The sequence below is a fragment of the Streptomyces sp. NPDC017225 genome (assembly GCF_044331465.1).
Taxonomy (GTDB): Bacteria; Actinomycetota; Actinomycetes; order Streptomycetales; family Streptomycetaceae; genus Streptomyces.
This window is the reverse complement of record NZ_JBIRNE010000002.1, coordinates 251,906-307,382: the sequence shown is the minus strand read 5'-3', so window position 1 is coordinate 307,382 and position 55,477 is coordinate 251,906. Positions and strand designations below refer to the sequence as shown.

55 protein-coding genes (1 of these 55 only partly in view) are annotated in these 55,477 nt (G+C 72.9%); 32 read left to right on the top strand and 23 right to left on the bottom strand.

Annotation, left to right across the window (positions count from 1 at the left end):
- Positions 1–40, bottom strand: the start of a protein-coding gene (locus ACH4NX_RS05090) for a hypothetical protein (RefSeq protein ID WP_398126949.1). It extends 299 nt beyond the left edge of the window; the window shows 40 of its 339 coding nt (coding positions 1–40); it begins with the start codon at positions 38–40; its stop codon lies beyond the left edge, outside the window.
- Positions 41–227: 187 nt separating this feature from the next.
- Between ACH4NX_RS05090 and ACH4NX_RS05085 the strand changes: the two genes are divergently transcribed.
- Genes ACH4NX_RS05085 through ACH4NX_RS05075 form a run of 3 tightly spaced genes read left to right on the top strand, consistent with a single transcriptional unit; the run spans position 228 to position 1,995 of the window.
- Positions 228–980: a nucleotidyltransferase family protein gene (locus tag ACH4NX_RS05085; protein WP_398126950.1), complete on the top strand. Its 753-nt coding sequence runs from the start codon at positions 228–230 to the stop codon at positions 978–980.
- On the top strand, positions 977–1,270 hold the full coding sequence (locus ACH4NX_RS05080; RefSeq protein WP_351400173.1) for a BON domain-containing protein: 294 nt from the start codon (positions 977–979) through the stop codon (positions 1,268–1,270). The genes ACH4NX_RS05085 and ACH4NX_RS05080 overlap by 4 nt, the downstream gene beginning before the upstream one ends.
- Positions 1,270–1,995, top strand: a complete 726-nt coding sequence (locus ACH4NX_RS05075) for a metallophosphoesterase (protein WP_351400174.1) — start codon at positions 1,270–1,272, stop codon at positions 1,993–1,995. Before ACH4NX_RS05080 ends, ACH4NX_RS05075 begins: the two co-directional genes overlap by 1 nt.
- 15 nt (positions 1,996–2,010) lie before the next feature.
- Here the strand turns inward: ACH4NX_RS05075 and ACH4NX_RS05070 are convergent, their stop codons facing one another.
- Positions 2,011–2,652 carry an N-acetyltransferase gene (locus tag ACH4NX_RS05070; protein ID WP_351400175.1) on the bottom strand — a complete coding sequence of 214 codons (642 nt, stop codon included), beginning with the start codon at positions 2,650–2,652 and terminating at the stop codon, positions 2,011–2,013.
- Between the two features lie 111 nt (positions 2,653–2,763).
- On the opposite strand from ACH4NX_RS05070, the gene ACH4NX_RS05065 reads away from it, so the two are divergent.
- From ACH4NX_RS05065 to ACH4NX_RS05050, 4 genes are all read left to right on the top strand, one after another.
- Positions 2,764–5,253, top strand: coding sequence for a nitrate reductase (locus tag ACH4NX_RS05065; protein WP_398126951.1), 2,490 nt, complete (start codon positions 2,764–2,766; stop codon positions 5,251–5,253).
- A complete protein-coding gene (locus ACH4NX_RS05060; protein ID WP_351400805.1) occupies positions 5,250–5,741 on the top strand; it encodes a hypothetical protein in 492 nt (163 codons plus the stop codon). The genes ACH4NX_RS05065 and ACH4NX_RS05060 overlap by 4 nt, the downstream gene beginning before the upstream one ends.
- 171 nt (positions 5,742–5,912) lie before the next feature.
- The gene (locus ACH4NX_RS05055) at positions 5,913–6,461 is read left to right on the top strand and encodes a DoxX family protein (RefSeq protein WP_351400804.1); all 549 of its coding nucleotides are present in this window, start codon (positions 5,913–5,915) and stop codon (positions 6,459–6,461) included.
- Between the two features lie 76 nt (positions 6,462–6,537).
- Complete coding sequence (locus tag ACH4NX_RS05050) at positions 6,538–7,101, top strand: hemerythrin domain-containing protein (RefSeq protein WP_398126952.1); 564 nt, start codon at positions 6,538–6,540, stop codon at positions 7,099–7,101.
- Between the two features lie 169 nt (positions 7,102–7,270).
- On the opposite strand, the gene ACH4NX_RS05045 is transcribed toward ACH4NX_RS05050, so the two are convergent.
- Entirely contained in the window at positions 7,271–8,278 is a 1,008-nt protein-coding gene (locus ACH4NX_RS05045; protein ID WP_351400802.1) for an NAD-dependent epimerase/dehydratase family protein, read from the bottom strand.
- 594 nt (positions 8,279–8,872) lie between these two features.
- On the opposite strand from ACH4NX_RS05045, the gene ACH4NX_RS05040 reads away from it, so the two are divergent.
- Complete coding sequence (locus ACH4NX_RS05040) at positions 8,873–10,114, top strand: MFS transporter (protein WP_351400801.1); 1,242 nt, start codon at positions 8,873–8,875, stop codon at positions 10,112–10,114.
- A gap of 122 nt (positions 10,115–10,236) precedes the next feature.
- On the opposite strand, the gene ACH4NX_RS05035 is transcribed toward ACH4NX_RS05040, so the two are convergent.
- Complete coding sequence (locus ACH4NX_RS05035) at positions 10,237–10,773, bottom strand: hypothetical protein (RefSeq protein WP_351400800.1); 537 nt, start codon at positions 10,771–10,773, stop codon at positions 10,237–10,239.
- 334 nt (positions 10,774–11,107) lie between these two features.
- Here ACH4NX_RS05035 and ACH4NX_RS05030 point away from each other — a divergent pair, with 334 nt between their 5' ends.
- Positions 11,108–12,412 (top strand): SLC13 family permease, encoded by a 1,305-nt coding sequence (locus ACH4NX_RS05030; RefSeq protein WP_398127168.1) that lies wholly within the window; start codon positions 11,108–11,110, stop codon positions 12,410–12,412.
- A 36-nt stretch (positions 12,413–12,448) separates the two neighbouring features.
- On the opposite strand, the gene ACH4NX_RS05025 is transcribed toward ACH4NX_RS05030, so the two are convergent.
- On the bottom strand, positions 12,449–13,222 hold the full coding sequence (locus ACH4NX_RS05025) for a maleylpyruvate isomerase family mycothiol-dependent enzyme (protein ID WP_351400799.1): 774 nt from the start codon (positions 13,220–13,222) through the stop codon (positions 12,449–12,451).
- Between the two features lie 70 nt (positions 13,223–13,292).
- A complete protein-coding gene (locus ACH4NX_RS05020; protein WP_398126953.1) occupies positions 13,293–13,616 on the bottom strand; it encodes a hypothetical protein in 324 nt (107 codons plus the stop codon).
- Between the two features lie 91 nt (positions 13,617–13,707).
- On the opposite strand from ACH4NX_RS05020, the gene ACH4NX_RS05015 reads away from it, so the two are divergent.
- Positions 13,708–14,577, top strand: coding sequence for a fructosamine kinase family protein (locus tag ACH4NX_RS05015; protein WP_351400797.1), 870 nt, complete (start codon positions 13,708–13,710; stop codon positions 14,575–14,577).
- A 3-nt stretch (positions 14,578–14,580) separates the two neighbouring features.
- Here the strand turns inward: ACH4NX_RS05015 and ACH4NX_RS05010 are convergent, their stop codons facing one another.
- Positions 14,581–16,239, bottom strand: a complete 1,659-nt coding sequence (locus tag ACH4NX_RS05010; protein WP_398126954.1) for a catalase — start codon at positions 16,237–16,239, stop codon at positions 14,581–14,583.
- 201 nt (positions 16,240–16,440) lie between these two features.
- On the bottom strand, positions 16,441–16,677 hold the full coding sequence (locus tag ACH4NX_RS05005; RefSeq protein WP_345590183.1) for a hypothetical protein: 237 nt from the start codon (positions 16,675–16,677) through the stop codon (positions 16,441–16,443).
- Positions 16,678–16,851: 174 nt separating this feature from the next.
- Between ACH4NX_RS05005 and ACH4NX_RS05000 the strand changes: the two genes are divergently transcribed.
- The 4 genes from ACH4NX_RS05000 (at position 16,852) to ACH4NX_RS04985 (ending at position 20,806) form a co-directional block, all read left to right on the top strand.
- Positions 16,852–17,517 (top strand): TetR family transcriptional regulator, encoded by a 666-nt coding sequence (locus ACH4NX_RS05000; RefSeq protein ID WP_351400795.1) that lies wholly within the window; start codon positions 16,852–16,854, stop codon positions 17,515–17,517.
- 10 nt (positions 17,518–17,527) lie between these two features.
- Positions 17,528–18,328 (top strand): SDR family NAD(P)-dependent oxidoreductase, encoded by an 801-nt coding sequence (locus ACH4NX_RS04995; protein ID WP_398126955.1) that lies wholly within the window; start codon positions 17,528–17,530, stop codon positions 18,326–18,328.
- Between the two features lie 54 nt (positions 18,329–18,382).
- Positions 18,383–19,423: an NAD(P)-dependent alcohol dehydrogenase gene (locus ACH4NX_RS04990; protein WP_351400793.1), complete on the top strand. Its 1,041-nt coding sequence runs from the start codon at positions 18,383–18,385 to the stop codon at positions 19,421–19,423.
- 147 nt (positions 19,424–19,570) lie between these two features.
- A complete protein-coding gene (locus ACH4NX_RS04985; RefSeq protein ID WP_351400806.1) occupies positions 19,571–20,806 on the top strand; it encodes a cytochrome P450 in 1,236 nt (411 codons plus the stop codon).
- Positions 20,807–20,950: 144 nt separating this feature from the next.
- Here the strand turns inward: ACH4NX_RS04985 and ACH4NX_RS04980 are convergent, their stop codons facing one another.
- On the bottom strand, positions 20,951–22,483 hold the full coding sequence (locus ACH4NX_RS04980; RefSeq protein ID WP_351400792.1) for a helix-turn-helix domain-containing protein: 1,533 nt from the start codon (positions 22,481–22,483) through the stop codon (positions 20,951–20,953).
- Positions 22,484–22,654: 171 nt separating this feature from the next.
- Here ACH4NX_RS04980 and ACH4NX_RS04975 point away from each other — a divergent pair, with 171 nt between their 5' ends.
- Together ACH4NX_RS04975 and ACH4NX_RS04970 are read left to right on the top strand one after the other, a co-directional pair.
- The gene (locus tag ACH4NX_RS04975) at positions 22,655–23,275 is read left to right on the top strand and encodes an L-threonylcarbamoyladenylate synthase (protein WP_398126956.1); all 621 of its coding nucleotides are present in this window, start codon (positions 22,655–22,657) and stop codon (positions 23,273–23,275) included.
- 124 nt (positions 23,276–23,399) lie between these two features.
- Positions 23,400–24,155 (top strand): dienelactone hydrolase family protein, encoded by a 756-nt coding sequence (locus tag ACH4NX_RS04970; protein ID WP_351400790.1) that lies wholly within the window; start codon positions 23,400–23,402, stop codon positions 24,153–24,155.
- Between the two features lie 101 nt (positions 24,156–24,256).
- Here the strand turns inward: ACH4NX_RS04970 and ACH4NX_RS04965 are convergent, their stop codons facing one another.
- Positions 24,257–25,234 carry a TauD/TfdA dioxygenase family protein gene (locus tag ACH4NX_RS04965; RefSeq protein WP_398126957.1) on the bottom strand — a complete coding sequence of 326 codons (978 nt, stop codon included), beginning with the start codon at positions 25,232–25,234 and terminating at the stop codon, positions 24,257–24,259.
- Between the two features lie 148 nt (positions 25,235–25,382).
- On the opposite strand from ACH4NX_RS04965, the gene ACH4NX_RS04960 reads away from it, so the two are divergent.
- Together ACH4NX_RS04960 and ACH4NX_RS04955 are read left to right on the top strand one after the other, a co-directional pair.
- Positions 25,383–26,213, top strand: coding sequence for an aldo/keto reductase (locus ACH4NX_RS04960; protein WP_398126958.1), 831 nt, complete (start codon positions 25,383–25,385; stop codon positions 26,211–26,213).
- 50 nt (positions 26,214–26,263) lie between these two features.
- Positions 26,264–26,884, top strand: coding sequence for a DNA polymerase ligase N-terminal domain-containing protein (locus ACH4NX_RS04955; RefSeq protein ID WP_398126959.1), 621 nt, complete (start codon positions 26,264–26,266; stop codon positions 26,882–26,884).
- On the opposite strand, the gene ACH4NX_RS04950 is transcribed toward ACH4NX_RS04955, so the two are convergent.
- From ACH4NX_RS04950 to ACH4NX_RS04930, 5 genes are all read right to left on the bottom strand, one after another.
- Positions 26,881–29,229, bottom strand: coding sequence for a SpoIIE family protein phosphatase (locus ACH4NX_RS04950; RefSeq protein ID WP_398126960.1), 2,349 nt, complete (start codon positions 29,227–29,229; stop codon positions 26,881–26,883). The two genes, ACH4NX_RS04955 and ACH4NX_RS04950, sit on opposite strands and share 4 nt — an antisense overlap.
- Positions 29,230–29,291: 62 nt before the next feature.
- Positions 29,292–29,759 carry a peroxiredoxin gene (locus ACH4NX_RS04945; protein WP_351400785.1) on the bottom strand — a complete coding sequence of 156 codons (468 nt, stop codon included), beginning with the start codon at positions 29,757–29,759 and terminating at the stop codon, positions 29,292–29,294.
- Positions 29,756–30,136 carry a DoxX family protein gene (locus tag ACH4NX_RS04940; protein WP_398126961.1) on the bottom strand — a complete coding sequence of 127 codons (381 nt, stop codon included), beginning with the start codon at positions 30,134–30,136 and terminating at the stop codon, positions 29,756–29,758. Before ACH4NX_RS04940 ends, ACH4NX_RS04945 begins: the two co-directional genes overlap by 4 nt.
- Before the next feature lie 238 nt (positions 30,137–30,374).
- Complete coding sequence (locus ACH4NX_RS04935; protein ID WP_398153348.1) at positions 30,375–30,896, bottom strand: MarR family transcriptional regulator; 522 nt, start codon at positions 30,894–30,896, stop codon at positions 30,375–30,377.
- A gap of 62 nt (positions 30,897–30,958) precedes the next feature.
- Positions 30,959–31,615 carry a TetR family transcriptional regulator gene (locus tag ACH4NX_RS04930; protein ID WP_351400783.1) on the bottom strand — a complete coding sequence of 219 codons (657 nt, stop codon included), beginning with the start codon at positions 31,613–31,615 and terminating at the stop codon, positions 30,959–30,961.
- A 234-nt stretch (positions 31,616–31,849) separates the two neighbouring features.
- On the opposite strand from ACH4NX_RS04930, the gene ACH4NX_RS04925 reads away from it, so the two are divergent.
- The 3 genes from ACH4NX_RS04925 to hemC all read left to right on the top strand — a co-directional run bounded on the left by ACH4NX_RS04925 (position 31,850) and on the right by hemC (position 35,542).
- Positions 31,850–33,331, top strand: coding sequence for an MFS transporter (locus tag ACH4NX_RS04925; RefSeq protein WP_351400782.1), 1,482 nt, complete (start codon positions 31,850–31,852; stop codon positions 33,329–33,331).
- Between the two features lie 97 nt (positions 33,332–33,428).
- A complete protein-coding gene (locus ACH4NX_RS04920; RefSeq protein ID WP_351400781.1) occupies positions 33,429–34,409 on the top strand; it encodes an ATP-dependent DNA ligase in 981 nt (326 codons plus the stop codon).
- Between the two features lie 197 nt (positions 34,410–34,606).
- A complete protein-coding gene (gene hemC, locus ACH4NX_RS04915; RefSeq protein WP_351400780.1) occupies positions 34,607–35,542 on the top strand; it encodes a hydroxymethylbilane synthase in 936 nt (311 codons plus the stop codon).
- An 18-nt stretch (positions 35,543–35,560) separates the two neighbouring features.
- Here hemC and ACH4NX_RS04910 read toward each other — a convergent pair whose 3' ends face one another.
- Positions 35,561–36,085 carry a hypothetical protein gene (locus ACH4NX_RS04910; protein WP_351400779.1) on the bottom strand — a complete coding sequence of 175 codons (525 nt, stop codon included), beginning with the start codon at positions 36,083–36,085 and terminating at the stop codon, positions 35,561–35,563.
- A gap of 310 nt (positions 36,086–36,395) precedes the next feature.
- Between ACH4NX_RS04910 and ACH4NX_RS04905 the strand changes: the two genes are divergently transcribed.
- On the top strand, positions 36,396–37,190 hold the full coding sequence (locus tag ACH4NX_RS04905) for a SigB/SigF/SigG family RNA polymerase sigma factor (RefSeq protein WP_351400778.1): 795 nt from the start codon (positions 36,396–36,398) through the stop codon (positions 37,188–37,190).
- A gap of 22 nt (positions 37,191–37,212) precedes the next feature.
- On the opposite strand, the gene ACH4NX_RS04900 is transcribed toward ACH4NX_RS04905, so the two are convergent.
- Positions 37,213–37,569, bottom strand: a complete 357-nt coding sequence (locus ACH4NX_RS04900; protein WP_351400777.1) for an ANTAR domain-containing protein — start codon at positions 37,567–37,569, stop codon at positions 37,213–37,215.
- Positions 37,570–37,571: 2 nt separating this feature from the next.
- Positions 37,572–37,805, bottom strand: coding sequence for a hypothetical protein (locus ACH4NX_RS04895; protein ID WP_351400776.1), 234 nt, complete (start codon positions 37,803–37,805; stop codon positions 37,572–37,574).
- Here ACH4NX_RS04895 and ACH4NX_RS04890 point away from each other — a divergent pair.
- Positions 37,797–38,603, top strand: a complete 807-nt coding sequence (locus tag ACH4NX_RS04890; protein ID WP_351400775.1) for a VOC family protein — start codon at positions 37,797–37,799, stop codon at positions 38,601–38,603. The genes ACH4NX_RS04895 and ACH4NX_RS04890 overlap by 9 nt on opposite strands.
- Before the next feature lie 13 nt (positions 38,604–38,616).
- On the opposite strand, the gene glgX is transcribed toward ACH4NX_RS04890, so the two are convergent.
- On the bottom strand, positions 38,617–40,764 hold the full coding sequence (gene glgX, locus ACH4NX_RS04885; protein WP_351400774.1) for a glycogen debranching protein GlgX: 2,148 nt from the start codon (positions 40,762–40,764) through the stop codon (positions 38,617–38,619).
- Positions 40,761–41,276 (bottom strand): pep a2, encoded by a 516-nt coding sequence (locus ACH4NX_RS04880; RefSeq protein ID WP_351400773.1) that lies wholly within the window; start codon positions 41,274–41,276, stop codon positions 40,761–40,763. Before ACH4NX_RS04880 ends, glgX begins: the two co-directional genes overlap by 4 nt.
- Positions 41,277–41,514: 238 nt before the next feature.
- Between ACH4NX_RS04880 and ACH4NX_RS04875 the strand changes: the two genes are divergently transcribed.
- The 6 genes from ACH4NX_RS04875 (at position 41,515) to ACH4NX_RS04850 (ending at position 50,428) form a co-directional block, all read left to right on the top strand.
- Positions 41,515–41,787 (top strand): DUF5133 domain-containing protein, encoded by a 273-nt coding sequence (locus ACH4NX_RS04875; protein ID WP_279562493.1) that lies wholly within the window; start codon positions 41,515–41,517, stop codon positions 41,785–41,787.
- Between the two features lie 52 nt (positions 41,788–41,839).
- On the top strand, positions 41,840–43,840 hold the full coding sequence (locus ACH4NX_RS04870; RefSeq protein ID WP_398126963.1) for an alpha-1,4-glucan--maltose-1-phosphate maltosyltransferase: 2,001 nt from the start codon (positions 41,840–41,842) through the stop codon (positions 43,838–43,840).
- On the top strand, positions 43,837–45,573 hold the full coding sequence (gene treS / locus ACH4NX_RS04865; RefSeq protein WP_398126964.1) for a maltose alpha-D-glucosyltransferase: 1,737 nt from the start codon (positions 43,837–43,839) through the stop codon (positions 45,571–45,573). The genes ACH4NX_RS04870 and treS overlap by 4 nt, the downstream gene beginning before the upstream one ends.
- Before the next feature lie 28 nt (positions 45,574–45,601).
- Positions 45,602–46,963: a maltokinase gene (locus ACH4NX_RS04860; protein WP_351398752.1), complete on the top strand. Its 1,362-nt coding sequence runs from the start codon at positions 45,602–45,604 to the stop codon at positions 46,961–46,963.
- A 3-nt stretch (positions 46,964–46,966) separates the two neighbouring features.
- Positions 46,967–49,189 carry a 1,4-alpha-glucan branching enzyme gene (gene glgB / locus ACH4NX_RS04855; protein WP_398126965.1) on the top strand — a complete coding sequence of 741 codons (2,223 nt, stop codon included), beginning with the start codon at positions 46,967–46,969 and terminating at the stop codon, positions 49,187–49,189.
- A gap of 147 nt (positions 49,190–49,336) precedes the next feature.
- On the top strand, positions 49,337–50,428 hold the full coding sequence (locus ACH4NX_RS04850; RefSeq protein WP_351398755.1) for a glutamate--cysteine ligase: 1,092 nt from the start codon (positions 49,337–49,339) through the stop codon (positions 50,426–50,428).
- A gap of 34 nt (positions 50,429–50,462) precedes the next feature.
- Here ACH4NX_RS04850 and ACH4NX_RS04845 read toward each other — a convergent pair whose 3' ends face one another.
- On the bottom strand, positions 50,463–50,696 hold the full coding sequence (locus ACH4NX_RS04845; RefSeq protein WP_398126966.1) for a DUF6480 family protein: 234 nt from the start codon (positions 50,694–50,696) through the stop codon (positions 50,463–50,465).
- Positions 50,697–50,859: 163 nt separating this feature from the next.
- Here ACH4NX_RS04845 and ACH4NX_RS04840 point away from each other — a divergent pair, with 163 nt between their 5' ends.
- Both ACH4NX_RS04840 and ACH4NX_RS04835 read left to right on the top strand, forming a co-directional pair.
- Positions 50,860–52,773, top strand: coding sequence for an AMP-dependent synthetase/ligase (locus ACH4NX_RS04840; RefSeq protein WP_398126967.1), 1,914 nt, complete (start codon positions 50,860–50,862; stop codon positions 52,771–52,773).
- Between the two features lie 187 nt (positions 52,774–52,960).
- On the top strand, positions 52,961–53,395 hold the full coding sequence (locus tag ACH4NX_RS04835; protein ID WP_279562485.1) for an ATP-binding protein: 435 nt from the start codon (positions 52,961–52,963) through the stop codon (positions 53,393–53,395).
- Between the two features lie 46 nt (positions 53,396–53,441).
- Here the strand turns inward: ACH4NX_RS04835 and ACH4NX_RS04830 are convergent, their stop codons facing one another.
- Positions 53,442–53,918 (bottom strand): ATP-binding protein, encoded by a 477-nt coding sequence (locus ACH4NX_RS04830; RefSeq protein WP_351398762.1) that lies wholly within the window; start codon positions 53,916–53,918, stop codon positions 53,442–53,444.
- Positions 53,919–53,964: 46 nt separating this feature from the next.
- The gene (locus ACH4NX_RS04825) at positions 53,965–54,330 is read right to left on the bottom strand and encodes a PRC-barrel domain-containing protein (RefSeq protein WP_351398764.1); all 366 of its coding nucleotides are present in this window, start codon (positions 54,328–54,330) and stop codon (positions 53,965–53,967) included.
- Positions 54,331–54,715: 385 nt separating this feature from the next.
- Between ACH4NX_RS04825 and ACH4NX_RS04820 the strand changes: the two genes are divergently transcribed.
- The coding region (locus ACH4NX_RS04820) for a HAMP domain-containing protein (RefSeq protein ID WP_398153347.1) at positions 54,716–55,477 on the top strand (762 nt) is incomplete at its 3' end.

The following is a 55,477-nucleotide window of genomic DNA, read 5'->3' as shown; positions in this document are numbered from 1 at the left end:
CCCCCGGACCGGTCCGCTGCCGCTCCTGCTTGTCGTTCATGCCGTCCGAGTGCCCGGAATCCTCCCCGCGCCTCACCTCCGGGACGGCCTTCGTGTCGGCGGTACCGCGCCGGGTACACGGGATTCCAGGGGAGGACCGGCCCGACGCGATCGCTCCGGTTCTCGTCGGACCGATCGACGGTTCTCGCCGGACCGATCGAAGGGGACAGCCCGGGAAGGGGACAGCGATGACGCAGCCCGCCGACGACCGCGCTCTCGAGCAGCGCGCCGGCGTTTCCGAGCTCCGTCTGGCAGCGGGGGACCCTCAACTCGTCCCCCAGAACGAAGCGCGCCACGAGGATCTCCCGCTCGACCGCAATCAGGCGATCCTTCAGGCGGCCAAGCAGGTGGGTTCGATTCTGAAGAAGGAGGAGCATCCGTTCGCGCTGGCCGGCAGCGTCGCCGTGTACGCGCACGGCGGCACCCAGAACCTCCAGCACGACGTCGACTTCTGTATCCGGCCCGAGGACGCGGAGGCGGTCGCGGCGACGCTGCGGGACGCGGGCCTGGCGGTGTACACGCCGCCCGAGGACTGGCTGCTGAAGGCGAACTGCCTGGGTCAGCAGGTCGACCTCATCTTCGAGCTGGCGCACGAGCCCGTCACGGAGCAGCTGCTGGCGCGGGCCCAGGATCTCTCGGTCGACTCGGTGCTCATGCCGGTCCTGTCGCCCACCGATCTGCTGCGCGGTCTGCTGGCGGCCTTCTCGGAGCACCACTGCGACTTCGGGGCGGTACTGCCGATCGCCCGCACGCTGCGGGAGATGATCGACTGGGACGAGCTGCGCCACGACTGCGGGGACGCCCCGATGCCCGCCGCGTTCTTCTTCATCCTCGAACGGCTGGAGATCATCTCCCCGGCCCCTTCCGTAAGCTCCGTGAACTCCGTGAACGCCGCGGACGCCGTGGACGCCGCGGACGCCGTCAAGGAGGAACAGCGATGAGTGACCCCGTCGCACACCAGGGCCCCGCGGCGAGCGACACCGCTTCGGCCGGGAACGTCGAGTACCGCGTGGCCCACCTGCACGACCGGCTCGCCGCGGAGGAGCTCGGCGAGCTCGGCGTGCGGGCCGAGATCCGGGCCGGCGCCATCGTGATCACCGGCACGGTGCCCTCCGCCCAGTGCCGTGAGACCCTCCTGCGCATCGCCCACGAGGAGCTGGCCGGGCTCACCGTGCACACCGACGTCCTGGTGGCGGAGACGACCGGCCCCGACCACGCGGAGGAGCTGTGATGATCCGTGTCGCCGCCGTCGGAGACATCCACATGGGGCCCGACAGCCAGGGGCTTCTGCGGCCCGCCTTCGAGACCCTGCCCGACTGTGCCGACCTGCTGCTGCTCGCCGGGGACCTCACCCGGCACGGCACCCCGCAGGAGGCTCGGGTGGTGGCGCGGGAGGTGCGCGACCTGCCGGTTCCGGTGGTGGCCGTCCTCGGCAACCACGACCACCACGACGAGCAGCCCGAGAAGGTCACCGCCCTCCTCCAGGACGCCGGGGTGAGGGTCCTGGAGGGCGAGGGCACCGTGGTGGAATGCGCGGGGACCCGGGTGGGGATCGCCGGGACCAAGGGGTTCGGCGGCGGCTTCGTCGGACGCAGCGCGGGCGAGTTCGGCGAGCCGATCATGAAGGAGTTCGTGCGCACCACCCGCCGTTCGGCGGACAGTCTGCACGCGGCGCTGAAGGAGCTGGGCGACGAGGGCTGCGCGGCCCGGGTGGCACTGACGCACTTCTCCCCCGTCGCCGACACGCTCGCCGGGGAGCCCTTGGAGATCCACCCGTTCCTCGGCAGCTACCTGCTGGCCGAGGCGATCGACACGGCCGGCGCGGACCTCGCCGTCCACGGCCACGCCCACCTGGGCTCGGAGCACGGGATGACGGCGGGCGGCGTACGGGTGCGCAACGTGGCCCAGCCCGTCATACGCCGGGCCTTCAACGTCTACCGGCTGGGCACCGCCTGACCGCCGCCCCGTGCGTCAGGTCCGGCCGGTGTCGTCCGTCGTACGTCCGAGGCAGGTGACGTCCGCGGGGTCCAGGCCCGCCGTCTCGATCTGGTGGAAGCCCATACGGTCGTAGAAGGCCCTGGCCGGTGTGTTGGCCGTGGCCATGACCAGGTGGACGGACGGCACCCCTCGTTCCCGCAGCGCCTGCCAGAACGCGCGCATCAGCGCCCGGCCGTATCCGCGGCCCTGCCACTCGGGCAGCAGGTCGATGTGGAGATGGGCCGGGTACGGGGCCAGTTCGGGGACGATCATCCGCTCCGGGTCGTGCAGCAGTCCGGCCATGACCTCGTCCGGGGTGCCGGGCGGGCCGTCCGGCGCCGGGTATCGGTCCGCGAACCGCGGCAGCCACTTGGCGCGGAACTCCTCCGCGAAGCGCGAGGTGTCCGCCGTGCCGAGGATGTAGCCGACCGCCCGGCCGCCTCCGTCGTCCAGCACGAAGGCCAGGTCCGGATCCAGGTGGACGTAGGGGGCGGCGAAGATGGCGGGCAGGACGGCGGGGTCGGCGTACACGGGCCGGCTGTCCCGGCCGTTGTGCGCGGTGCGGATGCAGATGTCGTCGAGGGCCGGGGCGTCGGCGGGACGGTACGGGCGTACGGCGGCAGTCGGGGTGGTCACCGCAGTATCCTGCCCGCCTGAGAGCGCTCCCACAAGCGGTCCGCGTCGATTCGTGACGCCCGGGTACCCGGCGGCCGGCAGTGTGACGCACTTCTGGTGGGAGGCCCGGTGATGCAGGATTCCGCGGACCGGATCGCGCGGCCGTGGGGCGCGAGGGTGCCCTACGGCCGGCACGAGACCTGGCCGGCCCGGGTGGACACCTTCCTCGCGGACGGGGTGGAGCCCGAGGCCGTGCAGCGATGGGTGCAGTCGGCGTCGATTCTGCACTCCGACGGCGACGCCATGGACATCGCGGTGGCCGACGGCCGGATGGTGGGCGTACGGGGCCGGGACGTGGACCGGGTCAACCGGGGCCGGCTCGGCCCCAAGGACCTGTTCGGGTGGCAGGCGAACGCCTCCCGGGACCGGCTGACCCGGCCGCTGGTGCGGCGGGACGGGCGGCTGGTGGAGACCGACTGGGACACGGCTATGGACCTGGTGGCCGCCCGCTCGCGGGAACTCCTCGACGAGCGGGGCCCGGGCTCGATCGGCTTCTACACCTCCGGCCAGCTCTTCCTGGAGGAGTACTACACCCTCGCGGTCCTGGCCCGGGCCGGCATCGGCACCAACCACCTCGACGGCAACACCCGGCTGTGCACGTCGACGGCCGCGGAGGCGCTGAAGGAGACCTTCGGCTGTGACGGTCAGCCCGGCAGCTACGACGACTTCGACCACGCCGACGTGGTCGCGCTGTTCGGCCACAACATCGCCGAGACCCAGCCCGTGCAGTGGATGCGGCTGCTGGACCGGCTGGAGGGGGCCGATCCGCCCCGCCTGCTGTGCGTCGACCCCCGCCCCACGCGGGTCGCCCAGCACGCGGCCGTGCATCTCGCGCCCCGCGGCGGCACCAACGTCGCCCTGCTCAACGCGCTGCTGCACGAGACGATCCGGCACGAGCGGATCGACCGCGACTTCATCGCCGCGCACACCGTCGGCTTCGAGGAGCTGGCCGACCGCGTCGCCGGCTGCACGCCCAAGTGGGCCGCGGACATCTGCGACGTCCCCGCCGCCAGGATCGAGGAGGCGGCCGAACTGGTCGGGACCACCGACGCGTTGGTCTCCACCGTCCTCCAGGGCGTCTACCAGTCCCACCAGGCCACCGCCGCGGCGGTGCAGATCAACAACCTGCACCTGATCCGGGGCATGCTGGGCCGCCCGGGCGCCGGTCTGCTCCAGATGAACGGCCAGCCCACCGCCCAGAACACCCGCGAGTGCGGCGCCAACGGCGACCTGCCCGGCTTTCGCAACTGGCAGAACGACACGCATGTCGCCGACCTCGCCAAGGTGTGGAACGTCGAACCGGAGGCCATCCCGCACTTCGCGCCGCCCACGCACGCGATGCAGATGTACCGGTACGCCGAGCAGGGATCGATCCGGATGCTGTGGATCAGCGGCACCAACCCCGCCGTCTCCCTGCCCGAACTCTCCCGGATCCGCTCGATCCTGACGCAGGAGCGGCTGTTCACGGTGGTGCAGGACCTGTTCCTCACGGAGACGGCGCAGCTGGCCGACGTGGTGCTGCCGGCCGCGACCTGGGGCGAGAAGACCGGCGCGCTGACCAACGCGGACCGCACGGTGCACCTGTCCCAGAAGGCGGTCGAACCCCCCGGCGAGGCCAAACCCGACCTGGAAATCTTCCTGGACTACGCGCGGCGCATGGACTTCCGGGACAAGGACGGCGGCCCGCTGATCACCTGGGACGACCCCGAGTCGGCGTTCGAGGCGTGGAAGCGGTGCAGCGCGGGCCGCCCCTGCGACTACACCGGCCTGTCCTACGCCAAGCTGCGCGACACCAGTGGCATCCAGTGGCCCTGCGACGAGTCGGCCCCCGAGGGCACCGCGCGGCTCTACACGGACGGCATCAGCTGGGCCCACCCGGACGTGTGCGAGAGCTACGGCAAGGACCTGGAGACCGGGGCGTCGCAGGAGGTCGTCGAGTACCGCTCCCTCAACCCCGACGGCAAGGCGGTGCTGAAGGCCGCCGCCTACCGGCCGCCGCACGTGGAGCCGGACGAGGAGTATCCGTTCCAGCTCACCACGGGCCGGACGATCTACCACTTCCACACCCGTACGAAGACCGGGCGGGCGCCCCAGCTCCGCGACGCCGCCCCGGACGTGTGGGTGGAGATCTCCGCCCAGGACGCGGACCGGCTCGGCCTCGGCGAGGGCGACCTGGTCGACGTGGCCGGCAGGCGCGGTTCGCTGCGGGGACGGCTGCGGGTGACCGGCATCCGTCCGGGGCTGCTGTTCGTGCCGTTCCACTACGGCTACTGGGACACCGAGGGCGGGTCCGGTCCGGGTCCGGACACTCCCGGGCGGGCGGCGAACGAGGCGACCGTCACCGACTGGGACCCGGCTTCCAAGCAGCCGCTGTTCAAGACGGCCGTCGCCGCGCTCACCCTGGTCGAGCGCGGCGACGGCCGGCCGTCCCCGGCACCGACCACCACCGCGTCGGCACCGGCCGCCGCCGGCCTCGCGCCGCCCACCGCGGGCGGATCGGCGGCGCACACGGCACAGACACCGACGGATTTCCCGCACGGCCGTGAGGAAGGCGCCCAGTGAACGGCATCACCCTGACCCTGCGCACGCTGCACCGAGGCGAACGGCGCCTGGCGCACGACCTGGTGACCGCCGCCGAGCGGCACCGCACCGAGCACGAGGTCCACCACGTCGCCACCGACCTGGCCGTCTGGTCGCGCGAACACGTCCGGCGGCTGGCGGAGGTCGCCGCGCACCAGGACGTGAAGCTGGGCGACCCGTCGGACCCCTCCTCGGACGGCGTCTTCGCGACGCTGCGGAAGAAGGCGTCCCAGGCGGTGGTGCACCGGCCCGAGACGGGTCTGCTGCTCCTGCGCGACCTGCGGGAACTGCACGTCGCCGCCGCGGAGAACTCACTGCACTGGGAGATGCTGGCCCAGGCCGCCCAGGCGTCCGGGGACGGCGAGCTGCTGGAGGTCGTCTCCTCCTGCCATCCGCAGACGCTGCGCCAGATGCGCTGGACCAACACCATGATCAAGAACCTGTCGCCGCAGCTTCTGAACAGCCTGTGACCTGCGTGGAGCCCACGCGACGCGGTACCCGCGAGCGTCGGGGCCGCGGCGGGCGCCGAATGGCGCGGCCCGGTCCGGGCACCTGATGATCCCAGTGGGCATCACGCCCCTGGCAACCCCTGCCCGTTCTCCGGTACCCCATGGAGAGCAGCGAGAGAGCGAGAGAGCGTCATGAGTCTTTTGCGTATGGCCGGCCGTCCGATGCTCGCGTCGATGTTCGTCGCGGGCGGTCTCCAGTCCCTGCGCAGGCCCGAGGACGTGGCCCCGGCGGCGGAGCCGGTCGTGCGGCCGGTGACCGACCGCGTGGCGGTGCTGCCGGACCGCACCGAGCAACTCGTACGGCTCAACGGCGCCGTCCAGGTGGCCGGTGGGGTCATGCTCGGGCTCGGCCGCTGTCCGCGGCTGGCCGCGCTGGCCCTCGCGGCGACGCTGGTCCCCACCACGCTGGCGGCGCACCGCTACTGGGAGGCCGAGGACCCGTCCGACCGCGCCCAGCAGCGCATCCACTTCCTGAAGAACCTGTCCATGATGGGCGGGCTGCTGATCGCCGCCGATGACACCGGCAGTGCCCCCTCGTTGCTGTGGCGCGGCCGGCACGCCGCGCAAGACCTGCGGCACGACGCCCACTTGGTGCACCGTTCGGCCCGGGCCGCGGCCCGTCCCGCGGCGGCCGCGGGTGGTGTCCGGGCCAAGCTGGACAGCTGCCGAAGGGGGCGTTAGCCCACTGAGTGCGGGGGGACCCGACGCTCGTGGCGGGGCGGCCCCGCGACCGCCACGACCTTCAAGGAGGTGGAGCATGGGACACGGAGGAAACGTCATCGACGAGCTGACGACCGATCACCGTGAGGTCGAGGAGCTCTTCGGCAAGATCGAGGCGCTGCCGTCAGGTCACAAGGACCGCAAGCTGTACGCCGATCAGGCCACCATCGAGCTGATCCGGCATTCGGTGGCGGAGGAGGCGTATCTCTACCCGGCCGTCCGTGAGCACGTGGCCGACGGCAGTGCTCTCGCGGACAAGGAACTCGAGGACCACGCCGAGGCCGAGCAGATCATGAAGGACCTGGAGGGCTGCGCGTCGGACGACGCGGAGTTCGACCGCTTGATCGGCATGTTGATGAGTGAGATCCGTGAGCACGTCGCCGACGAGGAGGGCAACCTCTTCCCGAGGCTCCGGGAGGCGTGTCCGCCGGACGCCCTGGACCAGCTGGGCGACAAGGTCCGTCAGGCGAAGAAGACGGCACCGACGCGACCTCACCCGTCCGCCCCGGACAAGCCCCCGATGAACAAGCTTCTGGCACCCGGAGCAGGCATGGTCGACCGGGTGCGGGACGCGATGTCGGGGCGGGGCAAGTCCGGCTGAACGCGGCGCCAACGGCACCTCAGGCCTCGCCCGAGGGGCCCGTCACCTCTGTCGGTGACGGGCCCCTCGGGCTCTGTCGGTGACGGCCCCTCGGGCGAGGCCGAGGTGTGCGAGGCCGAGGCCGGTCAGCCCGTCGGCGGGCTTCGCACGGTCCGGGGCGGGGCGCTCTTCACGCCCACCACTCCCCCGCCCGCTCGCTCGTCGCCGTCGGGACCGGGTCGGGCCGTCCGCGGAGTGCGGCGACGGTGCGTTCCAGCCCGTCCTGCCAGGTCACACCCGGCAGCCAGCCGAAGATCTCGCGGGCGAAGCCGGTGACCGGCGAGGCTTCGGCGGGCCGGTCACCCGCTTCGCCGACGAACGCCAGCGGCGAATCGGAGCCGGTCAGGTCGATCACCCGGCGGGCGATCTCCAGGGCCGTGGGCTCCTCGTCACCGCCGATGTCCACGGGCCGTACCGAGCGGCCGGCCGCGACCAGCAGCACGCCGTCGACCATGTCGTCGACGTAGCACAGGGGGTACGTCCGGCTGCCGTCCCCGGGGACGGTGACCGGCCGGCCGGCCAGGGCCTGCTCGATGAAGGCGGCCGGTGTTCCCCCGTCGTCCGTCCGCATGCCGGGGCCGTAGCCGGTGAACAGCCGGACGATCCCGGCGTTGGAGCCACGCGCTCCCGCCTCCGCGGCGACCAGGGCCTCGGAGAACCGGACGGCCTCGGCACAGGCGTTGTGCGGGCCGAAGGGGTCGGCGTCGTTCCCCTGCTGGGCGTCGGGCGGCGAGGAGGCGAGCAGGAACCGGGCGCCGTCCCGGCCGGCGACGGCCAGCGCGGCGCGGGTGCCGAGGCTGGCGGCGTCGAGGATCTCCACGGGCCGCTCCGGCCAGGCGGCCGGGGACGCGGGGCCCGCCAGGTGCAGGACCAGGTCGTACGGGCCGGTGAGGGCGTCCGCGCAGCCGACCTGGGAGACGTCCCGTTCCAGGAAGCGGAAGCCGGGGCGGCCCGCGAGGTGGGCCACCTTCTCCGCCCGTCCCGTGGAGAGGTTGTCCACGCAGTCGACTTCGACATCCGAATCGAGCAGGCGGGTGCACAGGTGGGAGCCGAGGAACCCCGCGCCGCCGGTCACCAGGACGCGGTCCCAGGGCGGGCGGGCCGCTGCCCGCGGGCCGAACGCCGCCATCGGCATCATGAGGACGACCTTCCTTCCTCCGCGAAGCGCTGCCGGAGCACGGACCGGCGCACTGGCTGAGCGCCGGCAGAGCACTGGCAGAGCGCTGACCAGCGGGCCCCGGGTGCCCCACCGAGTCGCTTTCATGCTCTGGCGGCTGCCGTGGCCCTCCCGTACGGCCGCGTCGCCCGCCGGACGGACGGACGCGTGGACAGACGTTACGAAGTCGCTGTGGCCGCCGTCACGGTCGCCGGCCTCCGACGTCCGGCGGCCGGGAGGCTGTGATCAAGCACACTCGGGCCGCCAAACACGTGTCACGGGACGGGAATTGGGTTCTCCCCGCCGAGACCGGGGGCGAGTACCGGCGATGACTCGCCGGTCCCTTCTGCCACGATGGTCGGCGCCGTCATCCGGCTTCAGTGGAGTGGCCGCGCAACGCAGCCGGCCTTCTCGCTCCCGTCCCGTCCCCCCTGGGTCTCACGACTCGTCTTCGAGTGGCGCACTGTGTCTTCTTCCCCTCCCCCCGCCCCGCCGGCCCCCGCGGCGCCTGCTCCCGCCTCCGCACCGGCCGAGGCCGAGTCCCGTTCGCCGTGGCGGTCCCTGAGGTACCGCAGCATGCGCTGGTGGTCGGTCGCGAACTTCGTGTCGAACGCCGGTACGTGGATGCAGCTCACGGTGCAGAACCTGCTGGTCCTGCAGATCACCGGGTCCGCCGCCGCGACGGGCCTGTCGATGTCCGTCCAGGCCGCGCCCGCGCTGCTGATCAGCGTCTTCGGTGGCGCGGCCGTCGACCGCTGGCCGCGGAAGCTGACCGCCGCGGTCAGCCAGGCACTGCTCGGCGCGGTCGCGTTCGTGACGGCGCTCCTGGTGGCGCTGGACCGGATCGACGTGACCACCCTGATGGTGCTGGCCGCCGTCACCGGCGTCATCGCCACGATCGACGGCCCGGCGTGTTCGCTGCTGGGCAACGACCTCGTCCCGGCTCAGGACGTGCCCTCCGCGATCGGAGTGGGCGCGCTGGTCCACCAGGCGGGCCGGCTCACGGGCGCCGCGCTGGCCGGCGTGACGGTCGGCTTCCTCGGCACGGCCGCCGCCTACGCCGCCAACGGGCTCTCGTTCCTGTTCGTGGCCTCGGTCGTCCCCTTCCTGCGTCCGGCACGCGGGGCGGTCGAGCACGTCGCCGCGAAGCGCCGCGGTGAGGCGGACACCATGACCGTGCGCGAGGGACTGGCCTTCTTCGCACGCCGTCCCCGGCTGCTGGCGCTGGCCGGTGTCACCGGGGTCAGCGCGGTCTTCGGCCGCAACTACCAGCTCACCCTGGCCGTCCTGGTCACCGGGCCGCTCGCGGGCGGCGCCGGGTCGTTCGGCACGGTCTCCACGGTGCTGGCGGCCGGCGGCATCGTCGGCGCGGTCCTGGGCGCCCGGCTGCGGAGGCCTTCCGTACGGATCGTGGGCGCGCTCGCGGCGGCGGGCGGACTGCTCCAGGTGGTGGCCGGACTCTCGCCGTCGCTGGCCGTCCTGCTGGTGATGGTGCTGCCGATGGCCGTGGTGGAGTCCGTCTCCGACACCGCGGGCACCGCGGTGCTCCAGACCGACCCGCCCGCGCACATGCGGGGCCGGGTGCTCGGGGTGTGGGGCAGCATCGGCACGGTGTGGAGCCTCGGCGGCCCACCGGCCCTCGGCCTGCTGATGGAACTGGCCGGTGCGCGCGGCGCGCTCATCGCGGGCGGACTGGTCATCGCCTGCACCATCGGCGCCGGCCACCTCCTGCGAGAGCGCCGGTCCACCACGCCGGTGGCGGTGCGGGCCGGGGACGCCGACGCGCCCGGGCAGGCTGCGCTGGGGACGGCCGCCTGAGCGGGTGGCCGGGCCGGCCGGGGGCGGCCGGCCCGCGCGGACCTGCCGTGGCGCCGTGCTCCGGCGTCGATACCGGCCGGGGGTGAGTGACGGGGACCGGCGCCGGGCGGACGCGGCGCGGGTCAGGCGGCGAGTGCCCGGCCCGGGTCCAGTCGGGCGACGAGCTGGGCGTGGTGCAGCCCGGCGACGGGTGCGGCGAGGTCGGGGTGCCGCAGCAGCGTAGCCGCCCGCCGGTCCTGTGCGTCGGGCGCGAGCAGGCGGCGGAACTCGGCCGGCGTACCGGACGGCGTACCCTCCGCGGGGTCGCCGTCGGCCAGCGCGGCCACGGCGAGGGCGGCGAGTTCCGGGTCGGTCAGCAGACAGGCCGCCCAGCTCGCCACGACCTCGTCCACCCAGGTCCGCCAGGCCTGGTCCGGGTCCCCGGCCGCCGTGCCGTCCGCGCCCGTGATCCAGTCCAGCCCGGCGGAGCCGCCGGGGCCCGTCACGTCCATCAGCGCGACGTCCATCGGGGTCGGACAGCGCAGCCGGGCCGCGACCGTCACGGCCTGCCGCGCCTGCGCCTCGCACAGGGCGTGGGCCAGCGCGCCGCCGGACGCCGGGTAGGCGCGGGTGAGCCACTGGGTGGTCGCCGCGATGACGGGGGAAAGATCTGCGTGCACTGCCGGGCCGTCCGAACTACTCGCCGTGGGGACTGGAGTGTGGTCGTCACTACTCGTCGTGGGACAGGGGGTCCGGTCGTCGTGGGGAGACGCCGGGTCCGCCAGAACCGTAGCCCGCGGCTCATGGCCCGGAACATGGCCCGGCTCTCGTCGACGGCGTGGCCTCGGACACATCCGGGCCGGGCCGGCGGGTCCGGTCGCGGACGGCGGCACCGGACACGCGGTCCGTCCCTGTCCCGCCGTGCGCGCCCTGTCCCCGCCCGGGGATGCGACCCTGGGCAGCCTTCGTCGATCACCGGGTGCCCGCCCGGCTCACCGGTGTGGAGGAGAAGTCCTGAGTACCGCCGTTCTCTCCGGGGCCGTCCCCGTCGTCCTGCTGCTGGGTGTCCTGGTCTTCGCCGTTCTGCGTCCCCGGGGACTGCCGGAGGCCGTGGCCGCCGTACCCGCCGCCGCGCTGGCCGTGGTCCTGGGCACGGTCACCCCGCACCAGGCGTGGGAGCAGACACGCACCCTGCTGCCGGTCGTCGCCTTCCTCGCCCTGATCCTGGCACTGGCGTACCTGTGCGCGAAGGAAGGACTGTTCGAGGCCGTCGGCGCGGCCGTGGCCCGCCGGTGCGGTGGCGGTCCGCGGCGGCTGCTGGCCGGGGTGTTCGCCGTGGCCTCGGCGGTCACGGCGGTGCTCAGCCTCGACGCCACGGTCGTGCTGCTCACCCCCGTGGTCCTCGCCACCGCGTCGCGGGCCGGCGCCCGGGCCCGCCCGCACGTGTACGCCACGGCGCATCTGGCGAACTCCGCCTCGCTGCTGCTGCCGGTCTCCAACCTGACCAACCTGCTGGCCTTCGCGGCCAGTGGGCTGTCCTTCACCCGGTTCGCCGCGTTGATGGCGCTGCCGTGGCTGGCCGCGATCGCCGTCGAGTACGCGGTGTTCCGTCGCTTCTTCCGCGCGGACCTGGCCAAGTCCGCCGGCTCCGTGCCCGTGCCCGCCGGCTCCGCGTCCGTGCCTACCGGCTCCGCGCCCGTGCCCCTGGCTGAGCCGCGGGTGCCCCGGTTCGCCGTCGTCGTCCTGGCCCTGACCCTGGCCGGGTTCGCCGTGGCCTCGCCCGCCGGGCTGGATCCCGCGTGGGCGGCGCTCGGCGGGGTCCTGGTGCTCGGCGGGCGGGCACTGGCCCGGCGCCATGTCACGCCCCGGGAGCTGGTGGGGGCCACGGCGCCGCTGTTCTGCGTGTTCGTACTGGCCCTCGGCGTCGTGGTGCAGGGGGTGGTGGCGAGCGGCCCGGCCTCGGAGCTGGGGCGACTGCTGCCGGCGGGCGACTCGCTGCCGGCGTTGCTCGGGGTGGCCGCGGTCGCCGCGGTGCTGGCCAACCTCGTCAACAACCTGCCGGCCGTCCTCGCCCTGCTTCCCCTGACCGCGCCCGCCGGACCCGCCCAGGTCCTCGCGGTGCTGATCGGCGTGAACCTGGGTCCGAACCTGACCTACGTCGGCTCGCTCGCCACTCTGCTCTGGCGGCGGATCCTGCACCGGCACGGCATCGAGGCGGACCTCGGCCGGTTCACGCGGCTGGGCCTGCTCACCGTACCGGCCACGGTCGCCGCCTCGACCGTGGCTCTGTGGGGGGCGCTGCGCCTCATCGGCGCGTGACACCGGCCGGCTGCCCCGCCTCCACGGTGCCTGCGCTCACTCGGTCGCCACGACGACGCAGCGCCGCAGCTCCTCGGCCGCCTCCGGGTCGCCCTCGACCGTCACACCGCCGTCCCCGCCGTCCCCCTCGGCGCCCTGCCGGTTCCACAGCCGGCGCAGCACGGCCTCCGGGGGGCCGCTGAGCGTCAGGTCGGCGGTGCCGTCGCCGGCGCCGTCCGTCACGCTGAACTCCCCCGGCCCGGTCCGTACCCGCCACGCGGCGTCACCGGCCCGCACCAGGAACGTACGCCCCGGCGAGCCGGACAGGATGTCGGTGAAGTAGTCGCCCCACTCGGCGACGGAGTACGCGGCGAAGACCTTGAGCAGCTCGTCGACGCCGTCCACGGCGAGATCGGCCGGAACGGGCGCGACGGACCGGCCGGTGGCGAGTTCGGCGTCTATGCGGTGGACTACGGTCTCCTGGGCCATCCGCCGGATCCAGAAGCCGACGCTCTGGTCGGGGCCGTACCAGGTGGCGGCCGGGTCCTCGGGAGCGCGGCCGGCGAACTCGGCGCGCAGTGCGGTGTACCCCCGGTCGAGCAGCGCGGTCGGCTCCTCCTCGGCGAACTCCTTCGGCGGCCAGGGCTCGGGCTCGACGCCCTCACGCATGGCGACGGTCTTGTGCAGGTAGACCTCGCCGACGTGCCGGGTCAGGTCGGCGACGGTCCAGCCGGGGCAGGTGGGGACGAGGGCGTCGGCGTCGGTCTCGACGACGGCTCGCAGCCGGTCGTAGTCGGCCGCGAGGCAGTCGAGGAAGCGGGGGAAGTCCATGCCGCAGACCCAACCACACCCTCGGGTTCGGGACACCGGGTTTGTCACCGGGGCGCCGGCGGCCCCACGCTCACCAGGCCGCGCTGGGGATCGCGGGCCGGCGCACGGCCTCGGCGGCGTCCCGCAGGTACAGGGCCACGGTGATCAGCGCGCGCAGGGCGGACGGGCGCAGGCTCTGCGCGCTCTCGGCGGCGAGCACCAGCAGGCAGCCCGCGGCCTGCTCGACGACCGGGACCGAGAACGCGAAGTCGCCGCCGTCGGCCCCGCGAAACGCGCGCCAGGGGGTCGCGGCACCGTCGATGGCCTTCTGGACCGCGTGCTCGAGATGGTGCGCGGCCTGCTCGCACACGGGGGCGGGCAGGGTGATCGTGCGATGGAACGCTGAACTGGTCATAGTCCCACTGCTCCCCCGCGCCCGGGTTGTTCGATCGGCGTACCGGGCGTTTTTCACCGGGTCGGCCGCAGCCGGTCCTACTCTGGTGACCGTGTCCGCCACCCTCTCCCCCTCGGCCGCCGCGGCCCGGTTCACCGGCCGGTCGGTGACCGGTGAGCGCCCGTTGTCCTCAGCGCTCACCGAAGTCACCCTCGACGACGGACACACGGTGATGGTCAAACGCGGCGACGGCACCGGAGCGGCCCGGGCCGAGGCCGCGGGGCTGCGCTGGCTGGCGGACGCCGGCACCGTGCGGATCCCGGCGGTGCACGGCGACGACGGGCGCTGGCTGGTCACCGATCGTGTGGCACAGGGCCGGGCGGATGCCGGGGCGGCGATCCGGTTCGGCCGGGACCTGGCCGCGCTGCACGCCGCCGGGGCACCGGCCTTCGGTGCCGCGCCGCCCGGTGGCCCCGAGAACGCCTACATCGGGCTCGCCCCGATGCGCAACGTCACCGGAGGCGACTGGCCGCGCTGGTACGCCGAGCACCGGGTACTGCCGTATCTGCGTGGCGCGGTCGACGCCGGCACCGTCCGGGCGGCCGAGGCGGCCGACGTCGAGCGGGTCTGCGAGCGGCTGCCCGAGCTGGCGGGGCCCGCGGAGCCGCCCGCCCGGCTGCACGGCGACCTGTGGAACGGCAACGTGCTGTGGGGTGCCGACGGAGAGGTCCGGCTGATCGACCCGGCCGCGCACGGCGGACACCGGGAGACCGACCTGGCGATGCTGCGTCTCTTCGGCTGCCCGCACCTGGACCGGGTCCTGGACGGCTACCGCGAGAGCGCGCCGCTCGCCGACGGCTGGGAGGACCGCGTCGGCGTGCACCAGCTCTTCCCGCTGCTGGTGCACGCCGTGCTGTTCGGGCGCGGCTACGCCGAGCAGGCGCTCACGGCGGCCCGGGCGGCGCTGCGGCACACGGGGTGAGCGTCAGCGCGTCACGACGTGCCGCTCGTTGGGGACGCAGTGGGTCATCGTCAGGCCTTCCACGTCGCGCGGCGGGTTCTTGCCGAGGTTGGCCAGCCGCTCCCGGTCCTCGTCGGTGAGGTCCTGACTGGCCAGCGGCTTCAGATGCGAGACGTCCTGCGGGCTGATGCCGATGCCTTCGCCGACCCGCAGACCGAGGTCGTTCTCGACCAGCAGGAAGTGCCACACCATGCGCTCCTGCACCGGCCGGTCGCACTGGGAGAGCAGGTTGACGAAGTTCGCCACGAGGTCGTCGCGCTCCCACTGCTCCAGCAACAGATAGCGCTGTCCGGCCTGGAGGTAGTCGTTGGTGCGCGGGATGCGCTTGCGGGTGAGCCGCCCCTGGATCTCCGGGCCCTGCTCGTCGTGCGTCGGGTACTGCCCCTCGCGCAGGCCGCCGGTGATCGACGGCTCGTAGTTGACGATCGGGTTCTCGCCGCCGCTGTCCTGGTGGTAGGCCATCTGGCCGTCGCGCTGGTTGGTGCGCACGTCGGCGTTCTTGGCCCGGTTGACGGGCAGTTGGAGGTAGTTCGGGCCGACCCGGTGACGCTGGGTGTCGCTGTAGGAGAAGGTGCGGCCGACCAGCATCTTGTCGTCGGAGAAGTCCAGGCCGTCGACGATGACGCCGGTGCCGAAGGAGATCTGCTCGTTCTCGGCGAAGTAGTTCTCCGGCATCCGGTCGAGCACCATCCGGCCGACCGGCTTGGCGGGGAACTCCTGCTCCGGCCAGGTCTTGGTGTCGTCGAGCGGGTCGAAGTCGAGCTCCGGGTGGTCGTGGTCGTCCATCATCTGGACGAGCAGTTCCCACTCGGGGTACTCACCGCGCGTGACCGCGTCGTAGAGGTCCTTGGTGGCGTGGCCGAGGTTCTCGGCCTGGACGTTGGCGGCGTCCTCCTCGGTCATGCTGCGGACGCCCTGCTTGGGCATCCAGTGGAACTTGACGAGCTTGGTCTCGCCGGCCGCGTTGACCCACTTGTAGGTGTTGACGCCGAAGCCCTGCTGGTGGCGGTAGTCCGCCGGGATGCCGCGCGGGCTGAACAGGTTGACCAGCATGTGCATGCACTCCGGCGTCTGCGACATGAAGTCGAAGATGCGCCGGGGCTGCTGCTCGAAGGTCACCGGGTCCGGCTTGAGGGCGTGGATGACGTCGGGGAACTTGATCGCGTCGCGGATGAAGAAGACGGCGAGGTTGTTGCCGACGAGGTCCCAGTTGCCGTCCTCGGTGTAGAACTTCACCGCGAAGCCGCGGGGGTCGCGGGCCGTCTCCGCGGAGTCGCGTCCGCCGATGACGGTGGAGAACCGGACGGCCAGGTCGGTGCGCTTGCCCCGCTCCTGGAACAGCTTGGCCCGGGTGTAGCGGTCGATCGGCTCGTCGCCCCAGGCGCCGTACGCCTCGAAGTAGCCGTACGCGGTCACCCCGCGGGCGTGCACGACGCGCTCGGGGATGCGCTCGCGGTCGAAGTGGCTGATCTTCTCCAGGAACTGGTAGTTCTCCAGCGTGGCGGGGCCGCGGGCGCCGACGGTGCGCTGGTTCTGGTTGTCGTAGACGGGGTGCCCCTGCCGGTTGGTGAGCACCTTGCGGTCGTCGCCCGGGGCGGGTCCCTGGCTCGATACGTCCGTCATGTTCGTGGGCTCCTTCGACTCGTGGCCGTCCTCGGGCGCGGCCCTGAGCTGCGAGGCGGCCGTCGGCCGCGCACATGGGCGCCCCGGGTACCCATAGTGATACATCCGACACGTACTGATTTACTCGCATTTCGCACGTCCCACGCCGAGAACCCGGACGCCCGGGTCACAGGGCGTCCGGGTCCTCGCGGGCGGGCCGTGTCAGCCGCCGTTCAGCCGCGCGCGCAGCAGCCCCTTGCCCATTTCCGCGCCCTTGCGGCTGTCCGCCTGAGCCTTGCGGAAGAGCTCCGCGACCTCGGTGTCCTTGTTGCGCTCCGCGTCCTGGATGTACGTCTCCAGGCGCAGCGCGTTGTTCAGGCACGACTCGACGTACCAGATCAGGTTGTAGTCCTTGTCCTGCGTGCCGGTCACGCCGCCGGTCTCCGTGCCGCTGGCCATGCGAGCCTCCTCGAGGTGGTGGTCGGTCCGAAGCGCGGACCGGGTACCCGGCGCACCCCGGGGCACACGGCATCGGCGGACGCGGGCCGGACGGGCGACTCGATGTCCCGTTGAGCCACATGTCTCAGTGAGTCACATGTCCCATTGGGACATTTCAGGTGTACTCTGGGAGACATGACGGCGACGAAGCCCTCCACCACCACCGAGGACCGGCGGCAGCGCAAGGCGCGGCAGACCCGCGACGCGCTGGCCACCGCCGCCCGCGACCTGCTCCTGGAGCGCGGGCCGGCGGCGACCACGGTGGAGGCCATCGCCGAGCGCGCGGACGTCACGCGCCGCACGTTCAGCCGGCACTTCGCCGGCAAGGAGGACGCCGCCCTCGACTTCGTCCGCCGGGACGGCGACCGCATCAACGCGCTGCTGCGGTCCCGCCCCGCCCACGAGCCGCCCCTGCTGGCCTATCGCAGGGCCGTACGCGACTGGCTGGCCGACCGGGACGACCCGGCCTGGCACGTGCGTCCCCGGATGCGCCGGCTGCTGGCCCTGGCCGACACTGAGCCCGACCTGTTCGCCGCCTATCAGCGCATCCGGGTCGACGCCCAGGAGGAGTCGATCCGCATCGTCGCCGACCGGCTCGGCACCGACGACACCCGGGACGTACGCCCCGCCGCGCTCGTCGACGCCGCCGCCGGAGTCCTGATCGCCGCCCTGCGTCTGTGGGCGCGCGGCGGTGACCGGGACTCGGGAGCCGCAGACCTCGCCGCCCTCGTGGAGCGGGCCTACGACGCCCTGACCTCGGAGGCCGCGGCCGCGACCCCCGACAGCACCACCGAAGAGTGAGAACCGCACCATGAGCACCACCGGCACCACCACCGGCACCACCCCTGCCACCGACCACGCCGCCGAGTTCACCGGCCGCACCGTCCTCGTCACCGGCGCCGCCTCCGGCATCGGCCTGGCCACCGCCCGCCGTCTCGGCGCCGGCGGCGCGGGCGTCGTCGTCGCCGACTACAACGCCGAGGGCGCCGAGCAGGCCGCCGCCGAGCTGAGGGCCAAGGGCGTCGAGGCCGCCGCCGTCGAGCTGGACGTGACCCGTCCGGAGTCGGTCGAGGCCGCCGTACGGACCGCCGTCGACGCCTTCGGCGGCCTGGACCTCGCCGTGAACAACGCCGGCATCGGCGGCCCGAGCGCCCCGACCGGCGAGTACGACATCGCGGCCTACGACCGCGTCGTACGCACCAACCTCGACGGCGTCTTCTACTCGATGCGCTACGAACTGCCCGCCATCGAGGCGGCCGGCAAGGGCGGCGCCATCGTCAACGTCGCCTCCATCCTCGGCTCGGTCGGCTTCGCCGGCTCCCCCGCCTACGTCGCCGCCAAGCACGGCGTGGTCGGGCTGACCAAGGCGGCCGCCGCCGAGTACGCGGCCAAGGGCATCCGGGTCAACGCGGTCGGCCCGGGCTTCATCGACACCCCGCTGCTGAAGACCATGGACGAGGCCGCCTACAACGGCCTGGTCGCCCTGCACCCGGCCGGCCGCCTCGGACGCTCCGAGGAGGTCGCCGAGCTGATCGCCTTCCTGCTGTCGGACCGGGCGTCCTTCGTGGCAGGCAGCTACCACCTCGTCGACGGCGCCTACACCGCCGTCTGAGGCCGACCGCACATCAGGGGGGAACGAACCGGGGGAGAACGAAGGAGTTCGACCATGAAGGCACTTCAGTACCGCACCATCGGGACCCCGCCCGAGGTGGTCACGGTCCCCGACCCGGAGCCCGGCCCCGGCCAGGTGCTGTTGAAGGTCACCGCCGCCGGTGTCTGCCACTCCGACATCGCGGTGATGGGCTGGCCCGCCGAGGGCTTCCCGTACGAGCTGCCGCTCACCCTCGGCCACGAGGGCGTCGGCACGGTGGCGGCGCTGGGCGCCGGTGTGACCGGGCTGGACGAGGGCGACGCGGTCGCCGTGTACGGGCCCTGGGGCTGCGGCACCTGCGCCAAGTGCGCCCAGGGCAAGGAGAACTACTGCCTGCGCGCCGAGGAGCTGGGCATCCGTCCGCCGGGGCTCGGGCGTCCGGGCACGATGGCCGAGTACCTGCTCGTCGACGACCCCCGGCACCTCGTCCCGCTGAACGGGCTCGACCCCGTCGCGGCCGTACCGCTGACGGACGCCGGGCTGACGCCGTACCACGCGATCAAGCGGTCGCTGCCCAAGCTGGTCGCCGGGTCGACCGCGGTGGTCATCGGCACCGGTGGTCTCGGCCACGTCGCCATCCAGCTGCTGCGCGCCCTGACGCCCGCCCGGGTCGTCGCCCTGGACGTCAGCGAGGACAAGCTGCGCCTGGCCCGCGAGGTGGGCGCGCACGAGGCGGTGCTGTCGGACGCCAAGGCGGCGGACGCGGTGCGCGAGCTCACCGGCGGTCTCGGCGCCGAGGCCGTCTTCGACTTCGTCGGAGTGGCACCGACCGTGAAGACCGCGGGCGCCGTCGCGGCCGTCGAGGCCGATGTCACGCTGGTCGGCATCGGTGGTGGGTCGCTCCCCGTCGGGTTCGGCATGCTGCCCTTCGAGGTGTCGGTCAGCGCGCCCTACTGGGGCAGCCGCAGCGAGCTCATCGAGGTGCTGGACCTGGCCCGCGCGGGTGCCGTGTCGGTGCACACCGAGACGTACTCCCTGGACGACGCCCCGCTCGCGTACGAGCGGCTGCACGAGGGGAAGGTCAACGGCCGTGCGGTGATCCTGCCCCACGGCTGAGCGCCCACCGCTTTCCGGCGGGCGGGGACGACGAATGCGCCAACTCGTCGCCCCCGCCCGCCCTTTGAGGTTGCGACGAGTACAGTCCCCTGAGCGGACCGGAGAGATCCGCCGTCCGGAGGAGACCGTAGGAGACACGTCGTGACCGTGCCCGTGACCGACCGCATCGCCCTCGACCCGTTCGGCGCCGACATCGCCGCGGAGAGCGCCCGGCTGCGTGCCCTCGGTCCGCTGGTTCCCGTGGAGCTGCCCGGCGGCATACCCGCGTGGGCGCCCACCCGCTACGACACGCTCAGGGAACTGATCCTCGACCCGAGGGTCAGCAAGGATCCGCGGCTGCACTGGCGGCTGTGGCCCCGGATCGCCGAACACCCCTCGTGGGGCTGGATCCTGGGCTGGGTCGGTGTGGTCAGCATGCTGTCGACCTACGGCCCCGACCACACCCGGCTGCGCAAGCTGGTGGCGCCGAGCTTCACGCACCGGCGAACCGAAGCGATGCGCCCCCGGGTGGAGGCGATCACGGCCGAACTGCTCGACGCTCTCGACTCGTCCGACGTGCCCGGGGGTGACGTCACCGACCTGCGGGAGCGGTTCGCGCACCCGCTGCCGATGCGGATGATCTGCGAGCTGTTCGGTGTGCCGGAGAAGCTGTGGGAGGACACGGGGCGGCTCATCGCCGCCGCCATGGACACCTCCGACCCGAGCCCCGGGCACGCCGCCTCCGTACAGCGGCAGATGGGCACGGTGCTGCCCGCGCTGATCGCCCACAAGAGGGAACACCCCGGGGACGACCTCACCACCGAGCTGATCCGGGTCCGCGACGAGGACGGCGACCGGCTCACCGACGAGGAGCTGCTCTACACGCTGCTGCTGGTCATCGGAGCGGGCTTCGAGACCACCGTGAACCTCATCGGGAACGCGGTCGTCGCCCTGCTGACGCACCCGGAGCAGCTGGCGGCCGTGCGGTCCGGACGGATCGGCTGGGACGCCGTCGTCGACGAGACACTGCGGGTGCACCCGTCGATCGCGTCGCTGCCGCTCCGGTTCGCCGTCACCGACCTCACCGTCTGCGGCGTCACCGTACCGGCCGGGGACGCCATCGTCACGACGTACGCCGCCGCCGGGCACGACCCGTCGCGCTACGGACCGGACGCCGACGCCTTCGACGCGGCCCGCGGCGTTGACGACCACCTCGCGTTCGGCATCGGCGTGCACCGCTGCGTCGGCGCGCCGCTGGCCCGCGCGGAGGCCCTGACGGCGCTGCCCGCCCTGTTCGAGAGGTTCCCGGAGCTACGCCTGGCCGTGGATCCGCGGGAGCTGCGACAGGTGCCGTCGTTCATCGCCTACGGCTGGCGGGAGATCCCGGTACGGCTGCGCGGCTGAGCCGGCCCCACGCCCGGGTGGCGACCAAGCGGCGGGGGCGCGACCGGTCCCCCGTTCCGGTCGTACCCCCGCGGCCCGTTGAACCTACGTGGACGGGTCGGCCGTTGTGAATCGTGTCGATGCCCGATGGCGGTCCAAAAGGACTCACCCGTGCACAGGTGAGTCCGGATGGCCCGGTTTCGTCCCGGGCAGAGGGGGCTGGCCGAGGTCGCCCGCCGCCAGATGGGCGAGCACCACCTCGTACAGGTCGCTGCCGGCGGCGAGCAGTTGGCGTTCGAGGACCGGCTCGGCGCTGCGGACGTGCTCGCGCACCGTCTGGGCGTGCACACCGAGCGTCTGCGCGGCCCGCTCGGCGTTGCCGCCGACGGCGATCCAGGTGCGCAGCGTCCGCCGCAGGTTGCGGGCGTCCGGCTCCAGGCGGCCGAGCAGACCGCCGGCCCACGTGCGCAGCGCCGGAGCGGTCAGCAGGTCGGTGAGGCAGGCGGGGCCCGGCCGTGCGGTGCCGTCGTCGGCGGGGTACTGGGCGAGACCGGCCTGGGCGTTCAGGGCGAGGTGGACGGTGGCGCGTACGGTCAGGTCCGCGAAGTCGGTGCGCAGCAGTGACTCGACCCGGTCCATGCGGGCGCGGACCGTGTTGCGGCTGACGCCGAGGATCTTCGCCGTGCTGACGGCGGTGAACTCCAGACCGAGCCGGGTGGTGGCGAGCAGCTCGGCGCGGGTGTGGTGCGGCAGGGCGTCGAGCGGGCGCAGCAGGCGGGCCGTCCAGCCGTGCAGCGCCGCCGGGTCCATCAGGCGCTCGGGGTGGGTCCGCTCCGCGTACACGGCGGCCTTGTCCGGGCGGAACCTGGCGACGGCCAGGGCGCTCACGGCCTGCCCGTACGCGGTGGCGGTGCGGGCGAGGCTCTGCCGGGCGCTGCCGCCGAGGAAGACGCCGGGGAGGCGGCCGACGAGCGAGCGCAGCTCCTGCCCGGCCGCCTCGCCGGGCGTGAGGACGATCACGTGTCCGTCCATGGCCGGGCACCGCACCACGAGCGCCCGCTCTCCCGTCGCCGACAGGCACTCCTCGGCGAGCCGGTCCCGCCCCTCGGGGCTGCTCTCCACGACGTAGACGCACGCCGCCTCGGTGTCGAGGAGGCCCGGCCAGAGACCGGCGGCCACCCGGCGGGCGGAGACGGTGTCCTCCACCATCAGCAGTTGCAGGATGGCCAGGCGCAGGTCGGAGGCCGCCCGCCGCAGCCGGTGTCCGGCCGCGGCCGACTCGTGACCGGCCAGCAGCAGCTCCACCACCTGGGCGGTGTGGGTGACGATGTCGAAGGCCCGCCGGTCGAAGGGGGTCTCGCGCGCCACCGCGAGGACGGCGGCCGGCGCCGGATGGACCCGTTCCACGCGGACGAGCCGCAGATGACGGCCCCGGTCCTCCAGGGCCGCGGAGGCGAGCCGGCCGGAGGTGATGTCGGCGACCAGGTCCTCGTCCAGCCGCGCGCGGGTGCCTGCCAGCAGGCGGCCGGTGCCGTCCTGCAGCGACACGGCCGCGTGCGCGGCCGAGGCGAGCCAGGTGACGACCCTGCGCACGTCGCGTCCGGCCGGCCGCAGGTGGTCGAGGAGTTCCTCCGCCCAGTCCGCCGGCTCACCGGCTCCGGTCGCCCACTGCCGTGTCCCGTCCTGACGGCCCGCCACGTCGGCCTTCTCTCCTCGTCCTCGCCTCGCCCCCCGTCCCAGGTCGGGGACGTTACCGCATGGCCGGGCGCGCACGGCACCCGTACGGGCGCGATCGTCCGCGCGGGGCCCCGTCCGAGTCCGCGACCAGGCCTGTCGGTCCGTACCCGCGAGCGGGCATAAGCTCGGTGAATGGCGAAGTACTTCGACGTGCACCCCGACAACCCCCAGCCGCGCAGCATCTCCCAGGTCGCCGACAGCGTCCGCTCGGGAGCGCTGATCGCGTATCCGACGGACTCCTGCTACGCCCTGGGCTGCCGACTGGGCAGCCGCGACGGCATCGACCGCATCCGGTCGATCCGGCAACTGGACAACCGGCACCACTTCACCCTGGTGTGCCAGGACTTCGCGCAGCTCGGTCAGTTCGTACAGATCGACAACGACGTGTTCCGGGCGATCAAGGCGTCGACCCCCGGCAGCTACACCTTCATCCTGCCGGCGACCAGGGAGGTGCCGCGCATGCTCCAGCATCCCAAGAAGAAGACCGTGGGGGTGCGCATCCCCGACCATGTCGTCACCCAGGCCCTGCTCACCGAACTCGGTGAGCCGCTGCTGTCCAGCACCCTGCTGCTGCCCGGCGAGGACGAGCCGATGACCCAGGGCTGGGAGATCAAGGACCGGCTCGAGCACGTACTGGACGCGGTGATCGACTCCGGTGACTGCGGCACCGAGCCGACCACGGTCGTCGACTTCTCCGGCGGCGAGGCGGAGATCGTGCGGCGGGGCGCGGGCGACACGACCCGGTTCGAGTAACGGGCCGCCCGCGGCGGGGTACCAGCAATTCCCCGGCCCCGCCCCCCGGCGTGCCACGATGATCACGACCCGTCGGTGCCCCGGCGGGTCGCCCACCGCCGCTCCGCAGGAAGGCAGCCCCGCCATGACCGCCGTACAGGGAACCGCTGTCGACATCACCACCGCCGACGGCACCGCGGACGCCTACCTGGCGCACCCCGCCGACGGGAGGCCGCGTCCCGCCGTCCTGCTCTACATGGACGCCTTCGGGCTGCGCCCGCAACTGAGGAACATGGCCGACCGGCTGGCGGGCGCCGGGTACACCGTGCTGGTCCCGAACGTCTTCTACCGGCACGGGCGGGCGCCGGTCGTGGAGCTGCCCGAGTTCATCGACCCGGGGGCGCGGCCGGACATCTTCCGGCGACTCGGCCCGATCATGCGGTCGCTGACGCCCGAGCGGGCGATGCGGGACGCCGGCGCCTGTCTTGACCGGCTGGCGGAGGCCCCGGCGGCGGCCGACGGCCCGGTGGCGCTGACCGGCTACTGCATGGGCGCCGCACTCGCCCTGCGCACGGCCGGCGCGTATCCGGACCGGGTCGCCGCGGCGGCCGGCTTCCACGGCGGGAACCTGGCGACCGAGGGACCGCGGAGTCCGCACCTGGTGGCCGGGCGGATCACCGCCGAGCTGTACTTCGGCCACGCGGACCACGACGGTTCCATGACGCCCCAGCAGCAGGAGCGTCTGGCGTCGGCCCTGACCGCGGCCGGCGTCCGGTACCGCTGCGAGGTGTACGACGGCGCCCCGCACGGCTACACGCAGGAAGACACCGCGGCGTACGACCCGGAGGCGGCCGAGCGGCACTGGGAGGCGCTGCTCGGCCTCCTGAAGCGGACGTTCTGACCGGGAGGGTCCGGGACGGCGCCTCGCCGGCGGCGTACGGTCTTCCGCCGGACGGGACACGTGGCCGCGAGGACGAGGTGCCGCCCCGCTCGTCCGGCGGCTCACCAGCGTCCCGGTCCGCTGCCGACGACCACCTCCGAGGGGGTGCCGTCCACCCCGGCCGGCACGTCGCCGGTGAGCATCACGCGGTGCATGGTCCGGGGGTGGCCGAGGTGGGCGTTGTCGCTCGGGGCGAGATGGATGGTGGCCCGGTTGTCCCAGAAGGCGACGCTGCCCGGCTCCCAGCGGAAGCGGACGGTGTACTCGGGCCGGGTCGCCTGCTCCAGCAGCAGTTCCAGGACCGCCGCGCTCTCCGGGCGGGAGAGGCCGGTGATCTGCTCGACGTAGTACCCGTTGACGAACAGCACCCGCTCCCCCGTCTCCGGGTGAACGCGGACCAGCGGGTGCACGGTGGCGGTCTGGTGGTCCAGCAGGTGGCGGACGTAGGCGTCGTCGCCCGGGCGGGGCTGGTAGCCGACGCCGAGGCGGTGTTCGGCGCGCAGTGTGCCGACGAACGCGCGCATCGGGGCGGACAGTCCGGCGTAGGCGGCGGCCAGGTTCGACCAGGTGGTGTCGCCGCCGTACGGCGGGACCGTCTCGGCGCGCAGAATGGTGGCGGCCGGCGGGTCGACGCGGGCGCCGTGGTCGCAGTGCCAGCCGCGCAGCAGCGTGTGGCGCCGGCGCCGCAGCCACTCGTCGTGCTCCATCCCGAACCTCCCGCCCAGTTCCAGCCGGTCGGCGGTCGTCTCCACCTCCGGGAAGTGTGCCGGCGACGCCTTGCCGCGCCGGGGCAGGACGACCGGTTCGCCGAAGAGGCGCGCGAACGCGACGTGCCCGGCGTGGTCGAGTCGCTGGTCGCGGAAGAAGACCACCTTCCAGTGCAGCAACGCGGCCCGGACCGCCGCGACCCGGGCCGCGTCGAGGCCGGCCGCCAGGTCGACGCCGTGGATCTCGGCGCCGATGTGCCCGGCGACCGGTTTCACCTCGATCCCCGCGGCCTCCGCCGCCGTGCGGTCCCCCGTTGCCCTGTCCGTCGTCATGTGCGCTCCGTCGGTCGGTCGGTCGCTTCGGCTCCAGCAGAGATCGTGGCAGAACACCGGGCGCCCCGTCCGGTTGATCACCACTCACCCCGTGGGCGACGCTGGACGTGCGGCACACCGCCGCGCACAGTCGAGGGAAGGCCCCACGGTGATCAGCATCCCGACGCACACGCTCAACGACGGCACCACGCTCCCCGCCCTGGGGCTGGGCACCTGGCCCATGCGGGACGACGAGGCGGAGCGGGCGGTCCGTGAGGCCCTTCGGACGGGCTACCGCCTGATCGACACCGCGACGAACTACCGCAACGAGACCGGCGTCGGCCGAGGCGTGGCCGCCGGCGGGATCCCCCGCGAGGAGATCGTGGTGACGACCAAGCTGCCCGGCCGGCACCACGGCTACGAGGAGACGCTCGCCTCGTTCGAGGAGTCCCGCGCCCGGCTCGGCCTGGAGTACGTCGACCTGTACCTGATCCACTGGCCGCTGCCCCGGGTGGACAAGTACGTCGACTCCTGGAAGGCCATGGTCAAACTGCGCGAGGACGGCCTCGTACGCTCGGTGGGCGTCTCCAACTTCACGGCCGCCCACATCGAGCGGCTGGAGAAGGAGACCGGTGTCCTGCCCTCCGTCAACCAGATCGAGCTGCACCCTCTCCTCCCGCAGGAGGAGCTGCGCGCCTTCCACGAGCGCAAGGGCATCCGTACGGAGAGCTGGAGCCCGCTGGGCCGCGGCAGCGACCTGCTGGACGATCCGGCGCTGGCCGCGGTCGCCGAGGCGCACGGTGTGACGCCCGCGCAGGCGGTGCTGCGCTGGCACACCCAGCTCGGCGCGGTGCCGATCCCGAAGTCCTCCGACCCCGCGCGGCAGCGGGCGAACCTCGACGTCTTCGGCTTCGAACTGGACGCCGGCCAGATGGGTGCCGTCGCGGACCGCGCGCACCGGCGGATCGGCGGCGACCCCGAGGTGCACGAGGAGTTCTGACCGGGGTACCCGGCCCCGGTCGGCGGGGGCCTCTCGGGAAGGAGCCGCACGTGGGCGAGGACAACGGGCCGCGCGACTACCACGGCAGGCGTGACGTCGACCGGACCGGCGAACCCGCGGGACGCGAGGCGGCCTCGGAGGGTTCCGGCAGCGAGGGGCACCGCTTCGTCGTACAGATCCACGACGCGAGCACCCTGCACTTCGACCTCCGGCTCCAGGTGGCCGACGTACTGAGGTCCTGGTCGGTGCCGAAAAGCCCCTCGGCGGACCCGCGCGACAAGCGGCTCGCGGTGCCGACGGAGGACCATCCGCTGGAGTACGAGGAGTTCGAGGGCGTGATTCCCGCGGGTGAGTACGGAGGCGGCACGGTCATCGTCTGGGACCACGGCACCTACGAGCCACTGAGCCACGACCGCCGGGGACGGCCGGTCGGCTTCGCGGAGTCACTCGCGCGCGGCCACGCCAGGTTCCGGCCGCACGGCTCGAAGCTGCGCGGCGAGTACGCGCTGACCCGGTTCCGCGGCGGGAAGGAGGGCGACGACGAGGAGGCGTGGCTCCTGGTGAAGACGGCCGGCGCCGGGGCCCGGAGGCACGGCACCCCGGACCCCCGGCGTGCCCGGTCGGCACGCAGTGGCCGCACCCTCGCGCGGGTCGCCGGGGAAAGCCGCTAGGTGTTTCGACCGGGCAGGGGCTGTTCGGCCCAGATGGTCTTGCCGGTGCCCGTCTGCCGGCTGCCCCAGCGCTGGGTGAGCTGGGCGACCAGCAGCAGGCCCCGGCCGCCCTCGTCGTAGGCGTGGGCGCGGCGCAGGTGCGGGGAGGTCGAGCTGCCGTCGGAGACCTCGCAGATGAGGGCGCTGTCGCGGATGAGGCGGAGCTGGATGGGCGGCTCGCCGTACCGGATCGCGTTGGTGACGAGCTCGCTGACGACCAGTTCGGTGACGAAGGCCGCCTCGTCCAGCCCCCACTGTGACAGCTGCTCGTTGACGGACCGCCGCGTGGCCGCCACGTGGACGGGGTCCGGGTGGATGTCCCAGGTACGTATCTGGTCCGTGCCCAGTGCGCGGGTGCGGGCCAGCAGCAGCGCCACGTCGTCACTGGGCTCCTCCGGCATGACGGCCTTGAGTACGGTGTCGCACAGGGCGTCGAGCGAGCTGGCGGGCGCGGTCAGCGCGCGGCACAGCTCCGCGGTCGCGTGGTCGACGTCGCGGTCGCGGTCCTCGACGAGACCGTCCGTGTACAGGGCGACGAGGGAGCCCTCGGGCAGTTCCAGCTCCGTCGCCTCGAACGGCAGCCCGCCGACACCGAGCGGCGGCCCCGCGGTCATGCGGATGAGCCGCGTGGTGCCGTCGGGCAGGACGAGGGCCGGCGCCGGGTGGCCCGCCGCGGCCAGCGTGAGGGACCGGGTGACGGGGTCGTAGACGGCGTAGAGGCAGGTGGCTCCCAGTTCCGCGACCTCGTCGCCCGAGTCGCCGGCGACGAGGTGGGTGACGAGGTCGTCGAGGTGGGTCAGGAGTTCGTCGGGGGGCAGATCGACGTCGGCGAGGGTGCGGACGGCCGTGCAGAGGCGGCCCATGGTCGCCGTGGACGGGATGCCGTGGCCGACGACGTCCCCGACGACGAGCGCGACACGGCTGCCGGACAGCGGGATCACGTCGAACCAGTCGCCGCCGATGCCGGCCGCCGACACGGACGGCAGGTACCGGTGGGCCACCTCGACCGCCGCCTGCCCGGGCAGGCCCTTGGGCAGCAGGCCGCGCTGGAGGGTCAGGGCGGTGGAGCGCTCGCGGGCGAAGCGGCGGGCGTTGTCGATGCAGACCGCGGCCCGGCTGGCGAGCTCCTCGGCGAGGACGGTGTCGTCGTCGACGTGCGGTTGCTGGGGCGCGGCGCGCACGGCCACCGCGACGCCCAGGGCGGTGCCCCGGGCCATCAGCGGCACCGCCAGGGTCGAGCGGACGCGCTCCCGGTAGGCGCGGTTGTAGGGGGCCTGCTCGTCGCGGGCCCGCATCCACCGGTCGAAGTCCGGGTCGCCCGGGCCGGTGAGCACCGCCCGCCCCTCTCTCAGTGCCCGCGCGGGCACCGAGTACGACGGGTAGGCGTCCGTCTCGCCCAGGTGGACGGAGGCCCTGGGGAAGTCCTCGGTGGTGGCGCTGTGCGCGACGCGCCGCAGTGCGACGGCCTCGGCCGGCACCGCGAGCGGTTCCTCCGCGCCCAGGACCCAGTCGAGCAGGTCGACGCTGGCGAAGTCGGCGAAACGCGGCACGAGGAACTCGATCAGTTCCTCGGCGGTGCGTACGACGTCCAGCGTGGTGCCGATACCGGCGGCGGCCTCGTTCAGCAGACCCAGCCGCTGCCGCGCCCGGTGCTGCCCGGTGCTGTCGAAACCCGCCACGGCCACGGCGGCCACCTCGTCCTGGGCGTCGCGGACCGGCCACATCTCGATGGTCCAGGCGTGTTCGCCGAGCCGTGAGGAGGCTGGGGTGAAGGTCTCGTAGTGGGCGGGCAGGCCGGTTTCCACGACCTTCCGCAGGTGCCGCATGAAGCCCGACCCGTTGGCGTCCACCTCCTCCATGATCTCCGGCAGCCGCCGCCCGATGAGGTCCTCCTCCGGCAGCCCGAGCATCCGGCGTGCCGTGTCGTTGACCTGGAGGTAGCGCTGTCGGGTGTCGTGGACGGACATGGACAGGGACGCCTGCTGAAGAGCCCGCCCGGTCAGGCGGAACGTCCGTTCCTCGGGCGACTCGACGGTCACCACGAACCCGTCCGGTGCGCCGGCCGCCCCCAGCAACGGCGAGCCGCGCAGGGACACCGCCACGGTGGAGCCGTCGCGGTGCCGGAGCAGAGCCGTGCCCGCCGGCTCGCACCGGGCTCCGGGCGGCACGTCCTCGGCGAGCAGGTCCCGTGCGTCCCGGCCGACGACCTCCTCGGCCGGATAGCCGGTCAGTCGCCGGGCACCCTCGCTCCAGCTCGTCACCGTGCCGTGGGCGTCCAGGATCGCCACAGCGGAGGCATGCTCCATAGCGTCCAGGATTGACCCTTTGTGGCCCGCTTTCAACCGCGGCGGGCCGGGCGGGTGCTTCCCTACCCTCGGTGAGCGCGCAGCGCCGCGAGGGCGCGGTCGGCGTGCGTGTTCATTCTGAGCTCGCTGCGGACGGCCTCGATCAGGGTGCGGTCCTGCCCGATGACGAACGTGACCCGCTTGGTGGGAGCCAGGCTGAACCCCCGCTTCACTCCGAACAGCTCGCGGACCGCGCCGTCGGCGTCGGAGAGCAGCGGCATGCCGAGGGTGTGACGCCCGGCGAACTCACGCTGCCGTTCGACGGGATCACCGCTGACACCGACGGGGTGGGCGCCGGCCGCGGCGAACTCGGCGGCGAGGTCGCGGAAGTGGCAGGCCTCCGCGGTGCAGCCGGGGGTCAGTGCGGCCGGGTAGAAGAACAGTACGACCGGGCCGTCGGCGAGCAGCTCGGACAGGCGGCGCGAGGTGCCGGTCTCGTCCGGCAGCGCGAAGTCCTCGACCGTGTCCCCCACGGCCGGGGGGCGGCTCACGACCGGCCCTCGCTGCCCTTGGCGACGCCTCGGGCCCACAGCACGAGCGGCAGCTGCACGGGGAGCCTGGCGTAGGCGGCGGCCTTCTGCGGCGTGGGACGGTGCCGCCAGTCCACGGCCATCTTGACGTTGCCGGGGAACACCCCGACGAAGAAGGCTGCCGTGGTCAGCGCGGCGGCCTTGCGGGTGCGCGGCAGCGCGATGCCCGCGGCGAGCGCCAGTTCGGCGACGCCGCTGGCGTACGTCCAGGCCCGGGGCGTGCCCGGCAGGCCGCGCGGCACGATCGCGTCGAACGTGCGGGGGCGGGCGAAGTGGGCGACGCCCGCGGTGGCCAGCAGGCCGGCGAGCAGCAGGGGTGAGCGTTCGGACCGGGACACGGTTCCTCCTCCGGGGGGCCTGCCGCGCGATATTACTCGACGGTAAGGACCGGGGGTGACCGGGTCGCGTACGGCGGTCGCGGGTGCCGGGTGCGCAGCCGGGGCAGCGGCCCGCCACCGGCCGGCGGCGGCAGGCACCCGCCGGCCGGCCCGCGCGGCCCACCACCACCCGCTCGACGCCCGTACAGCCGGAAAGCGGCACAGCCGCACAGCCGCACAGCCGCACGGTGAGCGTCCGTCAGGCGGTCGCCGTACGCAGCGTGGACCGGCCCTCGGGCTCCTCGTCCGCCGCGTGGCCGAGGAAGTCGTCGGCCACGCGGTGGAAGAGGCCGGCGAGCTGCCGCGGTTCACCGGGGGACCAGTCGGCGGGGCCGACCGCATACCGCGGGCCTCGGCGTCCGGCAGGAGCGTGACGGCCTCGCGGGCCGGCCCCGGTGAGCTGGACGCGCTGGGCCCGGCGGTCGTCGGGGTCTCGGGGACGCGGGTGGCGCACCCCGTCCGCTGCGACTGCCGCACCGTGCGCGCGACCTGTGAGGGCTCCACACCCAGCCGGGCGGCCGGCTCCCCCGGGCGCGGCGGGCCGGAGTGCCGTCCGGCGCGGCAGCGCCGCGGCCGCCCGGTCGAGCGGCACGTCCGCGCGGGCCGTCAGCCGTTCGCGCTGCCGCCGTCGCGTGCCCGGGCAGGTGACTCGGGGGAGCGCTCGCCCGGTCTCGGTCGACTCCGGGTACACGCAACCGCCGGGGAGCGGGGCCGCGGACATACGGCCGCTTCACCTTCCCCGCGCGCCACGCGATCAAGCGCCCCGCGCGTGCGGAGCCCCCGTCACTCCCCGCCCCGGGGCGTGACGGGCGCCAGCCACATGCCCACGATCGCGTCGACGAGGCCGTCGGCGGCCTCCTCCCAACTGACGCGAGGGGTGGGACGCCCCTCGGCGAGAGCGCGTTCCCGCTCGGCCGCCATGTGCACGATGAGATGACGGGCCATGTCGCCCCGCTCGGCCCGGACCTCGTCCGGCAGCGCGGGCATGCACCGGTCGCGCCCCACGATGATCTCGCGCAGCGATGCGGAGGTACGGGACTCCTCGACCATGATCTGCCGCAGCGCCGGATCGGTCATGACCTGGGCGCAGAACCGCGCGTACCAGGTGGGACTGCCCAGCGCCGCCAGATGGTCGAACTGTGGCCGCACCAGGCAGTCCACCCAGTCGCGCAGGTCCGCCGAGCCGCCCACGGCGGCCAGCTGCCGGGCGCGCAGCTCCTCGACCCTCTCGTAGTGCCGCTGGGCGATGGCCCGCACCAGGTCGGCCCTGGTGCCGAAGTGGTAGCCGACGGCGGCGTTGTTTCCCTGTCCGGCGGCCTCGCTGACCTGGCGGTTGGAGACCGCGTACACCCCGTGCTCGGCGTACAGCCGCTCGGCCGTGGTCAGGATCAGCTGCCGGGTCGTGCTGACCTGTTCCGCCCGTACCGCCCTGCCCGCCATGACCACCGCCGTACCGGGACTTTCCTTCCCTGCCCGCGCCGGCCAGTCCCTCGAGTCGCCGCAGGTCCGCCGCCGGGCGGCACGTTCCACGGAAGCCTACGCAACGTCGCGTCCGGGGCCGTGCGTGGCCGGGATGCGCGGGCACCGCCTTCCATCCCTTAGAGTACGTCAAGCGACTGATTTAAATAAGCTCGCGTACCTCGGTTCCACGCCCGTGACTCGAAAGGCACCCTCATGTCCGCTTCTCCCGCCAGATCCTCCGGCGCCGGGACGGCCGCAGCTCCGCGGCCGAACGCCGTGGTGGCGGTACTGGCCCTGGCCGGGATCGTCGTCTCGCTGATGCAGACCCTGGTCATCCCGATCGTCCCCGAGCTGCCCAAGCTCCTGAACGCGTCGGCGTCGGACGCCGCCTGGGCCGTGACCGCCACGCTGCTCGCCGCCGCGGTGGCCACTCCGGTCGTCGGCCGGCTCGGCGACATGCTCGGCAAGCGGCGGATGCTGCTGCTCAGCCTGGTCCTGCTGGTCGCCGGCTCGGTGGTCTGCGCGCTGAGCGACACCCTCGTACCGATGGTCGTCGGCCGCGCCATGCAGGGCCTGTCCGCCGCCGTGATCCCGCTCGGCATCAGCATCATGCGCGACGAGCTGCCCGCCGAACGGCTGGCCGGCGCCACCGCCATGATGAGCGCCTCGCTCGGGGTCGGCGGCGCGCTCGGCCTGCCCGCCGCCGCGCTGATCGCGGACAACCTCGACTGGCACATGCTGTTCTGGCTCTCCGGCGCGCTCGGCGCCGTCGCCCTGGTGCTGATACTGGCGCTCGTGCCCGAGTCCTCGGTGCGCACCGGCGGCCGCTTCGACCTGCTCGGCGGCCTCGGCATCGCGGCCGGCCTGGTGTCCCTGCTGCTCGCCATCTCCAAGGGCGGCGACTGGGGCTGGACCGGCGGCACCACCCTCGGCCTGTTCGCGGTGGGTGTGCTGGTCCTCCTGGTGTGGGGCTGGTGGGAACTGCGCACCCCGCAGCCGCTGGTGGACCTGCGCACCACCGCCCGCCGTCAGGTGCTCTTCACCAACCTGGCGTCCGTGGCCATCGGTTTCTCGATGTTCGCGATGTCCCTGGTGCTTCCGCAGCTCCTCCAGTTGCCCGAGGCTACCGGTTACGGTCTCGGCCGCTCCCTGCTGACCACGGGCCTCGTGATGGCGCCGGCCGGTCTGGTGATGATGGCGTTCGCCCCGGTCTCCGCGAAGATCTCCCAGTCCAGGGGACCGAAGGTGACGCTGATGATCGGCGCCCTGATCGTCGCGGCCGGCTACGGGCTGAACATCGTGCTGATGTCCGAGGTCTGGCACCTGGTGCTGGTCTCCTGCGTCATCAGCGGCGGCATCGGCTTCGCCTACGGCGCCATGCCCGCCCTGATCATGGGTGCGGTGCCGGCGAGCGAGACGGCCGCCGCGAACAGCCTGAACACCCTCATGCGGTCCATCGGCACGTCGGTCGCCAGTGCCATCGCCGGAGTGGTCCTGGCCCAGATGACCACCGACTTCGGCGGCTTCGCCCTGCCGTCCGAGAACGCGTTCAAGGTGGTCATGGCGATCGGCGCCGGTGCGGCCCTGCTCGCCTGCCTGATCGCTTCCTTCATCCCGCGGCACCGTCCCGATGCCGGGCCGGCGCACCCCGCGCCGGACTCCGGAGCCGGGGCGAAGGCCGCCTCCGTCCGCTGACGGCGACGGCGCCGGTCCCGGGGCGGGACCGGCGCCGTTCAGGCGAACCTGGCGGACGACGCGCGTGACGGCGCACGGGCACGTCGAGAACTGACCCGTGGAGCTGCCGCTGATCCCACCCATGCTCGCCACCCCCGGCACCCTGCCGTCCGCCGCGCAGGACACACGCTGGGCCTACGAGACCAAGCAGGACGGCCAGCGCGTGGTGGTCTACCTGCCCGGCGACGGCAGTGCGCTGCTGCGCGCCCGCTCCGGGCAGGACATCACGGCCGCCTACCCCGAACTGGCACCGCTCGGCACCGCGCTCGGCTCCACCCCCGCCGTGCTGGACGGGGAGGTGCTGGCCCTGGACGAACAGGGCCGCGCCGACTTCCAGTTGCTGCAGTCCCGGATGGGCCTGGCGCACGCCCCGGGCCGGGCGGCGCACCGGGCGGCGCGGGTCCCCGTCCATCTGGTGCTGTTCGACGCCCTGCACCTGGCGGGCGAGTCCCTTCTCGGCCTCCCCTACGCCCGCCGCCGCGAACAGCTGGCGGACCTGGGCCTCGGCGGACCGTCCTGGTCGACCCCGGCCGCGCTGGTCGGCCACGGCGAGCAGGCTCTGCGGGCCACCCGCGAGCACGGCCTGGAGGGCCTGGTGTGCAAGCGGCTGGACTCGGTGTACGAACCGGGGGTCCGTTCCCGGGCCTGGATCAAGATCCGCAACATGCGCAGCGAGGACGTCGTGGTCGGCGGCTGGCTGCCCGGCAAGGGGCGGCTCACGGGCCTCCCCGGCGCTCTCCTGGTCGGCCAGCGCGCCGCGGGCCGGCTGCGCTACGTCGGCGGGGTCGGCACCGGCTGGAGCGCGGCCGAGCGCAGCGAGCTGGCGGCGCTGCTGGGGGCCGCCGCGAGCGACGTGTGCCCCTTCGACCCCGTACCGCCGGTGCCGGGGGCGCGCTGGGTCGTCCCCCGGCTGGTCGGCGAGGTCCGCTACAGCACCCGCACCCGGGAGGGCATGCTGCGCCAGCCGTCCTGGCTCAGGCTGCGCCCGGACCTCGCGCCCGAGGAGTCGGCCGCCGACCTCCCGGACGACACGGCGTGACGGAGTTGACGGAGTGACGGGGAGTCACTCCGGGCTCTGCCCTTCGCTACCGGGACGCCCCGTCCCCGGCGGCCGCGAAGCCCACCGGCGTGCCCGCCGGCCCGAGCGTCCGAGGCGCCGGCGGCCGTCAGCATTCGGCGGGGCCGGTCGAGCGAAGCGCGAGACCCGGGCTCTCCCGGGAGCACTATCGTGTCCGCATGTCCGCCCCCGAACTGATCCGCATCGTCTCCCGCGACTCCCCCATGGCCCTGGCGCAGGTCGAGCGCGTCCGGGCCGAGTTGGCCGCCCTCCACCCCGGCGCGCGCACCGAGGTCGTGCCGGTGAGGACCACCGGCGACAAGTGGCTCGGCGACCTGTCCCTGGTGGAGGGCAAGGGCGCGTTCACCAAGGAGGTCGACGCCGCGCTGCTGTCGGGCGAGGCCGATCTCGCGGTGCACTGCGTCAAGGACGTGCCCGCCGACCGGCCGCTGCCGGCGGGCACGGTGTTCGCCGCGTTCCTGGAACGGGACGACATCCGCGACGCCCTCGTCCACCCGGACGGGCTCACCCTGGACGGGCTGCCGGCCGGCACACGCGTCGGCACCTCCTCGGTGCGCCGCGTCGCCCAGCTCGCCGCCACCCACCCGCACCTGAGGTGCGTGCCGTTCCGCGGCAACGCCAACCGGCGGCTGGCGAAGCTGGCCGCCGGCGAGGCCGACGCCCTGCTCCTCGCCGTCTCCGGCCTGGAGCGCATCGGCCGCCCCGACGTGATCAGCGAGGTCCTCTCCCCGGAGACGATGATGCCGCCGATCGGCGCGGGCATCCTCGCCCTGCAGTGCCGGGAGGACGACACCGCGCTCATCGACGCGGTGTCCGGACTCGGTCATCCCCGGACACATCAGGAGGCGACGGCGGAACGGATGTTCCTGCATGTGCTGCAAGGGCACTGCAACAGCCCGATCGCCGGGTACGCCCGCGTGGACCGCGGCGGGGAACTCTCCCTGCGGGCCTGTGTCTTCACACCGGACGGCAAGACGCGGCTGAACGCCCACGAGTGGGCCGGCCGGCTCGACCCGGCGACCCTCGGCACCTCGGTCGCCGTGGCGCTGCTGCGCCAGGGGGCCCGCGAGATCATCGACGGCATCGCGCACTGAGGCGCCACCGGACGGGGGTCAGCCGGAGCCCTCGTCCGCCTGGCCCCGCAGGAAGGCGCTCACCTGGTGCACCAGGCCGTCCTCCCGCGCCGCGGCGGAAAGTGGCCCGGCGGCCCCGTCGGACAGCCCGAGGCCGCCGGTCCACAGCCGGCGGTCGGCCCATTCCTCGTCCACCCGCAACTGGACCTGGACGTCCACCTGGCCGAGGCTCGCCTCCGGGCCCGCCGCGTAGAGCACCGCGGTGACCCGGCGCAGCGGGTAGACGTCGAAGCCCTCGACGAACTGGGAGTTGCGCCAGTCGAGGAAGGCGCTCTCCCCGTCGGGACCGATCCGCACGTCGATCTGGCCGTCCTCCAGGTGGATGCCGAGCTGCCGGGCGCCCCGGTTCTCGACGGTCACCCGGACACAGAAGTACGTCAGCCCCTCGGCGGCGTCGTCCCGTCCACGCGGCGGCTCGGCCTGCTCAAGACGGTGGACGCGGACCCGCAGGCCGGCGTGCTCGTCGTACTCCTGCCAGTCCCCGACCACGTTCGGCTCGTACACGGTGCCCCTCTCGACCTCTCGACGCTGCTTCCTATCTGTGCGTTCAGCGCACTGTCAAATGAGCGGAATGCGCTGTGGCCAGGGATTTCGCACCTTTTGACAAGTGATCAAGCGCTGCGCAGGGACGATCCGCCACCACCCCCGCCGGGCGATCACCCAGAGCGTGCCGCACATCACGTTCGGCAGCCTCTCCGTCTCACTCACCGGTCCGCGGCCGTTCGGGTGGCCGCTCGGGTGGCCATTCGAGGCATTGGCGCTCAGTATCCATATATATGAGGATTTGCCAGCCCCCCTGCTGAGGGAGGTGCGCATGACGCGTATCGCCGGCAGAACCAAGCCCCACCCCCACGACGACGCCCCCGACACGGCCGCGGCGTTCGACCGGCTCGTCGCGCTGCCCGACGGCCCTGAGCGCAAGGCGCTGCGGGACGATCTGATCAAGGTCTGGCTGCCCATGGCGGAGCGGATCGCGGTCCGCTTCCGGGGCCGCGGCGAGAACCTGGAGGACCTCTACCAGGTGGCCGCCCTCGGACTGGTCAAGGCCGTCGACCACTACGACCCGGAACGCGGCCACGCCTTCGAGGCCTACGCCGTGCCGACCGTGACCGGCGAGATCAAACGGCACTTCCGCGACCACATGTGGACCCTGCACGTGCCGCGCCGGATCCAGGACCTGCGCAACCGGGTGCGCAGATCCGCGAAGGAGCTGGCACAGACGATACCGGGACGCGCCCCCACCATCGAGGAGATCGCCGAGCACGCGCAGCTGACCACGGTCGAGGTCCGCACCGGCATGGAGGCACTGGAGTGCTTCTCCGCGCTCTCCCTGGAGGCGGAGATGCCCGGCACCGACGGGTACGCCCTCGGGGACGCGCTCGGCGGCCCGGACCCCGCCTTCGACGCGGTCGTGGACCGGGTGGCCGTCCGGCCCTGTCTGGAGGCGCTGCCCGAGCGCGAGCGCACCATCCTCTACCTGCGCTTCTTCGGCGGGATGACGCAGAGCCGCATCGCGCAGCAGCTCGGCATCTCCCAGATGCACGTCTCCCGGCTGCTCAGCGGGTGCTTCGACCGGATCCGCGAGGAGATCCTCGCGGAGATCCGCTGACTCCGCCGGCGTGCGGTGACTCTCAGCGGGTCTGAGGCGGGGCGCCGGGGATCTGCGTGGGACCGTGACGGTCCAGGCAGTCGTCGAGGGCGGCCCGGATCTCCGGCGGCATCACTCCGGCGCGCCCCCAGATGAGTATCATTTCTGCCACGTTGCGCAGTTTGATGTTCGTATGCTGGGAAACCTCCTTCAGTACGATCCACCCCTGGTCCGGTGTCACCCTGCCGAGGGCGACGATCATTCCGATCGCCTGGTCGACGACGGCGTGCGAGACGACCGCCTCCTTCAGCTGCCGGACCTGCTCCTGCAACCGGAAGATCTGGTCCGAACCGGTCTCGTCCGGGCCGGTCTCGTCCGGGCCCCAGTCGTCGGTGGGCATGGTCACCTCCGGATCCGGCGGGTCACCGCCGCCTGTGCCGCGCGGTACCGCTCCGACGCCTCCATCGTCGCCAGCCGCGCCGCCTCGCGCCACTGGGCCGTCCGGGGCGCGTGGGCCCCCGTTTCGGCGACACGGCCGGGGTACTCGGCAGGCGCCCGCCGCACTCCCGGCCGGACACTGGCGTCGAGCCGGTGGCTGCCGGTGGACGAGACCAGGACGCGACTGCCATGAACCACGACATGTCCCTTTCCGCCGGCGGGGAGAGCGTGCTGTCCACGCACTCCGTGTACGGCGCCCCCTGCTGGGTGAGCCTGACCAGCCGTGACCTGCGGGCCACCGAGGAGTTCTACTCCGCCGTGCTGGGCTGGCGGTGGCGGCCCGGCAAGCTGGGCGACGCCTTCCGGATCGCCCTGGCCGACGGGGCGCCGGTCGCCGGGATCGGCGAGGTCGCCACGATGTGGCAGATGGCGGTGGCGTGGACGCCCTACTTCGCCGTACGCAGTGCCGACGAGGTGGCCTCCCGGGTGCAGGAGCGCGGCGGCACGACCGCGGTCGGGCCCATCTCCCTGCCGCCCGGACGGGCGGCCCTCCTGGCCGACCGGGACGGCGCGACCTTCGGGATCTGGGAGGGCGCGCTGTTCACGGACTGGGAGACCTGGCGCACCTCGCGCCCCGCCTTCATCCGGCTGCACACGCGCGACGCCTTCGACGCCGCCATCTTCTACGGCGAGATCTTCGACTGGGCGTCGGGTCCCAGTGGCTGCTGCGAGGTCCAGTACGAGGGCGACGAGGTGGTTCTGCGCAGCCAGGGCGACGTGGTGGCACGCATCGAGTCGGGCGCCCTGGGAGCGGCGCCCGATCCGGCCATCCGGCCGCACTGGCAGGTCCACTTCGCGGTCCGGGACGTCGCGGCCTGCGCCCGCGCCGCCGAGCGGCACGGCGGCAGCGTGCTGACCGTGAGCAGTGACGAGGCCGTGCTCCGGGACGCCGACGGCGCGCGGTTCACGGTGACCGCGCGCCGCCTCGGCGGCTGACCTCACGGGCTGCTCACCGGCCGGTGTGGGACGGCCGGGAGAGCAGCACCAGACTGCGCTGCTCGACGGTCACCACGGTGCCCGCCTTGTGCTCCGCCTCGTCGGGGACGCCCTCCGGGTCGGCGGTGTCGATCAGGGTCGCCCAGCGCTCGCCGTAGGTGGCGCCGGGCAGCCGGAAGTCCGTCGGCTCCCAGTGGCTGTTGAGCAGCAGCAGGAAGGAGTCGTCCACGACCGGCCGGCCGCACGGGTCGGGTTCGGCGATGGCGTCGCCGTTGAGGAAGACGCCGACGGCGTGCGCGTCGGAGCGCTGCCAGTCGTCGTCGGTCATCTCCCGCGCGTTGGGCAGCAGCCACACCAGGTCGGGCAGCGGCTGGTCCGCGTGGGTGCGGGTCTCACCGCGGAAGTAGCGGCGCCGGCGCAGGACGGGGTGGCCGGCCCGCAGCGCGATGACGCGGCGGGCGAAGTCCAGCAGGGCGCGCTGCTCCCCGTTCAGCCGCCAGTCGACCCAGGAGATCTCGTTGTCCTGGCAGTAGGCGTTGTTGTTGCCCCGCTGGGTGCGGCCCAGTTCGTCGCCGTGGCAGAGCATCGGGATGCCCTGCGAGAGCAGCAGCGTGGCGAGGAAGTTGCGCTGCTGGCGGCCGCGCAGTTCCCGGACGGCCGGGTCCTTCGCCGGGCCCTCGGCCCCGCAGTTCCAGGAGCGGTTGTGACTCTCGCCGTCCTGGTTGTCCTCGCCGTTGGCCTCGTTGTGCTTGTCGTTGTACGAGACGAGGTCGCGCAGGGTGAAACCGTCGTGCGCGGTCACGAAGTTGACGCTGGCGCGGGGGCGGCGCCGGCTGTGCTGGTACAGGTCGGAGGAGCCGGTCAGCCGGGAGGCGAACTCGCCGAGCGTGTGCTCCTCACCGCGCCAGAAGTCCCGTACCGCGTCCCGGTACATGCCGTTCCACTCCGACCACAGCTGCGGGAAGTTGCCCACCTGGTAGCCGCCCTCGCCGACGTCCCAGGGCTCGGCGATCAGCTTGACGCGGCTGATCACCGGGTCCTGCTGGATGAGGTCGAAGAACGCCGACAGCCGGTCCACCTCGTGGAACTGCCGGGCCAGGGTGGCCGCGAGGTCGAAGCGGAAGCCGTCGACGTGCATCTCGGTGACCCAGTACCGCAGTGAGTCCATGATCAGCTGGAGTACGTACGGGTGCCGCATCAGCAGGCTGTTGCCGGTGCCGGTGGTGTCGTAGTAGTGCTGCCAGTCGCCGTCCACCAGGCGGTAGTACGAGGCGTTGTCGATGCCGCGGAAGGAGAGGGTGGGGCCCTTCTCGTTGCCCTCGGCGGTGTGGTTGTAGACCACGTCGAGGATCACTTCGAGGCCGGCCTCGTGCAGGGCCTTGACCATCGACTTGAACTCGTTGACCTGCTGCCCGCGGGTGCCGAGGGCGGCGTAGCCGTTGTGGGGCGCGAAGAAGCCGATGGTGTTGTAGCCCCAGTAGTTGGACAGGCCCCGGTCCTGGAGCACCCCGTCGTGCACGAACTGGTGCACCGGCATCAGTTCCACAGCGGTCACGCCGAGGGACGTCAGGTGGTTAACGACCGCCGGGTGCGCCAGTCCCGCGTAGGTGCCGCGCAGTTCGTCGGGCACGTCGGGGTGGGTGCGGCTGAGCCCGCGGACGTGGGCCTCGTAGATGACGCTCTCCGAGTACGGGCGTCCGGGCGGGCGGTCGTCGCCCCAGTCGAAGAACGGGTCGGTGACCACCCCGAGCATGGTGTGCCCGGCGCTGTCGCCCGGGTCGGCCCTGCCCCTGGCCCGTTCGAAGAGGGAGGCGTGGTTGTCCACCATCCCGTCCACGGCACGGGTGTACGGGTCGAGGAGCAGCTTCGCCGGGTTGCAGCGGTGGCCCACGGCGGGGGCCCACGGACCGTGGACCCGGTAGCCGTAGCGCTGTCCCGGGCCGACGCCGGGCAGGTAGCAGTGCCAGACGAAGCCGTCGACCTCGGGCAGCGGGACGGTGCTGTGAGTGCCGTCGTCGTCGACGAGGACGAGGTCCACCCGTTCGGCGACCTCGCTGAACAGCGCGAAGTTGGTGCCCTGTCCGTCGTACGCGGCGCCCAGGGGGTAGGGGTGCCCGCTCCACACGGGCGACCCCTTCCAGTTCGGCCTGGCGCGGGTCACCGGGCCTCCTCCAGAATGCCGTGGTCCGTACTGGCCGGTCCGGCCAGCCGGGCCACCGGCATGATCTCTCGCGGCACTTCCAGCCCCTCCTGGGTGATCGGTTCCGGCGCCGTCGCCACCAGCGGTACGCGTTCGCCGGCGCGGGCACGCTGCGAGAACCAGATGACCTTGGCCCCGGTGTCGATGGCGCAGCAGCCCCAGCCGTCGCTTGTGGCGGCGAGGTGCTGCAGGCAGGTGCGCAGGTCCTGGTCGGGACGGAGCGCGTGGTCCTTGCCCCCTACGGCCGTGATGAGGTGCTGGCGGTTCCACCACATCTCGATCGACGTGTTCTTGTCGCTCGCGTGCTCGTCGATCGCCCGGAGCAGCATCTCGGCGCCCGAGCAGACGGGTTCGACGAGGTTCTCCAGGTTCCAGAACCGGAGGTGAGCGGCCAGGATGCGCCTGACCTGTACGACCCGTTCCGGGCTCACTTCCACATCGAGGTGGTAGTAGCAGGGCACTGCGGTCTTCATCGTCGTGGCTCCTCACCGCGAGAGCTCTCGCTCCTCCTCGCCCCTTGGGGGACGAGCTCCCCGACACGAAGCGTGAGCACTGATCGCTTCTGAGTCACTCCAGAGTGGGAGCGGTAGTCCATTCGTGCAACACGAGAAAGTGGTTGAAGTTCCAACAAGACGGCGCGTCACCGCCCGTGCACCATGTGTGAAGAAGTCGATCGTCCGTACCCCCGGACCGTCCGGAAGGTGACCGGCCATGCTGCTTCCCGCGAAGAGCGAAGTCGCCCGGCAGCTGCGGCGTTACCGCGCCTGGGAACGCTCGATGCTCGCGTCCCCCGCGGACGGGGGCGTCCGGTCCACCTTCGAGGACTCCGGCTACACCCTGTGCGTACTGATGGGAAAGCGGTGCGCACGCGAAGCCGCGGATGCCGCCGAACGGTATCTGCGGACGAACCTGGTCACCCATGCGCAGGAACAGGGTGACCGGCTCTCCCCGTCGGGGCGGAAGACCCCCTCCGGCGCGGCTTGACCCCGACGGCCGGGCCCGCGCCCGGCCCCGAGCACGGCGGAGGTGAGAACGGATGAGTGCGACCGTGGGGATCGGACGTATCCCGGTTCGGGACGTCCACCCGGTGGTGGAGTACGGCAGACGCCCGGCGAAGGCGGTGGCGGGAGAGACGTTCGAGGTCACCGCGACCGTGTTCCGCGAGGGGCACGACGCGGTGGCCGCCAACGTCGTGCTGAAGGACCCGGAGGGCCGACCGGGCCCGTGGACGCCGATGCGGGAGCTGTCCCCGGGCAGCGACCGCTGGGGCGCCGAGGTCACCCCGGACGCCACGGGCGAGTGGACCTACCGGGTGGAGGCGTGGAGCGACCCCGTGTCCACCTGGCGGCACCACGCGCGGATCAAGGTCCCGGCCGGCATCGACACCGGCCTGGTCCTGGAGGAGGGCGCCGAGCTGTACCGGCGGGCCGCCGCGGGGGTGCCGAAGGCGGCCGGACGTGACGTGGTGCTGGCCGCCGCGACGGCCCTGCTGGACGACACGCTGCCGGTGGCCACCCGGCTGGCGGCGGCGTTGACGCCCGAGGTGGACACGGTGCTGGCCCGGCATCCGCTGCGGGAGCTGGTCACCACTTCCGACCCGCTGCCCCTGCTCGTGGAACGCGAACGCGCCCTGTACGGCGCCTGGTACGAGTTCTTCCCCCGCTCCGAGGGCACCCCCACCCAGCCCCACGGCACCTTCCGCACCGCCGCCCGCCGGCTGCCCGCCATCGCCGCGATGGGCTTCGACGTCGTCTACCTCCCCCCGGTCCACCCCATCGGCACCACCCACCGCAAGGGCCGCAACAACACCCTCTCCGCCACCCCCGACGACGTCGGCGTCCCCTGGGCCATCGGCTCCCCCGAAGGCGGACACGACACCATCCACCCCCAGCTCGGCACCCTCGACGACTTCGACCACTTCGTCACCGAGGCCACCCGCCTGGGCCTCGAAGTCGCCCTCGACTTCGCCCTCCAGTGCTCCCCCGACCATCCCTGGGTCCACAAACACCCCGAGTGGTTCCACCACCGCCCCGACGGCACCATCGCCCACGCCGAGAACCCGCCCAAGAAGTACCAGGACATCTACCCCATCGCCTTCGACGCCGACCCCGACGGCATCACCGCCGAAACCGTCCGCGTCCTGCGCCACTGGATGGACCACGGGGTACGCGTCTTCCGCGTCGACAACCCCCACACCAAACCCGTCGCCTTCTGGGAAAGGGTCATCGGCGAGATCAACCACACCGACCCCGACGTCATCTTCCTCGCCGAGGCCTTCACCCGCCCCGCGATGATGCACACCCTCGCCCAGATCGGCTTCCAGCAGTCCTACACCTACTTCACCTGGCGCAACACCAAACAGGAACTCACCGAGTACCTCACCGAACTTACGGGGGAGGCCGCCTCCTACATGCGGCCCAACCTCTTCCCCAACACCCCCGACATCCTGCACGCCCACCTCCAGCACGGCGGCCGCCCCGCCTTCGAGGTCCGCGCCGTCCTCGCCGCCACCCTCTCCCCCGCCTGGGGCATCTACAGCGGCTACGAACTCTGCGAGAACACCCCCCTGCGCGAAGGCGGCGAGGAATACCTCGACTCCGAGAAATACCAGCTCAAACCCCGCGACTGGGCCACCGCCGCACGCGAGGGCCGCACCATCGCCCCCCTCATCACCCGCCTCAACACCATCCGGCGCGACCATCCCGCGCTGCACCGGCTCAGGAACCTGCGCTTCCACCGGACCGACAACGACGCGCTGATCGCGTACAGCAAGCGCGTGGGGTCCGACGTGGTGCTGGTGGTAGCCAACCTCGATCCCCACCGCACCCAGGAGGCCACGATCTCGCTCGACATGCCGCAGCTCGGCCTGGACTGGCACGAGTCGGTGCCGGTCCACGACGAACTCACGGATGAGACCTACCACTGGGGCCGGACGAACTACGTGCGGCTGGAGCCCGGCCGGGCCCCCGCGCACGTCTTCCACGTCCGGCGGCCGTCCCCCGTCACGCCCCAGAACGAAGGGTCCGCAGCCTCATGACCGTGAACGAGCCCGTGCCGGACACCTTCGAGGACACACCGGCCAAGGACCGTGACCCGGACTGGTTCAAACGAGCCGTCTTCTACGAGGTCCTCGTCCGCTCCTTCCAGGACAGCAACGGCGACGGCGTCGGCGACCTCAAGGGCCTCACCGCCAAGCTGGACTACCTGCAATGGCTGGGCGTGGACTGCCTGTGGCTCCCGCCCTTCTTCAAATCCCCGCTGCGCGACGGCGGCTACGACGTCTCCGACTACACCGCCGTCCTCCCCGAGTTCGGCGACCTGGCCGACTTCGTCGAGTTCGTGGACGCCGCCCACCAGCGCGGCATGCGCGTGATCATCGACTTCGTCATGAACCACACCAGCGACCAGCACCCGTGGTTCCAGGAGTCGCGGAACAACCCGGACGGCCCCTACGGCGACTACTACGTCTGGGCCGACGACGACACCCGCTACTCCGACGCCCGCATCATCTTCGTCGACACCGAGGCGTCCAACTGGACCTACGACCCGGTCCGCGGCCAGTACTACTGGCACCGCTTCTTCACCCACCAGCCGGACCTCAACTACGAGAACCCGGCCGTCCAGGAGGAGATGCTGGCCGCCCTGAAGTTCTGGCTGGACCTGGGCGTCGACGGCTACCGTCTCGACGCCGTGCCCTACCTGTACGCCGAAGAGGGCACCAACTGCGAGAACCTCCCCGCCAGCCACGAGTTCCTCAAGCGGGTCCGCCGCGAGATCGACGCGCACTACCCGGACACCGTGCTGCTGGCCGAGGCCAACCAGTGGCCGGAGGACGTCGTCGACTACTTCGGCGACTACGCCGCGGGCGGCGACGAGTGCCACATGGCGTTCCACTTCCCGGTCATGCCGCGGATCTTCATGGCCGTGCGCCGCGAGTCCCGCTACCCGGTCTCCGAGATCCTCGCCAAGACCCCCGCCATCCCGTCCGGCTGCCAGTGGGGCATCTTCCTGCGCAACCACGACGAGCTGACCCTCGAGATGGTCACCGACGAGGAACGCGACTACATGTACGCGGAGTACGCCAAGGACCCGCGCATGCGCGCCAACATCGGCATCCGGCGCCGGCTCGCCACCCTGCTGGACAACGACCGCGACCAGATCGAGCTGTTCACCGCCCTGCTGCTCTCCCTCCCGGGATCACCGATCCTGTACTACGGCGACGAGATCGGCATGGGCGACAACATCTGGCTCGGCGACCGCGACGCGGTCCGCACCCCGATGCAGTGGACCCCGGACCGCAACGCCGGTTTCTCGACCTGCGATCCGGGACGCCTGTACCTTCCGACGATCATGGACCCGGTCTACGGCTACCAGGTGACGAACGTCGAGGCGTCCATGGCCTCGCCGTCCTCGCTCCTGCACTGGACCCGCCGGATGATCGAGATCCGCAAGCAGAACCCCGCCTTCGGCCTCGGCACCTACACCGAACTGCCCTCCTCCAACCCCGCCGTGCTGGCCTTCCTGCGGGAGGCCCCCCCGAATGGGGAAGAGGGGGACGACCCGGTGCTGTGCGTGAACAACTTCGCGCGGTTCGCCCAGCCCACCGAACTCGATCTGCGCGAGTTCGCCGGGCGGCATCCGGTCGAGCTGTTCGGCGGGGTCCGCTTCCCCGCCATCGGCGAGCTGCCGTACCTGCTGACCCTCGGGGGCCACGGCTTCTACTGGTTCCGGCTCACCCGAGTCGCATCCCGCATCGGCCGCCGCGTGTGAGCGTGGGCCGAGGAAAGGACGCGTCACCATGCCGAAGACCGCACCCCTGCGCCCCAGACGCGGGCATCTCGCCGAGCCCATGGCCTCGCTCGACGGGCTGCTGCGGGAGTGGCTGCCGCGCCAGCGCTGGTTCGCGGGCAAGGACCGGCCCGTGGAAGAGCTCGGTCTGCTGTCGATGACCGAGCTCTTCCCGGGCTGTCTGCACCTCCTGGTGCACACCGGGCACGGCTCCGTGCCCGCGCCGGGCGGCGCTCCCCCGGCCGGCGACTGCTACCAACTGCTGCTCGGCGTGCGCGAGCAGCCGTCGCCGCGTCTGGGCCGGGCGCTCATCGGGCAGGTACAGGACGGCCCGCTTGCCGGGCGGACGGTCCACGACGCGCTGCACGACCCCCGGACGGCCCAGCTGCTCCTGGAGCGGCTCAGGCGTCCCGGCAAGGCGGGACCGCTGCGCTTCGAGTCCGATCCCGCGCGGCCGGTGCCCGGCGGACTCGTGCCGCGGCTGCTGGACGCCGAGCAGTCCAACTCGTCGCTGATCTACGGCGACGAGTTCATCCTGAAGCTCTTCCGGCGCATCCAGCCCGGCGTCAATCCCGATCTGGAGGTGCCGGACGCGCTGGCCCGGCAAGGCTGCGGCCGGGTCCCCGCGCCGGTGGCCTGGATGCGGACGACCCATCCGTACCAGGCGACGCTCGGCGTGCTCCAGCCGTTCCTGCACGACGCCTCCGACGGCTGGACGCTGTCCCTGGACGCGCTGGCCGCCGGGGACGACTTCACCGTCCAGGCCCATGAGCTGGGCCAGGCGATGGCCGACGTGCACCTCGCGCTGGCGTCGGCCTTCCCGGCCGGTCCGCCCGGGGAGAACGGCCGGACGGCGGCGGCGATGACCGAGCGGCTGACCGCCGCCGCGCACTGCGTACCGGCGCTGCAGCCCTTCGTGCCCGGACTGCGGGCGGCCTTCGCGGCGCTGTCCACCTGCGACTCCGGGCCGCCCGCCCAGCGCGTCCACGGCGACCTGCACCTGGGGCAGGTGCTGCGGGCCGGCCGGGACTGGTTCGTCATCGACTTCGAGGGTGAACCGTCCCGTCCGCTGTCCGAACGGCGCAGCGCCCACTCCCCCGTGCGGGACATCGCGGGCATGCTGCGCTCCTTCGACTACGCCGCCCGGCAGCGCCGCCCGTGGCGCCCCGAGTGGGCGCGCCGCTGCCGGGAGGCGTTCTGCGCGGGCTACGCCGCACGCGCCGGGTGGGACCCCCGTAAGAAGCACGGCCTGCTGCGCGCCTACGAGACGGACCGCGCCGTGTATGAGGTGCTGTACGAGGCCCGGCACCGCCCCGACTGGCTTCCCGTACCCATGGCGGCGATCGAACGACTCGCCGTGAGAGGAGACTGACCCGTGGCCCTGCGCGACACCTCGCTCCCCGAGCCGTCCGGTCCCGTCCCGCCCGCACCCGGTGCGTGCGGGACCGCTCCGCCCCTCGACCCGACCGACCGGGGGCGCCTGCTGGCGGGCGCCCACCACGACCCGCACGCCCTGCTCGGCGCCCACCCGGTGCCCGGCGGCATCGCCTTCCGGGCGCTGCGCCCCTTCGCCCGCGGGGTGGGCGTGGTCGTCGACGGCGAGCGCCACGCCCTCGTGTCGGAGGCGGACGGCCTCTTCTCCGGGGTCCTGCCGCTGGCGGAGATCCCCGCGTACACCCTCGTCGTGGCCTACGAGGAGGGCGAGCACGAGACCCACGACCCGTACCGCTTCCTGCCCGCTCTCGGCGACCTCGACCTGCACCTGATCGCCGAGGGCCGGCACGAGCAGCTGTGGCAGGCCCTCGGCGCGGAGCCGATGACCCACGCGGGCGTCACCGGCACCCGGTTCACGGTGTGGGCGCCGAACGCCCAGGGGGTGCGGGTCGCGACCGACTTCACCCACTGGGACGGCACGGCGTTCCCCATGCGCTCGCTGGGTTCGTCCGGGGTGTGGGAGCTGTTCCTGCCGGGCGTCGGCGAGGGCACCCGGTACAAGTTCGAGGTCCACTCGCGGTACGGGCACCGGGTTCTCAAGGCCGACCCGATGGCCCGCGCCGCCGAGGAGCCCCCGAACACGGCGTCCGTGGTGACGGCCTCGCACCACGAGTGGGGCGACCGGGAGTGGATGCGGACCCGCGCCGACACGCCCGTGCACGAGGCGCCGTTCTCGGTGTACGAGGTCCACCTGCCGTCCTGGCGGCCGGGGCTGACCTACCGCGAGCTGGCCGAGGAGCTGCCCGCCTACGTCCGGGACCTGGGCTTCACGCATGTCGAGCTGATGCCGGTCGCCGAGCACCCCTACGGCCCGTCCTGGGGCTACCAGGTCACCGGTTTCTACGCGCCGACCGCGCGTCTCGGCTCGCCCGACGACTTCCGGTACCTGGTCGACGCCCTGCACCGGGCGGGGATCGGCGTGATCATGGACTGGGTGCCGGCGCACTTCCCGAAGGACGACTGGGCGCTGGCCCGCTTCGACGGGGACCCGCTGTACGAACCCGGGGACTCCCGGCGCGCGGAGCACCCGGACTGGGGGACGTACACCTTCGACTTCGCGCGGACCGAGGTGCGCAACTTCCTCGTGGCGAACGCCGTGTACTGGTGCGAGGAGTTCCACATCGACGGGCTGCGCGTCGACGCGGTCGCCTCGATGCTCTACCTGGACTACTCGCGCGACTCGGGCCAGTGGGAGCCCAACCAGTACGGCGGCCGGGAGGACCTGGCGGCCATGGCGTTCCTCCAGGAGATGAACGCGACCGTCTACCGGCGCTGCCCCGGCGTGGTGACGATCGCCGAGGAGTCGACCGCGTGGGGCGGGGTGACCCGGCCCACCGACACCGGCGGGCTCGGTTTCGGCCTGAAGTGGAACATGGGCTGGATGCACGACTCGCTGGAGTACGCCGCCCACGAGCCGGTGCACCGCAGGTACCACCACCACGAGATGACCTTCTCGATGGTGTACGCGTACAGCGAGAACTACGTCCTGCCGATCTCGCACGACGAAGTGGTGCACGGCAAGCAGGCCCTGGTGTCGAAGATGCCGGGCGACTGGTGGCAGCGGCGGGCGAACGTGCGCGCCTATCTCGGCTTCATGTGGGCGCACCCGGGCAAGCAGCTGCTGTTCATGGGTCAGGAGTTCGCGCAGGGCGCCGAGTGGTCTCAGGAGCAGGGGCCCGAGTGGTGGCTGCTCGACGAGGGGTACCACTCCGCCGCCGACCACCGCGGCGTCCAGTCTCTGGTGCGCGACCTGAACACCCGCTACGGGCGGACCCCGGCCCTGTGGCGGCGCGACACGGATCCGGCCGGATTTGGCTGGGTCGCCGTGGACGCGGCCGAGGACAACGTCTTCGCGTTCCTGCGGTTCGACACGGACGGCACTCCGCTGCTGGCGGTGTCGAACTTCTCCCCGGTCGTCCGGCACGAGTACGGGCTCGCGGTCGGCGACGAGGTCACCGCCTGGCAGGAGGTCCTCAACACCGACGCCGAGGAGTACGGCGGGTCCGGCGTGACTTGTCCCGACCCGGTCAAGCCGGAGGACGGGAGCATCCGGATCACGCTCCCGCCCCTGGCCACGGTGTGGCTGATGCCGTACGCCCTGTGAGGCGCGGCGGCGCGACCAGGTGTCCGGCCGCCCTCCCGGGGCAGTCGGTGGGCCTGGGACGGACCGGGGAGACCTCGTCCCCGGTGGTCCCAGGACCGAGCAGACCTCGTCGTCGCCGCGGCCGGGCCCACAGAAAGGCGGCATCACGTGCGCACCGTCGGAGTGGAGGAGGAGCTCCTCCTGGTCGACCCCGGGACCGGCGAGCCGCGGGCACTGTCCGCCGCCGTGCTCGCCAGGGCCTCGCTGGACGATGCCGAGCAGGACGTGTTCGAGAAGGAACTGCACGAGCAGATGCTCGAGTTCGCGACGCATCCGCAGGCGGACATGGAGCGGCTGCACACGGAGATCGTCCGCTGCCGTGCGCAGGCCGGGCGGCACGCCGGGGGGATAGGCTGCGCCGTGGCCGCGCTCGCCACGTCACCGCTGCCGGTCAGCCCGTCGGTCGGCGTGAACCGCCGCTACCAGTGGATGGCCGACCAGTACGGTGTGGTGGTCCACGAACAGCTCGTCCTCGGCTGCCACGTGCACGTCTCCGTGGAGTCCGACGAGGAGGGCGTCGCGGTGATCGACCGGGTGCGGCCCTGGCTGCCGGTGCTGGCCGCGCTGAGCGCGAACTCCCCCTTCTGGCAGGGCAGGGACTCGGCGTACAGCAGCTACCGCAGCCGGGTATGGCAGCGCTGGCCGTCGGCCGGTCCGACCGAGCTGTTCGGTTCGGCGGAGACCTACCACCGCCGGGTCGCGGACATGCTCGCCACCGGCACGGTCCTCGACGACGGGATGATCTACTTCGACGTCCGGCTGTCCCAGCGCTACCCGACGGTCGAGTTCCGGGTCGCGGACGTCTGCCTGGACTCCGGGACCGCGGTCGTCGTCGCCGCCCTCGCCCGTGCCCTGGTCGACACGGCCGCGCGGGAGTGGCGGGAGGGCGCTGAGCCGGCCGGGCACAGCGTGAGCCTGCTCCGCCTCGCGGCCTGGCGGGCCGCCCGGTCGGGGCTGACGGAGGAACTGCTGCATCCCGTGACGATGCGGCGGATGCCCGCCGAGACGGTCGTACGGGCGCTGCTGGAGCACGTCGGGGAGGCGCTGGCCGCGGGCGGCGACCTCGACCGGGTACGGGACGGCGCCGCGGAGCTGCTGCGGCACGGCAACGGTGCCCGGGTGCAGCGCGAGCTGCTGGAGCGCACCGGCAGCCTGCGGGACGTCGTCACCGAGTGCGTACGCCGTACTCAGGCGGCCTGAGACGCCCCGCGGGGTCACCGCTCGCCGGGGCCCGTCAGAGGATCAGGACCAGGGCGTAGCCCAGGAAGCCCGCCGCGATGAGCGCCACGAGGGCGAGTATCACGGCCAGGGGCGCCTTGGCCCAGCCCTTGGGCGGATTGTTCCCCTCCCACGGGCCGGCCTCGGACATGCTGCTCTCCGCCGGCGGGGTCTCGCCGGGCGGCACACCGCCTCCCTGCTCCAGTCCGGTGGTGCGCTCGGGTTCCGGGTCGGGGTTCGTATAGCTCATGCCGTACGGGTCCCCCGATCCGCCGAGATCACCAGGCGGGAACACTTCTGCCGTCCCGGCCCCCCGCCGCCTGCGGCTCGGCTAGATTCCGAGCACAGCCGACCACGGTGCCCGCCGGTGCTCGTCCGTGGGTCCACCGCCCGTACACGTCAGGAGCCCGCGCATGCGCGACCTCGCTCTCGCCCCGGCTCCCCGGCCCGTCCCGCCCCTGACCGGGGGTCTCGCCGACAGCCTCTTCGAGACGGCTGCCCGGACGCCGACGCTGCCGATGCTCGCCCGCCGCCGGGGCCCGGACTTCGCCGACTGGCAGGAGGTGACGGCCGCGGAGTTCCGCGACGAGGTGGTCGACCTGGCCAAGGGGCTGGTCGCGTGCGGGATCTCGCCGGGGGACCGCGTGGCGATCCTGGCCCGCACCCGGTACGAGTGGACGGTCTTCAGCTACGCGCTGTGGGCGGTGGGGGCCGAGGTCGTGCCGATCTATCCGACCTCCTCGCGCGACCAGGTCGAGTGGATCCTGCGGGACGCGGGCTGTGTGGCGGTGGTGGTCGAGGACGAGCAGAGCGTGATGACCGTCGGCTCGGTGTGCGCGTCGCTGCCGGCGCTGCGCCATGTGTGGCAGCTGGACGCGGGCGCGGTGGACACGCTCGTGGCGCGTGGTGAGTTCCTCCCGTTCGCCACGGTCGACTCCATGCGCCGCATCGTGCCGCCGGACTCCACGGCGGTCGTCGCCTACACCTCGGGCACGTCCGGCCGCGCCCTGGGCTGCGCGCTGAGCCACCGCGGTCTGGCCAGCCCGTGCGACACGCTGCTCGAGGGCTGGGGCCACACGGTGGCGCCCCCGGGAGAGCAGGGCGCCGTCCTCGCCTTCCTGCCCTTCTCCCACGTGTACGGGCTGATGATCCAGAGCCTGTGCGTCCGGGGCGGGCTGCTCATGGGGCACGAGCCCGCGATGACCGAGGAGGCACTGGCCTCGGCCCTGCGCTCCTTCCGCCCGACGTACTTCTACGCCGTCCCCTCGGTCCTGGAGAAGCTCTACAAGAATTTCCTGCGCACCGCGCAGCAGGCGGGCCGCGGGGCGTTGTTCGAGCGGGCCGCCGGCACCGCGCGGGACTTCGCCGCCGCGCTGGAACGCCGGCGGCTGGGCAGGGGGCCGGGCCCCGGTTTCGACCTCCGCCTCCAGCACGCCCTGTACGAGCGGACGGTCTACCGCCGGCTGCGGAGCGCGCTGGGCGGCCGGGTGCGCCGCGCGACGTCGGGCGGTTCGCCGCTCAGCCGCGAGCTGTCCCTCTTCTACGAGGGCATCGGCGTCTACGTCCACGACGGCTACGGTCTGACGGAGACCAGCGGCGGGCTGACGATGCAGCCGCTGGGCCGGGAGAAGTCCGGCACCGTCGGGCAGCCGCTGCCCGGCATGGAGATCCGGGTGGCCGACGACGGGGAGATCCTGGTGCGCGGCCCGTCGCTGTTCCAGGGGTACGTCGGTGACGGGACCGCCACCCGGGAAGTGCTGCGCGGCGGCTGGCTGGCCACCGGGGACCTCGGGCAGCTGGACGACGAGAACTATCTGGCGATCACGGGTCGCAAGAAGGACGTCATCATCACCAGCGGCGGCAAGAGCGTGGCCCCGGCCGCCCTGGAGCAGCGGCTGCGCATGCACCCGCTCGTCCACCAGGCGGTGGTCGTGGGCGACAACCGGCCCTGCGTCGGCGCCCTGATCACGCTCGACCCGGAGTTCCTGACGCACTGGCGGGCGGGTCTGGCCCTCACGGGCGACGCCCCGGCCCGGGAGGCACGCGAGGAGAACGCCCTGCGGGAGGAGGTCGCGCGGGCCGTCGCCGCGGCCAACAGCGCCGTGTCGCGCTCGGAGTCCATCCGGGTCTTCCGCGTCCTGCCCACTCCGTTCGACGTGGCGGGCGGGCTGCTCACCCCGTCGATGAAACTCCGGCGGGACGAGATCGTGCGGACCTACGCCTTCGAGATCGACGCGATGTACGAGGCCCGCTCGCACCGCCGGCCGCAGCCGCCGCCGGTGGAGCCGGCCGGCTGGGAGGACTCGGACAACGTGTTCTTCCGGTGACCGGCGAGCCGGCCCCGGGCCGCCGTGCGTCCCGGCGAATCAGCCGCGGGTCACGGGGCCGTCACCCCTGGCCACCGCGCCCCGGCCCGGCATACCAAGGCGCGTAGGCTCGCCCGGCACGGGAACTACAGACGAAGGGAAAGCGAAAAGGGACAACGCCCGGCGGATTCCGGGCCGGGAAGGCGAAATGGCAGCCGAGTCGCGTTGGGACAGGACACTGGCTTCCGAGGAGATCACGAACCGCACCGCCAGCTTCACCGGGGAGCTGCACAACGTGACCGGTGCACGGCTGGTCGCGGAGGAATTCCTCTACGACCTGGCCCGTGCGTCACCGCCCTCGCAGCCCGAGCACTGGGACGACATACTCCTCGTCGTCACGGAGCTGGCGGCGAACGCGGTGCAGTACGCCCCGGGACCGTTCCAGCTGCGGCTGCGCCGTACCTTCGACGGCGTGCACGTGGTGATGCACGACTCCAGTACGACCGAGCCCGCGCCGCGCCCCTTCCATCCGAGCAGCGGCGGCGGCGGTATCGGCTGGCATCTGATCCACACCCTGTCCGACCAGGTGAGCGTCGTCACCGGCGAGCGGGGCAAGGACATCCACGTCTTCCTGCCCTGGTGACCGGCCGGGACCGGTCACGGTCCGGGCCGACCGGTGACGGTCCGGGTCACGGGGCGTCCGCGTCGCGCGCGTCGCGCAGGGGCACCAGTACGCTGATCGTCTTTCCGCCTCCCTGGTGCCGGTCGACGTCGATGTCCCGGGCCAGGCGGGCGACGAGCGGCCATCCGTAGCCGCTCCCGTGGTGCCTGGTGGGAAACGCGTACGCGGCCCGGGGCACCCGCCCGTTGTTGTCGTGGACGGCGATCCACACGCCCTCGCCGGTGGGCCGGACCTCGAAACCGGCCAGTCCGTCGCCGTGCCGGATCGCGTTGGTGACCAGCTCCGAGACCACGAGCAGCAGGTCGACGACGTCCTCTTCCCGCACCCCGCGGCCCGAGCCCCGTCGCGCGCGCGCCACCGACTCCGCGTACGCGCGTGCCGTCGCCGGGCCGGTCACGGCGTCCGGTCCCGGCCCGCCGGGCGCCGGTGCGCCGGGGGGCGTGACGCCGGACGAGGCCGTGGTGATCTGGTCGGTCGGTTCCATGTCAGTGGTGTCCCTGGTGATCGCCGTGCTGTCGTTCGGCGCCGGGTCAGTCCGCGGAGGTCTCCCGCGGCGGCAGCCGGTGGTAGTAGTCGCCGACGGACGCCAGGTACTCCCGGTCCATCGTCTCGCTGTCGGTCCGGAACCGGGGCGCGTCCTTGACCTGCGCCCTGGTGCAGCCCACCGTGACCGTGCGGGCCTCGGGGTCGACGCCCCGGACCATGCCGACGGGCACGAGCACGCTCCGGCCGAAGACCCACACGCCGGTGTCGACGACCAGGTGCCGCATGCCGAAGTGTTCGGCCTGCCGGTCCACGTGACCGATGGTGCCGTCGCTCGCGACGACGGTGCAGCCCGTCAGGTCCTGTCCCGTCACGTACCCGCTGCCCGCCGCGTACGACCAGATGCTCTCCATCGGCACGTTGTCCTTTCCTCCCGCGTCGGTGACGGCTGTGGGGCCGGACGGCTGCCACCGGCCGGACCGGCTCCACAGCAGCAGATACCCGGCGGGGGCCGCCGCATTCGGACGTCGTGGGCCGAACAGCGGCGACGGAACCGGGCCGGGTCCCCCCGTCACGTCCCGCACACGCGACGTGATCCGTACGGGGCCGGTCTCCACCGGGTGGGGGTCCCGCTTTGTCCGCACCCGGGACCTGGGTTAGCCTCTGACGTATTTTTCTCATTGGGCAGATCCGTGAACCGCGGAAAAGCACGCACAACAGGCCGGACCGCCCGATGGGTCCGGAGGGGGTCCGAGTCCTCGCGTCCGAGGGCTCCTGGGGAGCGGAACGAGGGTGCGCATGACCAGCGACAGCACCGGGACCGTCGACGCGGTTCCGGGCGACCAGGAGTTGCGCCGCCTCCTGGCGGGCCTGACCGCCGTCCGGGACGGCGATTTCGGCACCCGTCTGCCGGACGAGGCGGACGGTCTGATGGGCGACATCGCCAAGGTCTTCAACGGCATGGTGGACCAGCTGTCCGTGTTCACCTCCGAGGTCACCCGGGTGGCCCGCGAGGTCGGCACGGAGGGGACCCTCGGCGGACAGGCCCGGGTGCCGGGTGTCTCGGGTACCTGGGCGGACCTGACGGACTCGGTCAACGCCATGGCCGGGAACCTGACCACCCAGGTCCGTGACATCGCCCAGGTCGCCACCGCGGTGGCCAAGGGCGACCTGTCGCAGAAGATCGACGTGGACGCCCGCGGCGAGATCCTCGAACTCAAGAACACCATCAACACGATGGTCGACCAGCTCTCCGCCTTCGCCGACGAGGTCACCCGCGTCGCCCGCGAGGTCGGCACCGACGGGCGGCTCGGCGGCCAGGCCGACGTCCAGGGCGTCAGGGGCACGTGGCGCGACCTCACCGACTCGGTGAACTTCATGGCGGGCAACCTGACCAACCAGGTGCGCAACGTCGCCCAGGTGGCGACCGCCGTCGCCAAGGGCGACCTCTCCCAGAAGATCACCGTGGACGCCCGCGGCGAGATCCTCGAACTCAAGAACACCATCAACACGATGGTCGACCAGCTCTCCGCCTTCGCCGACGAGGTCACCCGCGTCGCC

Coding starts and splice junctions, on each gene's coding strand:
- ACH4NX_RS05085 (WP_398126950.1), top strand. CDS start 228: ATGACGCAGCCCGCCGACGACCGCGCTCTCGAGCAGCGCGCCGGCGTT.
- ACH4NX_RS05080 (WP_351400173.1), top strand. CDS start 977: ATGAGTGACCCCGTCGCACACCAGGGCCCCGCGGCGAGCGACACCGCT.
- ACH4NX_RS05075 (WP_351400174.1), top strand. CDS start 1,270: ATGATCCGTGTCGCCGCCGTCGGAGACATCCACATGGGGCCCGACAGC.
- ACH4NX_RS05065 (WP_398126951.1), top strand. CDS start 2,764: ATGCAGGATTCCGCGGACCGGATCGCGCGGCCGTGGGGCGCGAGGGTG.
- ACH4NX_RS05055 (WP_351400804.1), top strand. CDS start 5,913: ATGAGTCTTTTGCGTATGGCCGGCCGTCCGATGCTCGCGTCGATGTTC.
- ACH4NX_RS05050 (WP_398126952.1), top strand. CDS start 6,538: ATGGGACACGGAGGAAACGTCATCGACGAGCTGACGACCGATCACCGT.
- ACH4NX_RS05045 (WP_351400802.1), bottom strand. CDS start 8,278: ATGATGCCGATGGCGGCGTTCGGCCCGCGGGCAGCGGCCCGCCCGCCC.
- ACH4NX_RS05040 (WP_351400801.1), top strand. CDS start 8,873: ATGCGCTGGTGGTCGGTCGCGAACTTCGTGTCGAACGCCGGTACGTGG.
- ACH4NX_RS05025 (WP_351400799.1), bottom strand. CDS start 13,222: ATGGACTTCCCCCGCTTCCTCGACTGCCTCGCGGCCGACTACGACCGG.
- ACH4NX_RS05020 (WP_398126953.1), bottom strand. CDS start 13,616: ATGACCAGTTCAGCGTTCCATCGCACGATCACCCTGCCCGCCCCCGTG.
- ACH4NX_RS05010 (WP_398126954.1), bottom strand. CDS start 16,239: ATGACGGACGTATCGAGCCAGGGACCCGCCCCGGGCGACGACCGCAAG.
- ACH4NX_RS05005 (WP_345590183.1), bottom strand. CDS start 16,677: ATGGCCAGCGGCACGGAGACCGGCGGCGTGACCGGCACGCAGGACAAG.
- ACH4NX_RS05000 (WP_351400795.1), top strand. CDS start 16,852: ATGACGGCGACGAAGCCCTCCACCACCACCGAGGACCGGCGGCAGCGC.
- ACH4NX_RS04995 (WP_398126955.1), top strand. CDS start 17,528: ATGAGCACCACCGGCACCACCACCGGCACCACCCCTGCCACCGACCAC.
- ACH4NX_RS04990 (WP_351400793.1), top strand. CDS start 18,383: ATGAAGGCACTTCAGTACCGCACCATCGGGACCCCGCCCGAGGTGGTC.
- ACH4NX_RS04975 (WP_398126956.1), top strand. CDS start 22,655: ATGGCGAAGTACTTCGACGTGCACCCCGACAACCCCCAGCCGCGCAGC.
- ACH4NX_RS04970 (WP_351400790.1), top strand. CDS start 23,400: ATGACCGCCGTACAGGGAACCGCTGTCGACATCACCACCGCCGACGGC.
- ACH4NX_RS04965 (WP_398126957.1), bottom strand. CDS start 25,234: ATGACGACGGACAGGGCAACGGGGGACCGCACGGCGGCGGAGGCCGCG.
- ACH4NX_RS04950 (WP_398126960.1), bottom strand. CDS start 29,229: ATGGAGCATGCCTCCGCTGTGGCGATCCTGGACGCCCACGGCACGGTG.
- ACH4NX_RS04935 (WP_398153348.1), bottom strand. CDS start 30,896: ATGTCCGCGGCCCCGCTCCCCGGCGGTTGCGTGTACCCGGAGTCGACC.
- ACH4NX_RS04930 (WP_351400783.1), bottom strand. CDS start 31,615: ATGGCGGGCAGGGCGGTACGGGCGGAACAGGTCAGCACGACCCGGCAG.
- ACH4NX_RS04925 (WP_351400782.1), top strand. CDS start 31,850: ATGTCCGCTTCTCCCGCCAGATCCTCCGGCGCCGGGACGGCCGCAGCT.
- hemC (WP_351400780.1), top strand. CDS start 34,607: ATGTCCGCCCCCGAACTGATCCGCATCGTCTCCCGCGACTCCCCCATG.
- ACH4NX_RS04905 (WP_351400778.1), top strand. CDS start 36,396: ATGACGCGTATCGCCGGCAGAACCAAGCCCCACCCCCACGACGACGCC.
- ACH4NX_RS04900 (WP_351400777.1), bottom strand. CDS start 37,569: ATGCCCACCGACGACTGGGGCCCGGACGAGACCGGCCCGGACGAGACC.
- ACH4NX_RS04890 (WP_351400775.1), top strand. CDS start 37,797: ATGAACCACGACATGTCCCTTTCCGCCGGCGGGGAGAGCGTGCTGTCC.
- ACH4NX_RS04880 (WP_351400773.1), bottom strand. CDS start 41,276: ATGAAGACCGCAGTGCCCTGCTACTACCACCTCGATGTGGAAGTGAGC.
- ACH4NX_RS04875 (WP_279562493.1), top strand. CDS start 41,515: ATGCTGCTTCCCGCGAAGAGCGAAGTCGCCCGGCAGCTGCGGCGTTAC.
- ACH4NX_RS04870 (WP_398126963.1), top strand. CDS start 41,840: ATGAGTGCGACCGTGGGGATCGGACGTATCCCGGTTCGGGACGTCCAC.
- treS (WP_398126964.1), top strand. CDS start 43,837: ATGACCGTGAACGAGCCCGTGCCGGACACCTTCGAGGACACACCGGCC.
- ACH4NX_RS04860 (WP_351398752.1), top strand. CDS start 45,602: ATGCCGAAGACCGCACCCCTGCGCCCCAGACGCGGGCATCTCGCCGAG.
- ACH4NX_RS04845 (WP_398126966.1), bottom strand. CDS start 50,696: ATGAGCTATACGAACCCCGACCCGGAACCCGAGCGCACCACCGGACTG.
- ACH4NX_RS04840 (WP_398126967.1), top strand. CDS start 50,860: ATGCGCGACCTCGCTCTCGCCCCGGCTCCCCGGCCCGTCCCGCCCCTG.
- ACH4NX_RS04835 (WP_279562485.1), top strand. CDS start 52,961: ATGGCAGCCGAGTCGCGTTGGGACAGGACACTGGCTTCCGAGGAGATC.
- ACH4NX_RS04830 (WP_351398762.1), bottom strand. CDS start 53,918: ATGGAACCGACCGACCAGATCACCACGGCCTCGTCCGGCGTCACGCCC.
- ACH4NX_RS04825 (WP_351398764.1), bottom strand. CDS start 54,330: ATGGAGAGCATCTGGTCGTACGCGGCGGGCAGCGGGTACGTGACGGGA.